The 56,950-nt window shown below is 39.5% G+C and carries 64 protein-coding genes, 1 other RNA gene, 2 riboswitches and 2 other annotated features (2 of these 69 running past the window's edge); of the genes, 53 read left to right on the top strand and 12 right to left on the bottom strand.

The window, feature by feature from the left end:
* Positions 1-262, bottom strand: partial view of a hypothetical protein gene (locus MKX73_RS18850; RefSeq protein WP_340718775.1) — the 5' portion only. 74 nt of this gene lie to the left of the window's left edge; 262 of the gene's 336 nt are visible here — the first part of the coding sequence; the start codon lies at positions 260-262; its stop codon lies off the left edge, out of view.
* 74 nt (positions 263-336) lie between these two features.
* Positions 337-843, bottom strand: coding sequence for a DUF1189 family protein (locus MKX73_RS18845; protein ID WP_340718774.1), 507 nt, complete (start codon positions 841-843; stop codon positions 337-339).
* A 145-nt stretch (positions 844-988) separates the two neighbouring features.
* Between MKX73_RS18845 and MKX73_RS18840 the strand changes: the two genes are divergently transcribed.
* The 3 genes from MKX73_RS18840 (at position 989) to MKX73_RS18830 (ending at position 2,955) form a co-directional block, all read left to right on the top strand.
* On the top strand, positions 989-1,468 hold the full coding sequence (locus MKX73_RS18840) for a DUF456 domain-containing protein (RefSeq protein WP_340718773.1): 480 nt from the start codon (positions 989-991) through the stop codon (positions 1,466-1,468).
* 236 nt (positions 1,469-1,704) lie between these two features.
* Complete coding sequence (locus MKX73_RS18835) at positions 1,705-2,310, top strand: superoxide dismutase (protein WP_340718772.1); 606 nt, start codon at positions 1,705-1,707, stop codon at positions 2,308-2,310.
* Between the two features lie 207 nt (positions 2,311-2,517).
* Positions 2,518-2,955 carry a DUF1801 domain-containing protein gene (locus MKX73_RS18830; protein WP_340718771.1) on the top strand — a complete coding sequence of 146 codons (438 nt, stop codon included), beginning with the start codon at positions 2,518-2,520 and terminating at the stop codon, positions 2,953-2,955.
* Positions 2,956-3,010: 55 nt separating this feature from the next.
* Here MKX73_RS18830 and MKX73_RS18825 read toward each other — a convergent pair whose 3' ends face one another.
* Positions 3,011-3,583 carry a TetR/AcrR family transcriptional regulator gene (locus MKX73_RS18825; RefSeq protein ID WP_340718770.1) on the bottom strand — a complete coding sequence of 191 codons (573 nt, stop codon included), beginning with the start codon at positions 3,581-3,583 and terminating at the stop codon, positions 3,011-3,013.
* A 152-nt stretch (positions 3,584-3,735) separates the two neighbouring features.
* On the opposite strand from MKX73_RS18825, the gene MKX73_RS18820 reads away from it, so the two are divergent.
* From MKX73_RS18820 to MKX73_RS18750, 15 genes are all read left to right on the top strand, one after another.
* The gene (locus tag MKX73_RS18820) at positions 3,736-4,494 is read left to right on the top strand and encodes an SDR family oxidoreductase (RefSeq protein ID WP_340718769.1); all 759 of its coding nucleotides are present in this window, start codon (positions 3,736-3,738) and stop codon (positions 4,492-4,494) included.
* 132 nt (positions 4,495-4,626) lie between these two features.
* Positions 4,627-5,070, top strand: a complete 444-nt coding sequence (locus MKX73_RS18815) for a universal stress protein (protein WP_340718768.1) — start codon at positions 4,627-4,629, stop codon at positions 5,068-5,070.
* A 191-nt stretch (positions 5,071-5,261) separates the two neighbouring features.
* Positions 5,262-7,472, top strand: a complete 2,211-nt coding sequence (locus MKX73_RS18810) for a peptidoglycan D,D-transpeptidase FtsI family protein (protein WP_340718767.1) — start codon at positions 5,262-5,264, stop codon at positions 7,470-7,472.
* A 53-nt stretch (positions 7,473-7,525) separates the two neighbouring features.
* Positions 7,526-7,939: a response regulator gene (locus MKX73_RS18805; protein ID WP_340718766.1), complete on the top strand. Its 414-nt coding sequence runs from the start codon at positions 7,526-7,528 to the stop codon at positions 7,937-7,939.
* 160 nt (positions 7,940-8,099) lie between these two features.
* On the top strand, positions 8,100-9,071 hold the full coding sequence (locus MKX73_RS18800; protein WP_340718765.1) for a PstS family phosphate ABC transporter substrate-binding protein: 972 nt from the start codon (positions 8,100-8,102) through the stop codon (positions 9,069-9,071).
* 106 nt (positions 9,072-9,177) lie between these two features.
* Entirely contained in the window at positions 9,178-10,122 is a 945-nt protein-coding gene (gene pstC, locus MKX73_RS18795) for a phosphate ABC transporter permease subunit PstC (RefSeq protein WP_340718764.1), read from the top strand.
* Position 10,123: 1 nt separating this feature from the next.
* Entirely contained in the window at positions 10,124-11,002 is an 879-nt protein-coding gene (gene pstA, locus MKX73_RS18790; protein WP_340718763.1) for a phosphate ABC transporter permease PstA, read from the top strand.
* A 54-nt stretch (positions 11,003-11,056) separates the two neighbouring features.
* The gene (gene pstB / locus MKX73_RS18785) at positions 11,057-11,830 is read left to right on the top strand and encodes a phosphate ABC transporter ATP-binding protein PstB (RefSeq protein ID WP_340718944.1); all 774 of its coding nucleotides are present in this window, start codon (positions 11,057-11,059) and stop codon (positions 11,828-11,830) included.
* 23 nt (positions 11,831-11,853) lie between these two features.
* Complete coding sequence (gene phoU, locus MKX73_RS18780; protein ID WP_340718762.1) at positions 11,854-12,507, top strand: phosphate signaling complex protein PhoU; 654 nt, start codon at positions 11,854-11,856, stop codon at positions 12,505-12,507.
* A 158-nt stretch (positions 12,508-12,665) separates the two neighbouring features.
* Complete coding sequence (locus tag MKX73_RS18775; RefSeq protein ID WP_339171935.1) at positions 12,666-13,094, top strand: GatB/YqeY domain-containing protein; 429 nt, start codon at positions 12,666-12,668, stop codon at positions 13,092-13,094.
* Between the two features lie 116 nt (positions 13,095-13,210).
* Positions 13,211-13,774 carry an NUDIX hydrolase gene (locus MKX73_RS18770; protein WP_340718761.1) on the top strand — a complete coding sequence of 188 codons (564 nt, stop codon included), beginning with the start codon at positions 13,211-13,213 and terminating at the stop codon, positions 13,772-13,774.
* Between the two features lie 193 nt (positions 13,775-13,967).
* Complete coding sequence (locus MKX73_RS18765; RefSeq protein ID WP_339171931.1) at positions 13,968-14,189, top strand: phosphate-starvation-inducible protein PsiE; 222 nt, start codon at positions 13,968-13,970, stop codon at positions 14,187-14,189.
* A 167-nt stretch (positions 14,190-14,356) separates the two neighbouring features.
* Positions 14,357-15,142, top strand: coding sequence for a hypothetical protein (locus MKX73_RS18760; RefSeq protein WP_340718760.1), 786 nt, complete (start codon positions 14,357-14,359; stop codon positions 15,140-15,142).
* A gap of 593 nt (positions 15,143-15,735) precedes the next feature.
* Positions 15,736-16,998, top strand: coding sequence for a group II intron reverse transcriptase/maturase (gene ltrA, locus MKX73_RS18755; protein ID WP_340718832.1), 1,263 nt, complete (start codon positions 15,736-15,738; stop codon positions 16,996-16,998).
* A gap of 167 nt (positions 16,999-17,165) precedes the next feature.
* Positions 17,166-18,365: an iron-containing alcohol dehydrogenase gene (locus MKX73_RS18750; protein ID WP_340718943.1), complete on the top strand. Its 1,200-nt coding sequence runs from the start codon at positions 17,166-17,168 to the stop codon at positions 18,363-18,365.
* Between the two features lie 287 nt (positions 18,366-18,652).
* On the opposite strand, the gene MKX73_RS18745 is transcribed toward MKX73_RS18750, so the two are convergent.
* A complete protein-coding gene (locus MKX73_RS18745) occupies positions 18,653-20,257 on the bottom strand; it encodes an N-acetylmuramoyl-L-alanine amidase (protein WP_340718759.1) in 1,605 nt (534 codons plus the stop codon).
* A 155-nt stretch (positions 20,258-20,412) separates the two neighbouring features.
* Positions 20,413-20,648 (top strand) — a binding site (T-box leader).
* Positions 20,649-20,734: 86 nt separating this feature from the next.
* Here MKX73_RS18745 and hisS point away from each other — a divergent pair.
* From hisS to MKX73_RS18705, 8 genes are all read left to right on the top strand, one after another.
* A complete protein-coding gene (gene hisS, locus MKX73_RS18740) occupies positions 20,735-22,003 on the top strand; it encodes a histidine--tRNA ligase (RefSeq protein WP_340718758.1) in 1,269 nt (422 codons plus the stop codon).
* Positions 22,004-22,017: 14 nt separating this feature from the next.
* Positions 22,018-23,790 carry an aspartate--tRNA ligase gene (aspS, locus tag MKX73_RS18735; protein WP_340718757.1) on the top strand — a complete coding sequence of 591 codons (1,773 nt, stop codon included), beginning with the start codon at positions 22,018-22,020 and terminating at the stop codon, positions 23,788-23,790.
* A gap of 158 nt (positions 23,791-23,948) precedes the next feature.
* Positions 23,949-24,146, top strand: a non-coding RNA gene (ssrS, locus tag MKX73_RS18730) — 6S RNA.
* A gap of 574 nt (positions 24,147-24,720) precedes the next feature.
* Positions 24,721-25,617, top strand: a complete 897-nt coding sequence (gene ltrA, locus MKX73_RS18725) for a group II intron reverse transcriptase/maturase (protein ID WP_340718113.1) — start codon at positions 24,721-24,723, stop codon at positions 25,615-25,617.
* Positions 25,521-26,006, top strand: a complete 486-nt coding sequence (locus MKX73_RS18720; RefSeq protein WP_340718114.1) for a group II intron maturase-specific domain-containing protein — start codon at positions 25,521-25,523, stop codon at positions 26,004-26,006. Before ltrA (MKX73_RS18725) ends, MKX73_RS18720 begins: the two co-directional genes overlap by 97 nt.
* Positions 26,007-26,219: 213 nt before the next feature.
* Positions 26,220-26,981 carry a tRNA threonylcarbamoyladenosine dehydratase gene (locus tag MKX73_RS18715; RefSeq protein WP_340718756.1) on the top strand — a complete coding sequence of 254 codons (762 nt, stop codon included), beginning with the start codon at positions 26,220-26,222 and terminating at the stop codon, positions 26,979-26,981.
* A 317-nt stretch (positions 26,982-27,298) separates the two neighbouring features.
* Positions 27,299-27,703, top strand: coding sequence for an aminopeptidase (locus MKX73_RS18710; protein ID WP_340718755.1), 405 nt, complete (start codon positions 27,299-27,301; stop codon positions 27,701-27,703).
* 144 nt (positions 27,704-27,847) lie between these two features.
* Positions 27,848-28,342, top strand: coding sequence for a GTPase (locus MKX73_RS18705; protein ID WP_340718754.1), 495 nt, complete (start codon positions 27,848-27,850; stop codon positions 28,340-28,342).
* A gap of 64 nt (positions 28,343-28,406) precedes the next feature.
* Here the strand turns inward: MKX73_RS18705 and MKX73_RS18700 are convergent, their stop codons facing one another.
* Positions 28,407-29,687: a replication-associated recombination protein A gene (locus tag MKX73_RS18700; protein WP_340718753.1), complete on the bottom strand. Its 1,281-nt coding sequence runs from the start codon at positions 29,685-29,687 to the stop codon at positions 28,407-28,409.
* A gap of 133 nt (positions 29,688-29,820) precedes the next feature.
* On the opposite strand from MKX73_RS18700, the gene cymR reads away from it, so the two are divergent.
* The 11 genes from cymR to MKX73_RS18645 all read left to right on the top strand — a co-directional run bounded on the left by cymR (position 29,821) and on the right by MKX73_RS18645 (position 39,501).
* On the top strand, positions 29,821-30,240 hold the full coding sequence (gene cymR, locus MKX73_RS18695; RefSeq protein ID WP_008408540.1) for a cysteine metabolism transcriptional regulator CymR: 420 nt from the start codon (positions 29,821-29,823) through the stop codon (positions 30,238-30,240).
* 25 nt (positions 30,241-30,265) lie between these two features.
* On the top strand, positions 30,266-31,411 hold the full coding sequence (locus MKX73_RS18690; protein ID WP_340718752.1) for a cysteine desulfurase family protein: 1,146 nt from the start codon (positions 30,266-30,268) through the stop codon (positions 31,409-31,411).
* A gap of 59 nt (positions 31,412-31,470) precedes the next feature.
* The gene (mnmA, locus tag MKX73_RS18685) at positions 31,471-32,589 is read left to right on the top strand and encodes a tRNA 2-thiouridine(34) synthase MnmA (RefSeq protein WP_340718751.1); all 1,119 of its coding nucleotides are present in this window, start codon (positions 31,471-31,473) and stop codon (positions 32,587-32,589) included.
* Between the two features lie 57 nt (positions 32,590-32,646).
* Entirely contained in the window at positions 32,647-33,312 is a 666-nt protein-coding gene (locus MKX73_RS18680; protein WP_340718750.1) for a tetratricopeptide repeat protein, read from the top strand.
* A gap of 187 nt (positions 33,313-33,499) precedes the next feature.
* The gene (locus tag MKX73_RS18675; RefSeq protein WP_340718749.1) at positions 33,500-34,036 is read left to right on the top strand and encodes an ATPase; all 537 of its coding nucleotides are present in this window, start codon (positions 33,500-33,502) and stop codon (positions 34,034-34,036) included.
* Positions 34,033-35,400 carry a hypothetical protein gene (locus tag MKX73_RS18670; RefSeq protein ID WP_340718748.1) on the top strand — a complete coding sequence of 456 codons (1,368 nt, stop codon included), beginning with the start codon at positions 34,033-34,035 and terminating at the stop codon, positions 35,398-35,400. Before MKX73_RS18675 ends, MKX73_RS18670 begins: the two co-directional genes overlap by 4 nt.
* A gap of 50 nt (positions 35,401-35,450) precedes the next feature.
* Positions 35,451-35,659 (top strand) — a binding site (T-box leader).
* 53 nt (positions 35,660-35,712) lie between these two features.
* On the top strand, positions 35,713-37,101 hold the full coding sequence (trpE, locus tag MKX73_RS18665; protein ID WP_340718747.1) for an anthranilate synthase component I: 1,389 nt from the start codon (positions 35,713-35,715) through the stop codon (positions 37,099-37,101).
* On the top strand, positions 37,098-37,679 hold the full coding sequence (locus tag MKX73_RS18660; RefSeq protein ID WP_340718746.1) for an anthranilate synthase component II: 582 nt from the start codon (positions 37,098-37,100) through the stop codon (positions 37,677-37,679). Before trpE ends, MKX73_RS18660 begins: the two co-directional genes overlap by 4 nt.
* Positions 37,676-38,047 carry a DUF5071 domain-containing protein gene (locus MKX73_RS18655; protein ID WP_340718745.1) on the top strand — a complete coding sequence of 124 codons (372 nt, stop codon included), beginning with the start codon at positions 37,676-37,678 and terminating at the stop codon, positions 38,045-38,047. The genes MKX73_RS18660 and MKX73_RS18655 overlap by 4 nt, the downstream gene beginning before the upstream one ends.
* A gap of 106 nt (positions 38,048-38,153) precedes the next feature.
* Complete coding sequence (locus MKX73_RS18650) at positions 38,154-38,648, top strand: RNA polymerase sigma factor (RefSeq protein WP_340718744.1); 495 nt, start codon at positions 38,154-38,156, stop codon at positions 38,646-38,648.
* Positions 38,641-39,501 (top strand): TIGR04104 family putative zinc finger protein, encoded by an 861-nt coding sequence (locus MKX73_RS18645; protein ID WP_340718743.1) that lies wholly within the window; start codon positions 38,641-38,643, stop codon positions 39,499-39,501. The genes MKX73_RS18650 and MKX73_RS18645 overlap by 8 nt, the downstream gene beginning before the upstream one ends.
* A gap of 54 nt (positions 39,502-39,555) precedes the next feature.
* On the opposite strand, the gene MKX73_RS18640 is transcribed toward MKX73_RS18645, so the two are convergent.
* Positions 39,556-40,026: a glutathione peroxidase gene (locus MKX73_RS18640; RefSeq protein WP_340718742.1), complete on the bottom strand. Its 471-nt coding sequence runs from the start codon at positions 40,024-40,026 to the stop codon at positions 39,556-39,558.
* Positions 40,027-40,265: 239 nt separating this feature from the next.
* On the opposite strand from MKX73_RS18640, the gene MKX73_RS18635 reads away from it, so the two are divergent.
* Positions 40,266-41,117 carry a DegV family protein gene (locus tag MKX73_RS18635; RefSeq protein WP_340718741.1) on the top strand — a complete coding sequence of 284 codons (852 nt, stop codon included), beginning with the start codon at positions 40,266-40,268 and terminating at the stop codon, positions 41,115-41,117.
* Between the two features lie 19 nt (positions 41,118-41,136).
* On the opposite strand, the gene MKX73_RS18630 is transcribed toward MKX73_RS18635, so the two are convergent.
* Genes MKX73_RS18630 through MKX73_RS18620 form a run of 3 tightly spaced genes read right to left on the bottom strand, consistent with a single transcriptional unit; the run spans position 41,137 to position 43,353 of the window.
* Positions 41,137-42,342 (bottom strand): MFS transporter, encoded by a 1,206-nt coding sequence (locus tag MKX73_RS18630; RefSeq protein ID WP_340718740.1) that lies wholly within the window; start codon positions 42,340-42,342, stop codon positions 41,137-41,139.
* 58 nt (positions 42,343-42,400) lie between these two features.
* Positions 42,401-42,889 (bottom strand): hypothetical protein, encoded by a 489-nt coding sequence (locus tag MKX73_RS18625; protein ID WP_340718739.1) that lies wholly within the window; start codon positions 42,887-42,889, stop codon positions 42,401-42,403.
* On the bottom strand, positions 42,886-43,353 hold the full coding sequence (locus MKX73_RS18620; protein ID WP_340718738.1) for a hypothetical protein: 468 nt from the start codon (positions 43,351-43,353) through the stop codon (positions 42,886-42,888). The genes MKX73_RS18625 and MKX73_RS18620 overlap by 4 nt, the downstream gene beginning before the upstream one ends.
* A gap of 219 nt (positions 43,354-43,572) precedes the next feature.
* Here MKX73_RS18620 and rpmG point away from each other — a divergent pair, with 219 nt between their 5' ends.
* From rpmG to MKX73_RS18600, 4 genes are all read left to right on the top strand, one after another.
* Positions 43,573-43,722 (top strand): 50S ribosomal protein L33, encoded by a 150-nt coding sequence (rpmG, locus tag MKX73_RS18615; protein ID WP_008408521.1) that lies wholly within the window; start codon positions 43,573-43,575, stop codon positions 43,720-43,722.
* A gap of 144 nt (positions 43,723-43,866) precedes the next feature.
* On the top strand, positions 43,867-44,430 hold the full coding sequence (locus MKX73_RS18610; RefSeq protein WP_340718737.1) for a 5-formyltetrahydrofolate cyclo-ligase: 564 nt from the start codon (positions 43,867-43,869) through the stop codon (positions 44,428-44,430).
* A gap of 17 nt (positions 44,431-44,447) precedes the next feature.
* Positions 44,448-44,648, top strand: coding sequence for a YqgQ family protein (locus MKX73_RS18605; RefSeq protein WP_079527733.1), 201 nt, complete (start codon positions 44,448-44,450; stop codon positions 44,646-44,648).
* 311 nt (positions 44,649-44,959) lie between these two features.
* Complete coding sequence (locus MKX73_RS18600; protein ID WP_340718736.1) at positions 44,960-46,861, top strand: LTA synthase family protein; 1,902 nt, start codon at positions 44,960-44,962, stop codon at positions 46,859-46,861.
* Between the two features lie 86 nt (positions 46,862-46,947).
* On the opposite strand, the gene MKX73_RS18595 is transcribed toward MKX73_RS18600, so the two are convergent.
* Positions 46,948-47,124: a DUF2759 domain-containing protein gene (locus MKX73_RS18595; protein ID WP_008404364.1), complete on the bottom strand. Its 177-nt coding sequence runs from the start codon at positions 47,122-47,124 to the stop codon at positions 46,948-46,950.
* A 172-nt stretch (positions 47,125-47,296) separates the two neighbouring features.
* Here MKX73_RS18595 and MKX73_RS18590 point away from each other — a divergent pair, with 172 nt between their 5' ends.
* Positions 47,297-47,941, top strand: coding sequence for an MBL fold metallo-hydrolase (locus MKX73_RS18590; protein ID WP_340718735.1), 645 nt, complete (start codon positions 47,297-47,299; stop codon positions 47,939-47,941).
* Between the two features lie 56 nt (positions 47,942-47,997).
* On the opposite strand, the gene MKX73_RS18585 is transcribed toward MKX73_RS18590, so the two are convergent.
* Together MKX73_RS18585 and MKX73_RS18580 are read right to left on the bottom strand one after the other, a co-directional pair.
* Positions 47,998-48,240 (bottom strand): DUF2626 family protein, encoded by a 243-nt coding sequence (locus MKX73_RS18585; protein ID WP_008404362.1) that lies wholly within the window; start codon positions 48,238-48,240, stop codon positions 47,998-48,000.
* 117 nt (positions 48,241-48,357) lie between these two features.
* Complete coding sequence (locus MKX73_RS18580) at positions 48,358-49,056, bottom strand: helix-turn-helix transcriptional regulator (protein ID WP_340718734.1); 699 nt, start codon at positions 49,054-49,056, stop codon at positions 48,358-48,360.
* Between the two features lie 182 nt (positions 49,057-49,238).
* On the opposite strand from MKX73_RS18580, the gene comGA reads away from it, so the two are divergent.
* The 10 genes from comGA to gcvPB form a co-directional block, all read left to right on the top strand.
* Entirely contained in the window at positions 49,239-50,255 is a 1,017-nt protein-coding gene (comGA, locus tag MKX73_RS18575) for a competence type IV pilus ATPase ComGA (RefSeq protein ID WP_340718733.1), read from the top strand.
* Positions 50,236-51,309 (top strand): competence type IV pilus assembly protein ComGB, encoded by a 1,074-nt coding sequence (gene comGB / locus MKX73_RS18570; protein ID WP_340718732.1) that lies wholly within the window; start codon positions 50,236-50,238, stop codon positions 51,307-51,309. The genes comGA and comGB overlap by 20 nt, the downstream gene beginning before the upstream one ends.
* Before the next feature lie 15 nt (positions 51,310-51,324).
* Entirely contained in the window at positions 51,325-51,639 is a 315-nt protein-coding gene (comGC, locus tag MKX73_RS18565) for a competence type IV pilus major pilin ComGC (RefSeq protein WP_340718731.1), read from the top strand.
* 2 nt (positions 51,640-51,641) lie between these two features.
* Positions 51,642-52,193 (top strand): prepilin-type N-terminal cleavage/methylation domain-containing protein, encoded by a 552-nt coding sequence (locus tag MKX73_RS19905; RefSeq protein WP_445783319.1) that lies wholly within the window; start codon positions 51,642-51,644, stop codon positions 52,191-52,193.
* On the top strand, positions 52,102-52,395 hold the full coding sequence (locus MKX73_RS18560) for a type II secretion system protein (RefSeq protein WP_340718730.1): 294 nt from the start codon (positions 52,102-52,104) through the stop codon (positions 52,393-52,395). Before MKX73_RS19905 ends, MKX73_RS18560 begins: the two co-directional genes overlap by 92 nt.
* Positions 52,392-52,847 carry a competence type IV pilus minor pilin ComGF gene (gene comGF, locus MKX73_RS18555; protein ID WP_340718729.1) on the top strand — a complete coding sequence of 152 codons (456 nt, stop codon included), beginning with the start codon at positions 52,392-52,394 and terminating at the stop codon, positions 52,845-52,847. Before MKX73_RS18560 ends, comGF begins: the two co-directional genes overlap by 4 nt.
* Before the next feature lie 309 nt (positions 52,848-53,156).
* The gene (locus tag MKX73_RS18550; protein WP_340718728.1) at positions 53,157-53,669 is read left to right on the top strand and encodes a shikimate kinase; all 513 of its coding nucleotides are present in this window, start codon (positions 53,157-53,159) and stop codon (positions 53,667-53,669) included.
* Positions 53,670-53,795: 126 nt separating this feature from the next.
* Positions 53,796-53,888, top strand: a riboswitch (glycine riboswitch).
* A 3-nt stretch (positions 53,889-53,891) separates the two neighbouring features.
* Positions 53,892-54,000: riboswitch (glycine riboswitch) on the top strand.
* Positions 54,001-54,163: 163 nt separating this feature from the next.
* Complete coding sequence (gene gcvT, locus MKX73_RS18545) at positions 54,164-55,273, top strand: glycine cleavage system aminomethyltransferase GcvT (RefSeq protein ID WP_340718727.1); 1,110 nt, start codon at positions 54,164-54,166, stop codon at positions 55,271-55,273.
* Positions 55,274-55,399: 126 nt separating this feature from the next.
* Entirely contained in the window at positions 55,400-56,746 is a 1,347-nt protein-coding gene (gene gcvPA / locus MKX73_RS18540) for an aminomethyl-transferring glycine dehydrogenase subunit GcvPA (RefSeq protein WP_340718726.1), read from the top strand.
* Positions 56,739-56,950: the start of an aminomethyl-transferring glycine dehydrogenase subunit GcvPB gene (gcvPB, locus tag MKX73_RS18535; protein ID WP_340718725.1), read on the top strand. 1,270 nt of this gene lie beyond the right edge of the window; 212 of the gene's 1,482 nt are visible here — the first part of the coding sequence; its start codon is at positions 56,739-56,741; its stop codon lies off the right edge, out of view. The genes gcvPA and gcvPB overlap by 8 nt, the downstream gene beginning before the upstream one ends.

Genomic DNA, 56,950 nt, shown 5'->3' with positions numbered 1-56,950 from the left:
AATTTAAGTGCGGATTGAGTTGGTAAAATTTCGCAAGTCTTTCAGGGAAAGTAGTTTTAATAGGCGAGGGAGTTGCTGAAAATAGGCTGTAAATTGTATCGTCCTGCTGGATTTTTACGACAACATAGCTTCCTTGTTCACCCTCCTCACATGATTGGGGTTCAGCATAAAAGGATGCTAATGGGAGCGTACCTTCCTGTAAATCTACTTTAATGACAAATGCAAACAGCAAAAGAACAATGGAAGCTATTAAAAAGCGCAAAAAAAATCCTCCTTATCTCTACAATTTAACTCGTTAATAGATTGTTAAACTATATGATTCAGAAGGAGGATTTATTATTTTTGTACGGGATATTTTGTTAAGGCAACGATTATAAAGAACATTGTAATAAAAATACCAATAAGTGTCACAACGGTTTGTGAGATTATAAACAGATTTCCGAAAATCATTAATAATGTGCCCCACGTACTTGCAAAAACAGCTGTACGCCATACTTGACGATATTCACCGCGGCGTCTCATCGGCTTAATGAAAAATTGACCTGCCAGTGCATATAAACTTACTTTAATAAAATAGATCGACGTATTCAGTACGAATAAAAACACAACAGCAATCGGATAAACAATCCACTGAATATCCTCGGCATACTGCTCAATTTCCGAATAGCCGAAAATTTCGGCTGTCCCGGCATTGATAAATTGGCCGAATGAAAAAGCGGTAATGAGGGTAATCATTAAAAAGGCGTACTGCATCACCTTTCCGATTGATAGAATTCGGTACGCACCCAGTTTTTTCGGTTTCGTTAAACTATGTATAAATAACTGCATATGTGAAATTTTCATAATAATCGAATGCTCCTTTAAAAAGTAGTGTAACATGAAAAAAATGTGAATTGAACTCGGAAAATCAAATTGAATCTTTTCTTCGTACATTACGTATAATTTGTGAAAACATAATAGGAAGAAGATTAGAAAGGATGTGAATGAAGTGGATATTATTGCATGGACACTTATTATTGTACTGTTTATTATCGCGTTTATCGGTTTAGTATATCCGATTATCCCATCCGTCTTATTTTTGCTTGGCGGGTTTATCGTTTATGGGCTGTTTTATAGTTTTACCGAATTGCCTTGGTGGTTCTGGGTAATCGAACTACTTTTTGTTGCATTGTTATTTGCGGCGGATACAATATCGAATCTGATCGGAGTAAAAAAATTCGGCGGATCAAAAGCTGGGATGTGGGGAAGTACGATCGGTTTACTGATCGGACCATTTGTTATCCCGTTTGCAGGTATTATCGCTGGACCGTTTATCGGTGCGATCATTGGTGAGTTGATTGTGACACGGAGCAATTTACAGCAGGCGATTAAAGTCGGTGTTGGTTCTGTTGTAGGATTTTTGACATCGGTCGTAACTAAAGGGACTATTCAAGTAGTGATGATTGTCTTGTTTTTTATTGCGATTTAGTTTTGGATTGAAACAGATTGAATTAATGAAGAGCAAATATTTGTAAAATCAAACAAGTATCGCTTACACTAGTAATGGAAAGATTACAAACAACAGGTAAGACAGGTAACCCGAGCCTTTCCGTCAAAAGACTGAAATGCAAATATTACTGTTTTTTTCATTGAATGAGGAATCATTTTTTGATAACCTAGTATTGTAATCAACATTAATTACTTGTTCCAGGGAGGAATATTATCATGGCATTCAAATTACCAGAATTAACTTACGCTTACGACGCATTGGAACCACATATCGATGCAAAAACAATGGAAATTCACCACTCTAAACACCACAATACTTACGTAACAAACTTAAACGCAGCAGTAGAAGGTACTGAATATGCTGACAAAGACATCAACGAGTTAATCTCTAACATCGATGCTTTACCAGCTGACAAACAAACTGCTGTACGCAACAACGGTGGCGGACATGCTAACCACACATTATTCTGGGAATTAATCGCTCCAGGCGGTTCTAACACTCCAGTAGGTGAAGTAGCTGCTGCAATTGATGCGAAATTCGGTTCATTTGATGCTTTCAAAGAAGAATTCGCAAAAGCTGCAACAACTCGTTTCGGTTCAGGTTGGGCATGGTTAATCGTTGATGGTGACGGTGTAGCTGTTACTTCAACTCCAAACCAAGACTCTCCAGTAATGGAAGGCAAAACACCAATCCTAGGCTTAGACGTTTGGGAGCACGCATACTACTTAAACTACCAAAACCGTCGTCCAGACTACATCGGTGCATTCTGGAACGTAGTGAACTGGGACGTAGTAGAAGCTAAATTCCAAGCAGCTAAATAATAGCGCGAAGAATTAACTATATTCTAAACGGATAGTTTCAAGCTGCAAAATAATTAAAGCTAAATTGTACCGAAAGCAACGCGGCAGGTACAAAATACTTTAAACGTAAAACGCATGAGAAGTTTCATTACTTCCATGCGTTTTTTATGTATTTTTTTACAGTTTTCTGCTACGCTCAAAATAATAAACAGAATTGGGGTGCTGTGGATGTTTGATGAATTTGTCGCACAAATTGATGAGAAATGGCATGGGGCTTATATAAAATTAATGGAAACAATTGATGAAAACTTGCCGCCAGGTTTTGAAAAGTCAATTGACCGGAATATGATCGTATATAATGTACCATTAACAACCTATCCAAAAGGGTACCATGTAACACCGAACACACCATTGCCGTTTTTGGCGCTTGCTCCACAAAAGCGCCATATCGGGTTATATCATATGGGGATATACAGTGATCCGGAACTTCTCGAGTGGTTTCAGAAAGCCTATGCCGAAACGGTACCAACAAAGCTGAATATGGGGAAAAGCTGTATTCGCTGGACTTCGACTAAACATATCCCATATGACCTGATAGGGGAACTGAGCAAAAAACTAACAGTAGATCAGTGGATTGCTACCTATGAAAGTGAAGTACAGAAATAAAATGTAGGACAAACAATGAAGCTTTTTCGTTGTTTGTTCTTTTTTGGCGATAAGACTATATATTCTTTTTCAAAGTTTCGTTCAAGCGATAAAAATCGTAAATATATTTGTTTAATGTCTCGGGTGCAAGTACATAATCTTCCTTATGCCACTGAATAAGGATGCCCATAATCGAATTTGCTGTATAGCTGGCCAAATATTCAAGCTGCTGGTCGGATATATGCCCGATTTCTTCTAAATGCGATTCCAATATAAATGAACGGATGGTCTCTAATAATTTGTGGTAATAGAGCATCGGCGTTTTTTCATCAAAAACAATACGGTAAAATGCTTCATGCTTTTTGACATGGTGAAAAATTTGAATCATTTCAGGTGTAAGCATGGATAAATTATCTTGCGTCACATCATATGGAAAATCGTACGAAAACTTTAAATCTTTCACGATGTCATTGAAATAACGTTCAAATACTCCGTGGATATTTTTATAGTGCAAATAGAATGTTCCACGGTTAATTTCTGCAATTCGGCAAATTTCTGCTACCGTAATATTCTCCAAAGATTTCTGATTCAGCAGAATAAGAAGTGCTCTTTGCAGGCTGTCATGTGTCTTCTTAACACGTAAGTCCATAAAAATTTCCCCTTTAATGAACAGATTAATAAAAAGTGTTGGATAATGTACGGAATACTAAATAGCTGTTGTTTGTACATTAATTTGCTTTCCATTATAATTTTTATTGAACAGATGTACAATAACTTCTATTTTCTAAGGAGAGATTTATAATGAAATTACAGGATAAAGTAGCAATCGTAACAGGTGCCGCTTCTGGGATGGGGAAAGCAATCGCGGAAGCATATGCAAAAGAAGGCGCAAAAGTAGTAGTTTCGGATTTAAATGAAGAAGGCGCAAAAACAGTTGCGGATGAAATTACTGCAAACGGTGGCACGTCTTTTGCGATCGCAACAAACGTAACGAAAGATGAAGACTTGCAAAAATTATTTGACGCTACTATTAAAAATTACGGTCAGCTAGATATTTTAGTAAACAATGCAGGCATCATGGACGGATTTGAGCCTGTCAATGAAATTACAGATGCACGCTGGGACATGATTTTCGCTGTTAATACTACTTCTGTTATGAAGTCAATGCGTATTGCAACAGATATGTTCTTAAAACAAGGTCATGGTGTTATTGTAAATAATATTTCAGCTGGCGGGTTAAACGGTGGTCGTGCAGGTGCAGCATATACTGCTTCGAAACATGCTGTTGTCGGTTTAACAAAAAATACCGCATTCATGTTCTCTCAATCCGGTATTCGTGTAAACGGAATCGCACCAGGTGCTGTTATGACAAATATCCAACAGTCGATGCAAAATATCAGCCAATACGGTGCCGGCCAGCAGCAAAAAGGTTCTGCACTGATTCCACGTGTCGGAAATCCGGATGAAATCGCGAAATTGGCAGTATTTTTAGGTTCGGAAGATTCAAGTTTCATCAACGGTCAAATTATTACAGCGGATGCTGGTTGGACAGCTTATTAGGCATATATTTTATACAAGGCTTTGTAACTTCGGTTACAGAGCCTTTTTTACATATTTAATTCTTACCTATATAGTCGTAAGTACACCTAAACTATGCTACTTATGAATAATGTATAAAGAGGTGAGGAATAAATGAGCATGACGTACAAAAATATACTAGTTGCCGTGGATGAAACGAATGAGTCACGGATTGCTTTTAGAAGAGCTGTGCAACTTGCACAGGATAATGTCGGAAGTAGGCTGTATATTGTTCATGTAATCGATACTCGTTCCTTTGCATTTTCAGAAGGCTATAACTTTGAGATGGCGGAAAAATTTACGAATAACAAAAAGGATCTTTTAGATTCATTTGAGAAAAAAGCGCAGCAGGCAGGGTTTACAAACATAAAAAAAATTATTGAGTACGGGACACCTAAACATGTTATCGCACGCGATATCCCTCAGCAGGAAGAAATTGATCTGATTATTTGCGGTGTAACAGGAAAAGGCGAATTAGCACGATTTTTCCTAGGTTCCGTATCAGAAGGGATTTTAAGAAATGCCCGCTGTGACGTCCTTGTTGTAAGAAATACTTAATAAAATGTCGAAGCTCCACATTAATTTACGTGAAGCTTCTTTTTTTATGAAACTTTATAAAATCTCAGCCGTCTAAAAGATGAATAATTAAAATCTGAACTCTTTTTTCGCAGAGATTTCAGTGTTATACTAAAAGCTATGACTATACATTCATGTACACGCTACATAAAGTAAGGAAGGGGAAGTGTTCTTTGCGCAAAATTACGCAAAATCGTCAGCAAAATCCGAAGGCAAAGCAACGTGCAAGTTTAACTTTTCGGATGAATGTCCTTTTCTTTTCAATATTTGTTTTGTTCTCATTACTGATTTTCCGTCTAGGATATATACAAATTGTAAAAGGTGAAGATTATGTGCGCGCATTAGAGCGTACAGAAGAAGTACGGGTGAATACAAGTGTACCCCGTGGCCGTATTTTTGACCGCTATGGTCGTATTTTAGTTGATAATCAACCAGAAAATGCGATTACCTATACAAAAATGCAAACGACAAAATCCGCTGAAATGCTTGAAATTGCAGAAAAACTTGCACATATTATCGAGCAGCCGACAGAAAAAGTAACGCATCGAGATAAACTGGATTTTTGGATTTTACGGAATCCGGAAAAGGCGAAAGAAAAAGTTACACAAAAGGAAATGACGAAATTCCAACTTGAAAATGAAGATTTAGAAACGAAGGAAATCAATAAAGAATATGATCGACGAATTCGGGATCGTATTACAGATGAAGAACTGGAACAACTTTCCGATTTTGACCTGGAAGTTCTGGCAATTTACCGTGAAATGATGACAGGCTATAACTTATCGCCCCAGATTATTAAAGGCGAGAATGTTACTCCGGAAGAATTTGCCCGAGTTTCAGAACATCTGGCAGATCTGCCTGGTGTAAATACGACAACCGATTGGAAACGAGTGCGTCTTTCTCCATTGGCCATTTTAGGTCGAACTACGGTACCGAGCAAAGGTGTACCTAAATCGAAACTGAACTATTATTTGGCCCGTGATTATTCTCGTAACGACCGTGTTGGGGAAAGTTATTTTGAAGCACAGTATGAAGAAATACTGCAAGGTGAAAAATCAGTCGTTAAAAACATCACGAATAAAAAAGGTCAAGTAGTTGAAACGATGACGACTTTTGCAGGGGAGCCCGGGAAAGATTTAGTAACAACAATCGACGTGGAACTCCAGCAAAAAGCTGATGAAATTTTGGAAAAGTATTTATTGGAATTGAAGGCTAAAGGTGGTTCACAGTTACTGGATCGCGGCTTTTTAGTAGCAATGGATCCAAAAACCGGGGAACTTCTATCGGTAGTCGGCAAGAAAATAGAAAAAGATAAAGATACTGGCAAACCATATATTGTCGACTATTCCTACGGTACATTTACGTCTGCATATGAAGCAGGGTCAACTGTAAAAGCAGCAACCGTCTTAATGGGCTACAATGAAGGCGTTATTAAGCCGGGAACTGTCATGCTCGATTCACCGATGCGAATCGGTAACATTACCTTAAATACACTATTCAACAAGACTGGTAGTGTCATGCTGAATGATTTAACGGCATTAGAGCGTTCATCAAACGTCTATATGTTCAAAATTGCAATGGGTATTGGCGGCCGGACATATTCACCTGGTATGCGCTTTAGTTTAGCACCAGGAACATTGCAGACTATGCGAAATGAATATGCACAGTTTGGACTAGGTGTACCTACGGGCATTGACCTTCCGGGAGAGTCTACCGGGTATCAGGCCGACCCGGATACGGATGTAAAACTATTAAACTTGGCGATTGGCCAGTTTGATACGTATACGACAATGCAATTGGCACAATATATATCAACAATTGCAAACGACGGTTACCGCATCCAACCGAGAATGCTAAAAGAAATTCGCAACCCTTCCAAAGATGGAGAATATTTAGGGCAAGTTGTGGAAGAAGTGACACCTAAAATTTTGAATAAAATCGAAAACAGCCAACAGGAAATTGATCATGTACAAGAAGGTCTGCGCCGAGTTTACTTCGGGGCAAATGGTTCTGCCCGTCGTCAGTTTGAAACAGCGGATTATATTGCTGCTGGTAAAACTGGTACAGCCGAGGTAGTTTACTATGGACCGCAGCGTGATAAATGGAAAACAAACACGATCAACATTGTTCATGTAGGTTATGCACCATTTGATGATCCTGAAATTGCCTATGCCATCATATTCCCATGGGCTACAACGAACTTTACAAATAACTATTTACCACAGGCCAATTTAACAGCCCGTGAATTAGTAGATTCCTATTTTGAACTGAAAAATAAATATGCAGAAGAAGGTCTGTCTACAAGTAAAGTAGAGAAACCGATTATTAAGCATTCTGATGAAAAACTGGATGAGGACGAAGAAGTCGAAACAGTAAACGAATAAAACGATAATCCCGTAGTTTCTGGCTACGGGATTTTTTTTAAGGGGAAGATTTGATGAGAAAGAAGATTGTACATATTGTCGTCATCCTGGGTGCCTTAAGTAATGCAGCGATTTTAGTATTAATGGACATGCCGGCGTGGCTCGTAATCTTAATGTCGGTTGTCTATATAATTATTTTTGAAGGACTCCTGCTTATACTTGAACCACGCCTAGTCCGTGCTGAACGTGAACGGAATGTGAAAGCCTTTCCCTTTTTACGGGAGCTGGTCGATGCTAAAAAGGCGACGGTTACTTTACGGGATGGTTCAATACTATATAATGCAACGTTTGAAGGCTATGCCCATCCAAAAGATGCGAAAACAATTTTACTTTATGTACACAAAGTAAAGACGAAAAAGGAAAAACCGACATTTACTGAACATTCTATTAAACTTATTAACATAAAAAGTGTGAAAAAGATTCAATAAGAAGAAAATGAGACAATTTGCAGGGACTTCCTGTAAATTGTCTTTTTTGTTTACAAAGCTTTACATTCAATTAACCGTTGAATTATATAAGCTTAATAAATTGTCACTATAGTTGGAATTGTAAGAAAAAACATCTATTAAACAAGCGGAGGAATTACAAATGAAAAAGTGGCAGTACTTAACATCAACAGCTTTACTAGGTTCAGCGATTCTTTTAGGAGCATGTGGCGGAGAAGAGAATAATGATGAAACGTCTACATCTGCTCAAACAAACACAGAACAGGCTGAAGCTGGCAGCGCACAATTAACAGGTAATGTAGTAGGCGATGGTTCGTCAACAGTTGCTCCAATTACAGAAGCATTAGTTGAAGAATACGCGGGGGTACAAAAAGATGTACGCGTAGCAGTTGGTGTATCTGGTACAGGCGGCGGTTTCGAAAAATTCATCAATGGTGAAACTGATTTCTCAAACGCTTCTCGTCCAATCAAAGATACTGAAGTGGAAGAGCTGAAAAACGCAGGGGTAGAATATACAGAATTTGAACTTGCTTACGATGGTTTATCGGTAGTAGTTCATCCTGAAAATACTTGGGCAAAAGATCTGACAGTTGAACAATTAAAACAGATTTGGATTGAAGATGGTACTACAAAAAAATGGTCTGATATCGATCCGTCATGGCCGGAAGAAGAAATCGTGTTCTACTCACCAGGTTCTGACTCAGGTACGTATGACTACTTCGATGAAGTTATTTTAGACGGTGAAGACATCGTTAAATCAGCAACGTTATCTGAAGATGACAATGTGCTAGTACAAGGGGTAACAGCTGATAAAAATGCAATCGGCTATTTCGGTTACGCGTACTATCTGGAAAACAAAGATAAATTACAAGTTGTAACGGTTGATGGAGTGGAACCGACAAACGAAACAATCGAATCAGGCGAGTATTCTCCATTATCACGTCCATTATTTGTTTATGTGAGTAACAGTGCAGTTAAGGAAAATGAAGCTACATATGACTTCATAAAATTCACACTTGAAAATGCAGGTGAAATGGCAGAAGTAGTTGGCTATGTCGGCTTGCCGGATGAAAAGTATGAAGAAGCTTTAAAAGAGTTAGAAGCACTAAAATAATTTCGATGTTTAATAGTGTGGGGTGGCTCTCATGCCCCACACGTTTTTTAATGATGAAAATATGATGGATTTATTTTACATAGATGACTGGAAGGAGTTTTCGCACATGGCTCTTAAACAACAGGAGCAAGTCAGTGTTCAGCAATTAATCGAGCGTTCGCGCAATCGCAAAGGAAAGAAAGTAATCGAAAAGTTAGTACCGTTCGGGTTATTTCTGGCAGCGACGATTTCGGTTCTTACGACGTTTGGGATTGTTTTTACACTAATATTCGAGACATTTGAATTCTTTACGCGAGTGTCGATTACGGATTATTTATTTGGTACCGAATGGCTGCCATTTTCAGGTAAGGAGCCGTTGTATGGAATATTACCATTAATATTCGGGACATTTAAAATAACACTGATTGCTATTATTGTAGCGGTGCCATTCGGTTTAGGCGCAGCCATCTATCTGAGTGAATATGCATCAGAACGCGTACGAAAAATCATTAAACCGATTCTGGAAGTACTTGCAGGTGTCCCGACGATTGTTTACGGGTTCTTTGCTTTAACATTCATAACACCGATTTTACAGTCGGTTATTCCCGATTTGAAAATTTTCAACGCAATCAGTCCTGGGATTGTTGTCGGAATCATGATACTTCCAATGATTACATCCATGTCCGAAGATGCGATGAGCTCAGTTCCAAGGTCGATTCGTGAAGGTGCGCTCGGGTTGGGTGCAACAAAATTCGAAGTGGCGGTTAAAGTTGTTCTGCCGGCCGCATTATCAGGAATTGTCGCTTCTGTCGTATTAGGTATTTCCCGGGCAATAGGTGAGACGATGATTGTTTCCTTGGCAGGGGGATCTACACCAAAATTCGACTTTGGCTTTACGGATTCGATTCAAACAATGACAGCCTATATCGTGCAAGTTACGACAGGCGATGCCGGTTACGGGACAACAATTTACTACTCAATTTATGCGGTAGGATTCACTTTGTTCATTTTCACGTTGGCGATGAATTTACTCGCAACATATATTTCAAAACGCTTCCGAGAGGAGTATTAATATGCGCTATATTCAAGAAGATTTAGTAATGAAGCGAATGAATAAACGTCTCATTTCCAATAAAATATGGAAGATTATTTTCATTCTTGCCACGAGTTTTGCCCTTGTTTCATTAGGGATGCTCCTTTATCGAATTTTGACGCAGGGGCTTGGTTTTTTAGATATAAATTTCATTACAAACTTCGCGTCACGTATTCCTGAAAATGCAGGGATTAAAGCGGCGTTGGTTGGCTCTTTATGGCTGATGAGCGTAGTTGCTCCTGTCTCGATAATTTTAGGTGTGAGTACAGCATTATATTTGGAAGAATATGCAAAGCAAAATAAATTGAATGATTTTATCCGTATCAATATATCTAATTTGGCAGGGGTACCATCAATTGTTTTCGGTTTGCTGGGATTAACAATTTTCGTACGACTGTTCGGCTTTGAGAAAAGTATTTTAGCGGCAGGTTTGACGATGAGTTTACTTATTTTGCCGGTCATTATTGTGGCGGCACAAGAAGCAATCCGCGCGGTACCAAATGAACAGCGGGAAGCATCATACGGAATGGGTGCGACAAAATGGCAAACAATCGTCCGGGTTGTGCTGCCGGCAGCTATTCCGGGAATTTTAACAGGCAGTATTTTAGCGTTATCCCGTGCAATCGGTGAAACAGCACCATTAGTCGTAATCGGAATCCCGGTAATATTACAGTTTTTACCAACTGATTATCTTGATACATTTACCGCATTGCCAATGCAAATTTTCGACTGGGCAAAACGTCCGCAAGAAGCGTTCCAGTATGTGGCATCTGCCGGAATCATCGTATTAATGGTTTTCCTGTTAACGATGAATTCCATTGCAATTTTTATCCGAAATAAATTCCAAAAACGATATTAGGAGTGAAATGGAATGGTTCAACTTTTAACGAAAAATAATGTGCATCGACCTGCAATGGGCATCGAAACGAATCAGGCGAATGTCATGCAGTCTAATAATTTTAATTTATGGTATGGGGATCACCATGCTTTAAAAGATATCAATCTGGAAATGAAGGAAAATGAAGTGACGGCAATTATCGGTCCTTCCGGATGCGGGAAGTCGACCTATATAAAAGCATTGAATCGAATGGTTGAACTTGTGCCGATTGTACGTACATCAGGAGAAATCAATTACCGTGGCCGCAATATATTTTCGAATGGCTATGAAGTGGAGGAGCTTCGCACAAAAGTCGGTATGGTATTCCAAAAACCAAACCCGTTTCCGAAATCAATCTATGATAATATCGCATACGGACCCCGTATCCATGGAATTAAAAACAAGAAAATTCTGGATGAAATTGTCGAAAAGTCACTGCGTGGTGCAGCAATATGGGATGAAGTAAAAGACCGCCTAAACCAAAATGCCTATGGTTTATCAGGTGGCCAGCAGCAGCGTATTTGTATCGCACGTTGCCTTGCAATCGAACCGGATGTCATTTTAATGGATGAGCCGACTTCAGCTCTTGACCCGATTTCAACATTAAAAGTTGAAGAACTTGTACAGCAGATGAAAGAACAGTATTCGATCGTCATCGTGACACATAACATGCAGCAGGCAGCTCGTATTTCCGATAAAACGGCCTTCTTCCTGAACGGGGAAGTCGTGGAGTTCGATAAGACAGATATCATTTTCTCGACACCATCAGATCAGCGTACTGAAGACTATATTTCCGGCCGATTCGGATAATGAGATAGAGGAGAATGATAAAGATGATCCGTGAACGTTTTGAACATGATCTAATAGCAGTTCAGCAAGATTTAATGGAACTGTGTGATTTAAGTATTCTTGCATTACAGGAATCTTTTAAAGCCTTTTTGAAAAAGGATATTGATTTAGCGTTACAGGTAATTGATACAGATCCGAAAATCAATCGGATGGAAGAAATAATTAACGACCGCGTAATTTTACTGATTGCAAAACAGCAGCCTGTAGCGACTGATTTGCGACGATTGATCGTTGTCATTAAAGCGGCATCGGATATGGAGCGAATCGGGGATCATGCGGTAAATATCGCCAAGGAATCGATTCGAATCGGGAAAGCGCCGTTTGTTACAAGCGTGGAGCCGATTGAGGAAATGTTCCATAAAACGATTTTAATGCTGCGCCAAATTGTCGATGCCTTTATTGAAGAAAATACAATAAAGGCAAAAGAAATTGCAAATCTTGATGATGAGGTCGACGAATTAACAGGCAATACGCTCAGTAATTTAATGAAGCTGTCTGTTTCGAGTGAGCAAGTATCGCAAGTAACGAGTTTATCTTACGTATGCCGTTGTATCGAACGCTCGGCAGACCACGCAACCAATATTGCCGAACATTTATTCTATCTTGTAAAAGGGAAGCATTATGAGCTGAATAATTAAGCATTCAAAGTATAGGGAGAAAACTTCCTATGCTTTTATTTTTTAAATTTATTTCAACAATTTGTTTATGAATAATTTATGAAATGAAAGGGTACATGGTACAATATAGGTAATTCAAATAAGTTGAGTACTTATTTAGATGTAAAGGGGTAGACAGCATGTTAAAAACAATTGTATTTGACCAATTAAAGCAAGCGATGAAAAACAAGGATGTATTAGCTAAAGGAGTATTGACTTTAGTGAAGTCCGCATTGGATGCTGCAGAAAAAGAAAAGGGCGCGGAATTGACGCCACAGGAAGAAACTGCTGTCATTAATCGTGAAATTAAGCAGACAAACCAGTCACTGGAAGGTGCAAAGCAAGCGGACCGTTCAGACCTGATTGAAAAAGAAGAAGCAAAATTAGTTATTTTAAAAAGCTTTTTACCAAAACAGTTAACAGAGGAAGAAATTTCAGCTGAGCTTCAGGCAGCAGGTATTACTTCAGGCATGAATATGGGTGATGCAATGAAAATTGCAAAGCCATTACTCGATGGAAAAGCAGATGGCGCGACAATTTCAAAAGTTGTCAAAACGCTTATTTCCTAAATCGAAAACTTGGAAAAGGAGGTGTGCCGCATTCATTTGGCGGTCACGTCCTTTTCGCTATATTCTTAAATTATTCTACTTACAATTAAAAAGAAATCAGGATAGGGAGGATTAAAATGACCTTACATGAACAGATTAAACTGTATGTACCTTACAATGAACAGGAAGCAAAGGACCGGGACATCATTTTACGGGCAATGGCTACTTTATCGGATGTTCTGACACGAAACAATGAAGTTCTGCATTTCACTGCTTCGGCATTTGTGTTCAACCCGGATCGTACCCGTGTATTAATGGCCCATCATAACATATATAATGCATGGGGCTGGATGGGCGGTCATGCCGACGGCGACCCTGACTTATTTAAAGTAGCAAAAAAAGAGCTGATGGAAGAAGCAGGTCTTCCAGAAGCAAAAGCAATTCAGGAAGATATTATTTCGCTTGATATATTGCCGGTTATCGGTCATATGAAGAACGGGAAATATGTTGCGGCACATTTACATTTCAATGTGACGTATATATTTGAAGTTGAAGATGAAGCAACGTTTAAAGCAAAGCTCGATGAAAACAGCGAAGTCGGCTGGATCGAAATTAGCGAAGTTGCTGAAAAATGTTCGGAAGCGCATATGATTCCGATCTACGAGAAAATTATAGAGAAGGTCAAAAAAATCGGCTGTTAAAATGATATTCAACAAAACAGCTTTTCGAAACTTCATGCCATAGGATGAGGTTTTTTCTTACGAAGATTTTCTGGATACAACTGGCTGATGTACAGAAAAACACAAACGATTGCTGAAAATGAAATAATTTCACAAAATTAAACAGCCGTGTGCTAAAATAACGTTGTATAAACAAAAGGGAGGCTATTTTCAAATGGCGAAAAAAGTAAAAGAATATAAAATTAATCCAGACCGTGTGGAAGAAGCATTATTAATTCAAAATCGTATGCTTATCGAATTATTCGTTCAAGTTTTACATGAACAACTAGTAATCGAACGTCCTGTCTTACACGAACGTTTGGAAAACTTGATCGAGCTTTCAGACAACGATCGTGATTTGAAAGATACTTTACATGCTTTAACTCAAAAATTATAATTACATACATTCTTGTGTGGTGCGGTATCCTAGAGATACCGCTTTTTTTATGCAGAAAAACACGAATATAAAGTCAATTATTCACACGCAGTTTAAATTACTACTTTTTAATTTTGATTTTCGCTATACTATCGGTATTGATTTTAAAACAGATGGAGGGGTTTCACATGACAAATGAATATAAGACTGTTTTAACCGATGAAATTCTTCATTTTTTATATCGTAATGCATCTTTTCAAGCGATGGATGAAAATCAGCAGCAACAGTTTCTTGAGAAATTTGGTCAACAGCCATTATTTATAGAGGTCATCGAAATTGCAACTGCACTCGAAGAAATGATTACAGAAGTGGAAGCAACGATGCCAAAAATGCAGGATAAAGATTATTTATTCCCGATTGAGCAACAAAAGCAATTGCTGAAAGATCGGACGGTTATTGATGGGAATGTATTGTATGTACCGTTTGATGAGATGAAAAATCTTTATTCGCCAATGATTGTCATCGTACAGCATTCTGATGCCATGCGGGAGTATGAAGCTTTTACAAAAGGGACAATATTTCCGCTATTTAACTTATGTGCCGTCCAGAAAAGGGATTTAATCATCCTTCCGTTTAGTGATAAACCGGCAAAACCGCTTCTTTTTAAAAATGGAACATTTGACATCGGATTGTTCGACCAATTTTTACAGCAGTATTTAACTGGAAACGCTCAAATTATGCCGGCACTAGAGAAGGCGATTGAACTCTTTACCCAAGACAATATCGACAATCAGCGGGATCTCATGATTATTACGGACAATCAGTTTACCGATTTCCATAATTTAAACCAGCAAGTTCTGGCAGGGGAAATGCGGGAGCATGATATTGACCTGTCCGTTATCGCAATGAGCGAGAGGGATTTTGAAAAACAGCCGATTACATTTGCTGATAAAGTATTTTTTGCAAACGATTAAAAGTTTTACTAACGAATCCGTCATGGGTTCGTTTTTTTTATGTGCGCCCGGCATGCGTACGAACTATAGGGTGCAAGTCCCGAACCCCGAAGACAGAAGTAGAGGTTAGCCAAGAGCAAGGGTGTCCGTGGTGACGCGGAATCTGAAGGAAGCTGGAGGCAAAACACCGGTCCGAGGAACACGAATCTCATAGAAGGCTAGGTGTGATTGGATGAGTTTGCATAACAAAACAAAGTCCCTTCTGTCGAAGGTCATATTTAGTAAATGAGGCGGATAGATGGTGTGAAAGTGCGTACGCTTACCCGGGGAGGTCTGACAGGAATGTGAAGTACCCTTCATAACCTACTTGGTGACAAGTAGCTGAACTGTCAGAAGTCAGCAGAGGTCATAGTACAAGTAAGTCTAGAATTACTTGGAAGGACTGAACAATTAAGAGAGAATAGCCCTTGGCTTTCCAACCTGGACGGATGAACACAGAAAACAGGAGAAACCTCACGCTTAGAAAGTAGTGGTGAATCCCACGAGGGTATTTGCGGAGGGTGTAGTCCAGTTGGGCAAGAGAAGAACAGCTATTCACGGAAAGGAACAAAATGGTGATGTTGAATCAAATTTTGGAACGGCAAAACATGATACAAGCATTAAAGCGAGTAGAAGCGAATAAAGGAAGCCATGGAGTAGACATGATGCCCGTACAAACCTTACGACAGCACATCCTCGAAAATTGGGAAACCATAAAATCGCAGATTTTGAATGGTACCTACGAACCGCAACCAGTCCGTCGTGTCGAAATCCCGAAACCAGACGGCGGTGTGCGTCTATTAGGAATACCAACCGTGACGGACCGTTTGATTCAGCAAGCCATCTCGCAGATTTTATCAAAAGAATATGACCCAACATTTTCGGACCACAGCTATGGATTCCGTCCAAATCGGAGTGCTCATGATGCGGTGAGGAAGGCAAAAGGCTATTTAAAAGAGGGATACCGATGGGTAATTGATATGGATTTAGAGAAATTCTTTGATAAGGTTAATCATGACCGCCTAATGGGAACATTAGCAAAACGAATTTCAGATAAACCGTTATTAAAACTTATTCGTAAATATCTCCAAGCGGGTGTCATGATTAATGGAGTAATTTCAAGTACAGAAGAAGGGACCCCTCAAGGTGGTCCTTTAAGTCCGCTACTTTCTAATATCGTCTTAGATGAACTCGATAAAGAGCTAGAGAAACGAGGACATAAATTCGTTCGCTACGCAGATGATTGCAATATTTATGTGAAAACCGAACGTGCTGGATTACGGGTGATGGCAAGTGTACAGCGATTCATCGAGGGTAAACTTCGTTTAAAAGTAAATGAAAAGAAATCAGCAGTAGACCGTCCATGGAATCGTAAATTCCTAGGTTTTAGTTTTACGAATCATAAAGAACCGAAAGTTCGCATTGCGAAATTAAGTCTCGTACGAATGAAGAAGAAAATACGAGAAATTACCTCAAGAAAGATGCCTTATTCCATAGAATACCGAATTGAAAAGTTGAACCAATATCTGATAGGGTGGTGTGGATATTTCGCTTTAGCGGATACTCCTTCAATATTTAAAGCATTAGATGGATGGATTAAACGAAGATTACGTATGTGTCTATGGAAGAATTGGAAGAACCCCCGAACAAGAGTCAGAAATCTTATTCGTTTAAAAGTACCTTATGGGAAAGCATACGAATGGGGAAACACCCGAAAAGGGTACTGGCGCATTTCTAAAAGCCCCATATTACACAGAACCCTCGGCAATTCCTATTGGGAAAGCCAAGGGCTGAAAAGTCTGCAAGTTCGTTATGAAACTTTGCGTTATTCATCTTAATTGAACCGCCGTATACGGATCCGTACGTACGGTGGTGTGAGAGGTCGGGAGTTAATCACTCCCTCCTACTCGATTGATCTGATTTTGTTATAGACAAGGAGTTTTAAAAGGGGATGCGGAATATTTAAAGAAAGGACATAATAGAGAGAAATGGAGTGTTTCGTTCAATGTATACAGCCTATTGCAGAACCGTCCAAAGTTCAATGCGTGTCGGAATGAAGCTTATGAACTGGAGAAAGCCGGAATTACTCCAAGGAGAAAACAGCCTTGAAAGATTGCCGGAACTTGTGAAAAGTTTGAATTTAAATAGGCTTTTAGTGATTACCGATGAAGGGATTCACAAGCTGGGGCTTATGGATATGTTATTAGAGGGCTTGCAGGAGCAAAATATTGCGTTTGTTGTCTATGATAAAACGGTTCCAAACCCGACTTTTACAAATATTGAAGAAGCGCTGGAATTGTATTATGCGCATCATTGTGAGGGCATTATAGCATTTGGCGGCGGGTCACCGATGGATTGTGCCAAGGCCGTTGCAGCAAGGATCGCACGACCTGAAAAATCACTGGCTGATTTAAAAGGTTTATTTAAAGTAAGAAAAGAAATGCCTCCGTTTTTTGCGATTCCAACAACTGCTGGTACGGGAAGCGAAGGAACAATTGCCGCCGTCGTATCAAACAGTGAAACACATGAGAAATTCGCCATTATGGATCCGGTACTTGTACCGCACTATGCTGTATTGGACCCGTTATTGACGATTAAATTGCCTCCGCATATTACATCAACGACAGGAATGGATGCCTTGACCCATGCGGTGGAAGCCTATATTGGAAAAAGCAATACGGAGGAGACGAGGAAATATGCCCGCGAGGCTGTTATTCTTATTTTTAAATATTTAGTACGCGCCTATGAAGATGGGACAGATATGAAAGCCAGAACGGAAATGCAACGCGCCTCGTATTTGGCAGGGCTTGCATTTACGCGGGCATATGTAGGCTACGTCCATGCCATTGCTCATACACTCGGCGGATTTTATCAAGTTCCGCACGGTTTTGCCAATGCGGTAATCCTTCCGCATGTACTCCGATTTTACGGGGAAAGCGCTGCGAGGCCGTTGGCAGAACTGGCAACAATTGTAGGCATCGGAAAAATAACAGACAGCGATGAAAAAAAGGCGCAATTATTTATCGAAGCAATTGAAGAATTGAATAACAAGATGGAAATTCCTCGTAAAATAACAGGAATCATCAACCGTGATGTGCCATTGATGGTGGATCGCGCAATACAAGAAGCGAACCCGCTTTACCCGGTACCGCGCATTGTAAATAAAGATGAAATGTTTTATTTATACCAGATCATTCAGGAATAATGGATAATGCTATTTAGACAAGTAAAGAGGCCGGGACATAACCCAAAAGCGCTATTTTTCTCTGAGAGAAAAATAGCGCTTTTTTGCTGAACGTTAAAATTGATTTCCATTCCGGGACGCTTTCCGCGGGCGTGGCCTGAGCCTGTAGTCTCAGGCGTCACGCTATTCCCGCAGGAGTCGCCCTGCATTCCAATCAATTTTTCAAATATCCGTTTTTTAATAATGTCTTTCCTCTTATTTAACGGTTATTCTACTTATGTCCCGGCCCCTTTATGATTGGTGATAGGTTATTGTTCAAGTTGGTCGTCGAAGTAGTTTAATAACCCCTGATAAATGCCAAGTGTTGCTTGTTCACGGTAATAGTCTGTCGTAATGGCCCTTTCTTCAGAGGGATTACTTAAATAGCCGAGTTCAAGTAATATAGCATTTTGACGGTTTTCACGCAGTACTAAATAGTTGCCGAAGCGTGGACCGCGATCCTTCAAGTTAACTTTCGACGCCAATCCTTCATGAACATATTCCGCAAGCTTTTGCTGATAACCGTTCGTGTAATAGGTCGTAAAACCGCTCACCGAACTATCTTCGTTTGCATCATAGTGAATACTGATAAACGCATCGGCTCCTGCCTGATGTGATACTGCAACACGCTTTCGCAAGTCGACAAATATATCGGATTCACGTGTCATGATAACATCTGCACCGGCTGCCTGTAATTTGGAACGGAGCATTTCTGCTGTAATAATATTTATATCCTTTTCGTCTGTTCCGCGAACACCGGTAGTACCACGGTCGTTACCGCCATGACCGGCATCCAGTACAATTGTTAAGCCCTTTAATGTACCTTTTTTACGTTCGGCTGCCTCATTTGTTTGGTTTTTGGATGTAGTTCGTTGTGAATTGTTTTCACTTACAACCCAGTTTGCGACATATGCGGTTTGGCGATCATTTACCGCGATTTTAAACCAGTCGCCTTCACTTTCCACTATCGGATATGTATGGCCAGCATCTGCAATGACAACAACATTTGAAGAAGTCGAAGGGGATTCCCTTAAATTTGTCCCGTTATAAATAATCGTAACAAAGTTTTTCGTATCTTCTTTTTCAGATGAAGGATTTTGTTTCAATTGTTTTGTAAATGTTCCGTAAAAACTGTAAATCCAACCTTTTTTACCTTTTTCATATTCTATTTCGACCCAATTATGATCACGGCTGACAACTTTGAATTGTTGTCCTTCAGTGGCAAGTCCTAATTTTTTTGCAGTAAGATCAGGTTTTTTTCGGATATTGACAGCATTTACGTTAATGGTAAATGTATTGGGGTCAATTTGTTGTATTGGTTCATTTGACTGTTCCTGTTGCCCATTATCAGAAGGGGCAGCCGGCGCTTCTGTCTTTGCTTCTTTTACTGTGACATATTCCGCAAATACCCAACCTGTTATCTCGCCGAATTGAATCTGAATCCAATCCTGATCTTGTTTTAAAAATTTGCTTTCCGTTCCGGAAGAGATTTTTGTCAGTGCAGAAGCGGATAATGATGGGGCTACACGAACATTTAAAGAGTTTACTTGAGAAATGACTGTTTTTTCAGTTGACGAGTCTGATTGCCCGCTTGCTGTTTTTACAAGCCATGACGCTACCCATCCTTCCTGCTGTCCGACTTGAACATGGTGCCAGTCACCTTGTTTTTCAATCGAAATAATCTCAGTTCCCTCTTTTAACGTATCGAGTATCGGATAGGATAGACCCGGACCTTCACGTAAATATAAAATTTCCGCGTTTACATATAACGGTTCCCCGTTGGCATGAGCCGGACGAGCGGAAAAATAATACGGAAAAATCGACGTGAATAATAATAAAAATGATAAACCTAATATTATTTTATTTTTTTTCATAGTTTCCTCCTTTTAAATAATTTTAATTAAATGATCCTTTCACTATATACCCTTATATTATAAAAGTATTTATGACAAAAAATATAGCGTTTTTTTGAAAATGGTTGACAACTTGTCATGACATCATTAAGATTAGTGTTAATTTAACAAAAGTAACATTGCCAATGACCAAACAAGTAGCGGTTGCCAATGCTGAAAAGAGAGGGAGAGACTTAGGCTGTAATCTTTCCTGCAGTATGTAACATGTGAACAACAGTTGAGAGGCGTTTCCTCGAAAAAAATTTTTCTAGTAGGGGAAGACGGAATCGGCCGTTATCCGAATTCGAGAGGATGTAGTCATACATCAATTAGGGTGGAACCGCGGAAGATTATACAAGCTTTCGTCCCTTGCAGTTTTTGCAAGGGACGGGGGCTTTTTTTATTTTCTTCTTAAATAGCACGCGAACAGTTTGGTCAACTAAGAGAGGAGTGCTTTTAATGAATTTTAAAGTACCTAAAGGAACACAGGATATTTTACCGGGTCAATCCGAAAAATGGCAGTATGTAGAACGTGTCATTCGTGATTTATGTGATAAATACCGCTATAACGAAATTCGCACACCAATGTTTGAGTCAACAGAACTATTCCAACGTGGTGTAGGCGATACAACAGATATCGTTCAAAAAGAAATGTATACATTTACGGACAAAGGAAATCGTTCGTTAACATTACGTCCAGAAGGAACAGCTTCAGCGGTACGTGCATATGTGGAGCATAAAATGTTCGGTCAGGCCGATCAGCCGGTCAAACTTTATTACACAGGTCCAATGTTCCGTTATGAACGTCAGCAGGCAGGCCGCTATCGCCAATTCGTTCAGTTTGGTGTAGAAGCGATCGGTTCGGCCGATCCGGCGATTGATGCGGAAGTAATGGCGCTTGCAATGGATGTGTATACAACACTCGGCTTGACGGATTTAAAGTTAGTCATCAATTCGTTAGGTGACAAAGAGACGCGTGATGCACACCGTAGCGCGTTAATCGAGCATTTCACTCCGGTCGTTGGGGAGCTTTGCGGTGATTGTCAAAGTCGTCTGGAGAAAAATCCTTTACGCATTTTAGATTGTAAAGTAGATGCAAAACACCCGGCAATGGCTACTGCACCGGCATTAACAAATTATTTAACGGATTCTTCTGCGGAATACTTCACGAAAGTAAAACAATATTTAGATGTGCTGGGCATCTCCTATGAAGTGGACCCTAACTTAGTACGAGGTCTTGATTACTACAACCATACAGCGTTTGAAATTATGATTACCGGCGATGGGTTCGGTTCAATTACAACACTTTGCGGTGGCGGTCGCTATAATGGTTTAGTTGAAGATATTGGCGGACCGGAATCACCTGGTATCGGATTTGCCCTGTCAATTGAACGATTATTATTAGCGCTGGAAGCAAAAAATATTGAGCTTGAAACGGGTAATAATCTGGAAATGTATGTTGTAGCAATGGGCGAAGAGGCAAAACTAAAAGCAGTGGAGCTTGTAAGTTCATTCCGTGCAAAGGGCATTTCAGCAGATATGGATTATTTAGACCGGAAAATGAAGGCGCAAATGAAAGCAGCCGACCGTGCAAATGCAAAATTTGTCATTGTACTAGGTGAGTCAGAATTAGAAGAGCAAGCAGTAAACGTCAAAACAATGGAAACAGGCGATCAGACAAAAGTGGAATTCGGTCAGCTTGTCCAATACGTTTTAGAAAATAAATAGTTGGAGGAATAACAATGGCGCAAAGAACACATGCATGCGGTTTAGTAACAGCTGCAGAAGCGGGACAGGAAGTAGTATTAAAAGGTTGGGTACAAAAACGTCGTGATTTAGGCGGATTAATTTTCGTAGATATGCGTGACCGTGAAGGCATCGTACAAGTAGTTTTCGGTGACCAGGCGAAAGACGCTTTGGAACTTGCAAATAAAATTCGTAATGAGTTTGTCATTGAAGTAAAGGGTAAAGTTGTTTTACGTGATGCGACTCAAATCAATAAAAATATGAAAACAGGCGAAATTGAAGTGGCAGCTTCTGAACTGACGATTATTAATGAAGCTAAAAACCCTCCATTCGCAATCGATAACAATGCGGAGGTTTCGGAAGAATTACGTTTGAAGTACCGTTATTTAGATTTACGTCGTCCTGTAATGTATGACACATTTAAAATGCGCTCTGATGTAACACGTACAATCCGTAATTTCTTGCAAAATGAAGGCTTCCTGGAAGTTGAAACACCAATTTTAACGAAATCAACACCAGAAGGAGCACGTGACTATTTAGTACCATCACGTGTACATGACGGCGAATTTTATGCATTGCCGCAATCGCCACAGCTGTTTAAACAGCTTTTAATGGTAGGTGGCTTTGAGAAGTACTTCCAAATCGCTCGATGCTTCCGTGATGAAGACTTACGTGCGGACCGTCAGCCTGAATTTACACAAGTAGACATTGAAACTTCATTCTTATCAATGGATGAAATTATCGAAATGAATGAGCGTCTTCTTACTCAGGTTATGAAAGATGTAAAAGGTATTGATGTTGTTACACCATTCGCACGCATGAGCTATAAAGAAGCAATGGATCGTTTCGGTTCAGATAAACCGGATGTACGTTTCGGACTGGAATTAAAACAGCTTTCAGATATTGTGAAAGAATCTGCTTTCGGTGTATTTGCAAATGCCGTAGCAAATGGCGGCGAAGTGAAGGCAATCAATGTAAAAGGCGCGGCAGCAAACTATTCTCGTAAAGATATTGATGCATTAGGTGAATTTGCAGGCCGTTACGGAGCAAAAGGTCTAGCTTGGTTAAAAGTGACGGAAGAAGGATTGAATGGCCCAATCGCGAAGTTCTTCGAAGGAGAAGCAGCGGACGGAATTGTCCAGGCAACAGAAGCGCAAGCTGGTGACTTATTATTATTCGTTGCAGATAAATCTTCTGTAGTCGCAGACGCACTAGGCGCATTACGTTTAAAATTAGGAAAAGAATTAGGCTTAATCGATGAATCGAAATTCGAATTCCTATGGATTGTTGATTGGCCATTATTCGAATACGATGAGGCGGAAGGTCGTTATTATGCGGCCCACCATCCATTCACTCGTCCATTTGATGAAGATTTGGAGTTAATGAATACAAACCCTAAAGAAGTTCGTGCTCAAGCCTATGATATCGTATTAAACGGTTATGAGCTTGGCGGCGGGTCACTTCGTATTTATGAGCCTGATTTACAGGCAAAAATGTTTGAACTGCTAGGGTTCAGTGAAGAAGAAGCGCGTGCACAATTCGGTTTCTTACTGGAAGCATTTGACTACGGTGTTCCTCCACATGGTGGTTTGGCAATGGGCCTTGACCGATTAGTAATGCTTCTTGCAGGCCGTACAAACTTACGTGATACAATTGCATTCCCGAAAACAGCAACTGCAAGCTGTTTATTGACAGATGCACCATCACCGGTTTCCGATGCACAGCTTGAAGAGTTAAGCTTGCGTATCGCAGCAACAGCAAAAAAATAACATGTTAAGGTACTTTTTCTCTCGGGAAGAAGTACCTTTTTTTGAAAAGTAAAATTGTACCATTTATTTCTAAAAAGTTAGTACAATTTTAATAATTTATAAGAATGGGATGTTTTCGATTGAATAATCAGAATATTGGTGTTAATATAACAGTAATACGAATCCTGAAGTGTTCGTCGCTATATTTGTTACTAAACACTTTTGACCGAACAATAAATCGTTGGGAGCTACTATTACCGTAGAAGCAAACATGCCCCATCTGGAGCGGGAAGTTTAACGCTGCGATTAGTGCACCCCCTTGCTATAGACGCGGGATCAAAACGATGTTGTAGCAAGACGGCATATTTGGGATTCGTCCATTTCTAATTTTACTCTTCTACTTTCATGTAGAAGAGTATTTTTAGTGTGCCCGGCATGCACAACAGCTTGGTGGTGAAAGTCCACTACAGGCTTGGCAGTAGGAACTGTTAGCGAAAGACAAGGGTGTCCATGGTGACGTGGAATCTGAAGGAAGTCGGACGCAAACTCTCGAACTGACGAACAGAAATCAGATAAAAGGCTGACTTGGGACGGATGAGCTTGCTAAACAAAGCGAAGTCCAATACTGCCCAAATCCCATACAGTAAATCTGGCAGTTACATGAGAGGAAGGCGGTTGTGCTTACCCGGGGAGGTCTCTTGAGGGTTATTCAATTAACAATTTGTTTAGTGATAAATAGATGAATCAAGAGAAGTCAGCAGAAGCCATAGTAGTCTTCGACCGAAGATGAAGGGCCGAACAATCTTTTAATCTTGAAAGAAACAAGGAGGTGGAGACATCCCGCCAAAACACAGAAAACATCAAGGTATAGACCGAACAGATGGCTACTTATAGAGGGATAAGCTGGAAGCGAAAGAGTACATAAGAGTGTGTAGGGATGTAAACATGGAAATGAAGAAACAAGAAAGTATCAATTTAATTGACAGAGTAACGTCTCATAGAAACCTATGGAACGCATACAAGAAAGTAAAAGGGAATGGTGGAGCACCTGGAATCGATGGTATCACAGTTGATGGACTGAAAGCGCATTTAATAAAATATGAAGAACCATTGAAAAGGAAATTAAAAGATGGTTCCTATCAGCCACAACCAGTGAAGCGGGTAGCTATCCCAAAAGCGGATGGCTCCAAACGATATCTAGGTATACCATGTGTATTAGACCGAGTTGTGCAACAAGCCATTTTACAAGTAATCCATCCAATTATTGATCCACACTTTTCAGACAAAAGTTTTGGCTTTCGAAAAGGTCGAAACCAACACCAGGCAATTGCCCTCGCTAAGAAATATTACGAGGAAGGTTATCGAACAGTGGTGGACTGTGACTTGAAAAGTTACTTCGATACGATTCATCACCAGCGACTACGAGCTTATTTGGAAGAATTCATAACAGATAAAATAGTACTTAAGCTAATATGGAAATTCTTACGCTCAGGCATATTGGACAAGGATATCCTCATTGAAACGACAGAAGGTACACCTCAAGGTGGTCCACTCTCTCCTATTCTAGCAAATGTGTACTTAAACAAGCTAGATAGAGAATTAGAAAAACGAGGACATCGATTCATTCGCTATGCGGATGATTTCGTGATTTATGTGAAGTCGCCAAGAGCAGGTGAACGGGTCATGACAAGTGTGAAGAAATTTATCGAAGATGAACTGGGTCTCACAATCAATGAGAAGAAAAGTAAAGTATGTGGCGCAACAGCAGCTACATTCTTAGGATTTCATCTACAAAATCTGTGGGGAAAGTTGGATACCGACCAATCAAGTCCGCCAAGGAACGGCTAAAAGATAAGCTAAGAACACTGACGAGTCGTAAACGAACAGGGACATTTAGTGAGATTGTGAAAAGAATCAATCAAACAACGGTTGGTTGGATTAACTACTACGGAGTTTCCAATATGAAAACGTTCATCAAAGAAATTCAAGGATGGTTAAACCATCGCTTACGTCAATTAATATGGAAACGGTGGAAGTTACCTCGAACAAAATACGCGAAATTACGCCAATACGGAATTCGACATGATGAAGCGATGAAAACAGCGCATTCAAGAAAAGGGTACTGGCGAATATCACGAAGTGAGGTCTTACACCAAGCCATTCCAAATAAAAGGCTCGTAAAGTGGGGACTGAAAGACCTGTCCCAACTTTACGAGCGAAGATACTCAAAAGATTGAACCGCCGTATACGGAACCGTACGTACGGTGGTGTGAGAGGTCGGCTAGCCAATTAATGGCTAGCCTCCTACTCGATTTATTTTGCGTTCATAATTGGGAAGTAAGCATTCCTAATGCAAATTCTACATTCTGTCATTATATTGTTGCTTGCATCTCGTAATTGATGTCGATATAATGCCTAGTAGAATGATAAAGATTGAGGGGTAAAATTAGATGTTACATCAATTTTCACGAAACGAATTAGCTATTGGAACAGAAGGATTAGAAAAGCTTAAAGAAACGACAGTCGCAATTTTAGGTGTAGGCGGCGTAGGTTCTTTTGCGGCGGAAGCATGTGCACGCAGCGGGATTGGCCGTATCATATTAGTAGATAAAGATAATGTTGATATTACGAATGTTAATCGTCAACTGGTTGCCTATTTATCAACAGTCGGAAAATCAAAATCTGCTGTTATGAAAGAACGGATTGCAGATATTAACCCGGAGTGTGAAGTAATCGACATGCATATGTTTTATACAGAAGAAACATATGAACAGTTTTTCGCGCAGGGAATCGATTATGTCATTGATGCATCCGATACAGTAATATACAAAATCCACATTATGAAAGAATGTCTGAAACGCGATATTCCCATTATTTCAAGTATGGGTGCCGCGAATAAAATGGATCCTACACGTTTCCAAATTGCCGACATTTCAAAAACGCATACAGATCCACTGGCAAAAGTAATTCGTACAAAACTTCGCAAAGAAGGCATTAAAAAAGGTGTAACAGTTGTATTTTCAGATGAATCCCCGATTGTCGTGCGTCCTGACGTAGCACAATATGTAGGAAAGCCTGAAGCTGAAATCCGCAAAGCACAATTACCGCCTTCATCAAATGCATTCGTACCATCTGTTGCCGGCTTAATTGCAGCAAGCTGGGTAATTAATACAATTTTAAAAGATGTCCAAATTAACCGTGTACAAGGATAAGTAGGGACATCTTTAAACAAAGGGTGTGTAAAGGGTGTTTCAAACCTATTTACACATCTTTTTTTATCGGATTTTTGCTATTTGTCGAAAACTAATTTAGAGTGCTTTTTTCGTATATTATTTTAACATGGAAAGGATTAAACAATAACTTCATCTTTCCATCCGTCATTAATTTACGCAATAAGATACATACTTTATTTAGTTATACAAAAATTTCCTAAAGAAGCATAATAATTATGAATAGTGATTCATTTTTTGGTGTAGGTTGTTATTATTGTGATAAAATAATAAATTTGTTTAAGGAAGGGAACTTAAAAATGGTAATTCACCAAATGGAATACCGGGGATTGAATTTACATGATGTAATCGGGTCGGTGGAAATTGCGATTGATGCCGCTTCAAATAAAATCCACATTTATGATACTGAACATATTGTCGAACCTGAATATGATTTTGTAACGAAAAACTACAAGCTAAGTGAAGGTTTCTGGAAAATGGCGGGTATAATAAAAGAAAAGCAACTATTTTTGAACAGTGATGAAAAGAATTTAGATAGATGGATTGAATCATTTAAATGGATTTTTTACAGTTCAGGCCAGTCAATAAAAATTTATTCACAAAGTGTAATGGATGTGTATAAAATCTGCTCTATTGATAATGAGAAGTTATTATATGAAAAATACTTTTCTCGTTTGACAGATGAATCTTTGAATAGCAAATGACATAATATTCTATTAAGAGATTAATTATGGCAAAAATATGGCAGGATTTTAATGATTTTTTCGTTTTTGCAGAAAAATTCCTTTTTTTTGCTATAGTTAATAGCGTATTGATAATATGCATGGGGATGCAAGGAGGACGATAGAATGACAATTGAAATGAAAAATGATTTATTGAATTTGCCGAGTCTACAGTTGAAAATGGATAGAATCGTTTTTGAAAATATCGATACGAAACCAAATTGGTCGAAAGCTTTCGAGCAGCTTGATGAATTATTGCATAAAGTAGCGAATAATTTTAATGATTATGTCGCGAAAAATAACGGGGAATTACCATCAAGCACTACTTATTGGACACTTTATATGGATATTGCTTCAAAGCTTGTATACTTTACAGGTTTAGCGCATGCTAATTTAATAGCAGAAGATGATGCGGATGCACGCGCACATGTAATCAAGCTATATGAATTAAGTGCGAGCTGTATTCCAAACGCGCATACTGAAAGTAATGAGGAATTGCTTTCGGAAATTCAAAAGAGTATTTATCAGTTAAACGATGAAGAAGTTAAACTGACTGTTGCGGACAATGTAGAACAATGTATTAAAGCATTTAAGCAATTTGCAGAGTCATACGAAAAGTAAACTATAAAAGAGTCATTTTCATTAAGTTGAAAATGACTCTTTTTGTGTACTCTGTTAATGCCGCTTATTTCTTAAAAGATTTCAGCTTTTCATATATGGCGGCCATTCTTTTTTCTTCACCTGCAATGACAGGTTTGTAAAATTCTGTTCCTGCTAGTTCATCCGGTAAGTATTGCTGTTGTACCCAGCCGCCGAATGTTCCGATAGGGGAGTCGTGCGGGTATTTATATCCGACATGACCGAGTGTTGCAGCGCCTGCATAATGAGCGTCTTTCAGATGGTTTGGTATATCACCGGTTTTCCCTTCATGAATTGCTGCAATCGCCGCATCCAAAGCTTTATAGGCTGAATTAGATTTGTCCGATAAACACATTTCAACAACAGCTGCCGCGAGGGGAATGCGGGCTTCCGGCAATCCGAGTTTCACGGCTGCTTCTGTTGCTGCCTGCACATGTGCCCCGACACTAGGATTCGCTAGTCCAATATCTTCATAGGCCATGACGAGCAGTCTTCGGCATACCGCAACCAAGTCTCCATTTTCGAGTAGATGCGCCAAATAATATAACGCGGCATTCGGATCACTGCCGCGGACAGACTTTTGAAGAGCCGACAATAAGTTATAGAAATGGGAGCCGCCTTTATCCCCGAAAACCCCGATTCGTTTTGCTAATGCATCGATCGCATTATCATTAACAATGGTTACCCCGTCTTTTTCATCCGAAGCATAATATACCGATTCCAAAAGAGTTAATGCTTTGCGGGCATCGCCATTTGAAGCATTCGCAATATTTTCGATTTGCTGTTCGGTAATAGCGATTTCCAAATTTCCAAGACCGCGTTCTATATCTGACAATGCCTGATTGAGCAACTGGATGATATCATCGCCTGTTAAGCGTTCAAGCTGTAATATTTCCCCGCAGCGTGAACGGATGGCGGGGTTTACATCGTGGAACGGGTTTTCCGTAGTTGCCCCGATTAAGACGATTGAACCGTTTTCCACATGCGGAAGTAATGTATCCTGCTGGAGTTTGTTGAAACGGTGAATTTCATCCAGAAATAACAGGACTTTACCGCTCATTCTTGCATCCATCACGATTTGTTCAATATCTTTCTTTCCGGCATGTGTTGCGTTTAAAGCAAAGAAAGGAAGTTTTGAGCTGCCGGCAATCGCATTTGCAATTGATGTTTTCCCTACTCCGGGAGGTCCGTATAGCAGCATCGAAGGAACATGGCCTTTTTCAATCATTTTAAACAAAGGTGTTGCAGGTCCAATAATATGCTGCTGACCAACAACTTCGCGAATTGTACGAGGTCTCATTTTATAGGCGAGCGGTTCATTTTGCATAATTTTTCGCTCCTTTTCTTTTTTCGTTGAATAAAATGGTTTTGTTAATAATCATAAAGTATTTCCGAGTGGTTTAAAAGGAGTTGTGTTATAATGAATAATATTAAAGGACTAGAAAATAAGAGGTGTAACGATGAAAATATCGACTAAAGGACGTTACGGTTTAACAATTATGATTGAATTGGCAAAGCATTATGGTGAGGGTCCGATTCCGCTTCGACAAATTGCTGCGGATAAAGATTTATCTGAGGCGTATTTAGAGCAGTTAGTGTCACCACTGCGCAATGCCGGTCTTGTAAAAAGTGTGCGCGGCGCATATGGCGGCTATATGCTGGCACATAAGCCAAACGAAATCTCTGCAGCTGATGTCATCCGTGTATTGGAAGGACCGATTCAGCCGGTTGAAGGAATTGAAAATGAAGAAGCGCCACAGCGTGAATTATGGATGCGTATTCGCGATGCAGTAAAAAATGTGTTGGATACAACGACGATCGACGATTTGGCAAAATATACGAATAATGAAGTATCTGACGGCTATATGTTTTACATTTAGTGTTATTTAAAGGAGTTAGTTAGTTTTGAAAAATACAATTTATCTTGATCATGCCGCAACTTCGCCCGTTGCACCGGAAGTAATCGGTGTAATGGCACATGCAATGGCCGAGGAAAGCGGTAATGCATCAAGTATTCACACAGTTGGACGCAGTGCACGTAAAGCACTGGATGACGCTCGGGCAAGTTTGGCAGCTAAAGTAAATGCGAAACCCTCTGAAATTATTTTTACAAGCGGTGGAACCGAAGCCGATAATATGGCCATTTTTGGAACAGCGTATGCGCGCCAAAAAGAAGGAAAGCATATCATTACAACAGCAATCGAACACCATGCCGTTTTACATGCGTGTGAAAAGCTTGAAAAAGAAGGTTTCACGGTAACGTATTTACCCGTTGACAAGTCAGGGCGAATCCGCGCTGACCAGGTGAAAGAGGCTTTACGTGATGATACGATTTTAGTTACGATTATGTATGGTAACAATGAAGTCGGCACAATCCAGCCTATCGCAGAAATTGGCATGATCTTAAAAGACCATACTGCTACGTTCCATACAGATGCTGTCCAGGCATTCGGACTTGAAAAAATGGATGTAGAAGCACTCCATGTTGATTTGTTGAGTGTTTCAGCCCATAAAATTAACGGACCTAAAGGAATTGGCTTTTTATATGCAAAAACAGGAGTCAAATTAACAAATATCCTATATGGCGGCTCTCAGGAGAAAAAACGCCGGGCAGGAACGGAAAATGTCCCGGCGATTATCGCGTTTGCAAAAGCTGCAGACCTGGCAGGACAATCTGCACAAGAGCGTATCAAACAGTATAACGGCTTCAAAAATATTTTAATTGAACAGTTCCAGCAGGCGGGTATTGACTTTCATCTGAATGGCCATCAAACGAGTGTTTTACCGCACGTATTGAATGTCACTTTCCCTGGAACGGATGTTGAATCATTTTTGATCAATTTGGACATGGCAGGTGTACTCGTATCAAGCGGTTCAGCTTGTACGGCAGGTTCGATTGACCCGTCCCATGTACTTGTCGCAATGTATGGACAGAATGCGCCTGAGCTTCGTAGTTCCATTCGCTTCAGTTTTGGGTTAGGATTAACAGATGAGTTAGTACAAGAAGCAGGGAAGCGTACTGCTGAAATTGTAAAACGACTAACTTCGTAAATTTATAAGAAAGACTTCGCGCCTTTTACGCGATTTGTCTAAGAAAAGGTGAATAGTAAATGGTAGAAACAAGAGATCCCTCTCAAATTCGAGTAGTTATTGGAATGAGTGGAGGCGTAGATTCATCTGTAGCCGCGTATTTATTGAAACAGCAGGGCTATGATGTAATCGGTATTTTCATGAAAAACTGGGATGACACGGATGAATTTGGTGTATGTACAGCGACAGAAGATTATGATGATGTAATCGCAGTATGTAACCAGATCGGCATTCCATATTATGCAGTCAACTTTGAAAAACAATATTGGGACAAAGTATTTACGTACTTCCTGGAAGAATATAAAGCAGGACGTACACCGAACCCCGATGTAATGTGCAATAAAGAAATTAAATTTAAAGCCTTCCTGGAGCACGCACTGGCACTTGGCGCGGATTATTTAGCGACTGGACATTATGCACGTGTAGCGCATGACGAAAACGGTGTGAAAATGCTTCGAGGCATTGATAATAATAAAGACCAAACATATTTCCTGAATCAGTTAACTTCGGAACAACTGGAAAAGGTTATGTTCCCGATCGGACATTTACCGAAGCCTGAAGTTCGTAAAATTGCTGAAGAAGCAGGTTTGGCTACAGCGAAGAAAAAAGATTCAACAGGAATCTGTTTCATCGGTGAACGTAATTTTAAAGAGTTTTTAAGCCAGTACCTTCCTGCACAACCAGGTAATATGGAAACATTTGATGGTGAAGTAAAAGGTACGCACGACGGTTTAATGTACTATACATTAGGTCAACGTCATGGATTAGGGATAGGCGGAGATGGTGAACCTTGGTTTGTTGTCGGTAAAGATTTAACACGCAATGTATTGTATGTTGGTCAAGGTTTCCATCACGATGCATTGTATTCGGATGCATTGACTGCGGTAAAAATGAGCTTTACAGGAGAAGCGAGAACGGGCACATTCAACTGCACGGCCAAATTCCGCTACCGTCAGGAAGACTCGCCGGTAACAGTGACAATGCGTGAAGATGGTACAGCATATATTGAATTTGCCGAGCCGGTTCGAGCAATCACACCAGGACAAGCTGTTGTTCTGTATGATGGCGAAGAGTGCCTGGGCGGCGGTACAATCGATGGCGTATTTAAAAACAGCGAAAAGTTAACATATGTAGGGTAATAGACGATAGACGTTCATTTAAAATGAGCGTCTATACATATTTATAGAGGTGAAAGAATGGATACAAACTATAATGAAATCGGTATTAAAGCATTTCAGGAAAAGCGTTATGAAGAAGCTGCGCAAGCTTTTACACAGGCAATTGAATCACAGCCGAATGATGCAATCGGCTATGTAAACTTTGGAACATTGCTTGCCGCAATGGGGGATATCGAACGTGCAGAACGATTTTTCCAAAAGGCGATCACTGTAGATGAAAAAGCTGCTACAGCGTATTATGGATTGGCGAATTTATATTATGAAGCTGAACGCTATACAGAAGCCGCAAAACTTTATCAAAAATCGATCGATTACGGAATCGAAGGGGCAGATGCCTATTACATGCTGGCAAAATCTTTTGAACGCGAAGAGCAATTCAAATTGGCCCTGCCATTTATGCAACGTGCGGCAGAGCTTGCGCCAAAAGATCTGCAAATTCGTTTATCATACGGCATTTTACTTTGTTCGTTGGAGATGTTCGATTTTGCAAAGCCGGAGCTGGAATTCGTTATTGAAGAAGACTGGAATAATGCGGATGCGCATTATAATTTAGGTGTATTATATGCGGTAGCTACAACAGATACCGAAAAAGCCAAATATCATTTGAAACAAGCTTATACACTGCAGCCTGAATTTGATCAGGCAAAGTATTTATATGATATGATTTGCCAGCGATCGAACTAATTTAATAGATGAAAATGTGAAGTGATGTGCTGAAAAGAGAATTTTCAACCATCACTTTTTTTAATAAAATGATAATTCAAAAACAGTAAGTTTATGATATGATGGATGAAACTGACAATTATTTGAGGTGAGATATGCAGCATGCACGCTAAAATAGATAAAGCAGATTGTATGTTTTTAATTTCAGATGAGACAATGTGAGGAGTCTTACCAACGTTCAGTCATCATTTTTGATATTTGGTATTTATTATCTACTGAAGAAATCGATCGTATTTCCAATCCGGAAAATACGATGATTTATCCAATTCGAAAATTCTTACTGGATAAAATTAAAACCTTTCAAATAAAACGCTATATTCAGCTTGCTTTGTATGAAAACGAAAAGCTGGCGTTCATTTGTGCAATTTATGTTTATTTAAAGCAGGAGCAGTTCCTAAAAGAAAAGTTAGCAGAAAATGAGGAAATGGCAGTGAATTTTCAGGCCTTGAAAAACTTCGGCGGTAAAAGTTTACGACCATATTTTGATGCAAAATATATTGAGGTTGAAAATTACCCGCAACAGCTCGCTTTATTGCAAAGTACAATATTAAAAGAATTGCAGGAAATTGTGATCGAGTTCGAACAGTCTCTTCATAACCTGTATGAACAGGCAATTACTGAGGCCAGTGAGATTTATGAAGCGGTATTTGGATTAATCAATGACTGGGGTGGACGAGTAACATGAAAATTTCAAACCAGATTGAACATCTGCGAAATCTCTTCAACGAATTGCGATATATGGAAGTGATCCAGTTCGGCACGATAACATTGCCGATTACACTCGAAGAAAAAAGGTATGCGGAAGCCCTCCTATGCTATGAATATTTGGCATCGGCATATTTTGAAATAGGAAGCTATCAAAATTTTCATGCGATCATGGATGATTATGAAAAGCTTTGTTTAACATATGGCAAAGATGATAATAAGATGGTTTATTACTACTTGTACAGTCTTGAACATATCTTTACAAAACATCCTGATCAATCGATAGAAGCAGCAAAAAAATCGCTTAAATATGCGCATCTTCTGCAAAACGAAGAGCTTATAATCATTAATTACTGCAATTTGGCGGCACAGTACCGGTATATAAAAGAACCGGAAAATGCACAAATCGCTATAAAATTGGCGGAATATTATAAGCAGAAAATCCCTGCTGTCAGTGCAACGATCGTCAGAGGTTATTTAGGAGCGCTCTATTATTACGCATCAACGAACAGTGACATGGAATTCAACCGGATAAAGCAAGATATTTTGCAGCATCTGGAAGGGAAAGCTCCTTATTATGCCGGGAATATACTGTTTGCGGAAGCGATTTTGAACTATAGGGCCGGCTATGGGGATGAAAGTCTGGGAATGTTTGAACAGGCGTTTTTTCAATTGGAGAAACAGCAGAACTTTGTATTATTGTCCGTAGTTGAAAGGTACCTTCAACGTTTTGGGCTAATCGGGAAGTTTCGTTATAAAAAGGAACTGCAGCAGCTGATCGATAGGCATAAAAGTGAGCCGAACAATGTTCGAAAATTACGTAACATACATGCCGACTTTTTTTTCGAAGAGGAAACTACCGTGCTTTCGGTTAAATTCCCGCATGTCGTAACAAAAGAAAGTACCATCGAGTTTGTGGAACATGCGCTTATGAACAATGAGTCGATTTACTGTATTCACTGGAGCTTTATTACAGATAAAATTGAAGAACTGTTCGGCACCTTATTTACCGAGCAGATGTTATTCACATTATTTGAGTCGATTTATTCGAATATTTTCGAGTACGAGGCAAAGGTTAATGTATTATCGAGAAATGCCGGAGAAGCGATTATAAAAAATGTTTCCGAAAATGATTTTTTCAAGTTGTTAATAAAGCTGGAGGAAAAACTTCGGACAACTGCTGTTCATTCGACATCAGGAGTAGTAGAAATTCCGATTCATTTTGGATTTATCCATTCAGATCAATTGAAGAAAGAAGAAGTATCGTATGAACAATTGGCAGCCTTTGCTGATGCAAGTCTGTACTATGCAAAATCACACGGACAACTTTATATTTACAGTTAATTTAAAATAGTTTGTAAAAATCAGGCTAAAACGATACAATAGCAAGTATAGTAAAAGCGATGATGAAAAAAGAGTAGTAAAGCGGCGTTTTTATAGAGAGCTGACGGTTGGTGGAAGTCAGTAAACGTACTTTATGAATGGATTTTCTAGCTGCGCAGAGGAAATGCTGTGCCGTAGCGCTCACGTTACGAGTTTTGAGTGGACTAAATGAATTTCATTTAGTCAATAAAGGTGGCACCACGGCTCTTTCGTCCTTTAAAAGCGAAAGAGCCTTTTTGTGTTCACAAAAAGAAAAGCTGAGGAGAGATGAGCATGGCAGTAAAGACAGACAAATATGTAATGAAGCAGGTCAATGGCGATACGTATACGCCAATTTCAATTTTTGAATCAATCATCGGCACGAAAAAAGTATTATTCGAATCCAATGCAAAATTTAAGCAAAACGGACGCTATTCCTTCATCGCCTTTAATCCGGTAGGTGAGCTGAAAGGGGATGCGGAAACCGCTTCTTATTCTATCTATAATGAGGAGCTGACAACAGAACAGAAACCGGTATTAACTTTGTTGAAAGAGCTCTTGCCACTTCAAAAGGAAGACGCTCCGTTTGCTTTTTTTGGCGGGGCAATCGGTTATTTTGGCTATGAAACAGCCTATCATTTTGAACAAATCGGGGAAATTGTAGGCGACGTATACAATATGCCGGATGTTCATGTTTATTTTTACGAAACGTTTATCGTCATCGATCATCTGTTACAGCAAGTATCCATTGTGGCGATGGATCTGTTTCAGGCAGGTTATACGATGGAGTTGATGCAGCAAAAAGTGGATGATATCGAACAAATGATAATGTCATCTTTAACTTATGAGCATACACAGGAAATCGATGTCCAGTTCGCGCCGACTATTAAAAAAGAGCGCTTTATTGAAATGGTTGAAACTGCAAAACAGCATATACGCAAAGGTGATATTTTCCAAGTAGTTTTATCCCAAACGTTTGAAGCGGATTTCCGTGAAAATCCTTTGACGCTCTACCGGAAATTACGGACATCAAATGCTTCTCCGTATATGTTCTTTATGGAATTCGGGGACTATACGGTACTTGGCACATCACCGGAAAGTCTTGTAAAAGTTCAAAAAGGGCTTGTAACTACAAATCCGATCGCCGGAACGAAGCCGCGTGGACAAAATATACAAGAAGATGAAGCGATCGCGAATGCATTGCTGCAGGACGAAAAGGAAATTGCCGAGCATAAAATGCTTGTTGATTTGGGACGTAATGATGTTGGCCGTGTTGCGCAGATCGGAACAGTAGCCGTTACAAAGTATATGGAAATCGAAAAGTATAAATATGTAATGCATATTGTTTCCGAGGTGACAGGAAAACTGCGGGACGATGCCCACTTAGTCGATGTAATCGCATCAAGCCTGCCAGCCGGTACGGTATCGGGTGCGCCGAAAATTCGTGCGATGCAGATCATAAATGAGCTGGAACAGAGAAAGCGCGGAATTTATGCCGGTGCGATTGGTTATTTATCGGCATCAGGGGATATGGATTTAGCACTTGCGATCCGTACAATGGTCATTAAAGACGAGAAAGCGTATGTTCAGGCGGGTGCAGGGATTGTTTATGATTCCGTCCCTGAAATGGAATATGAAGAAACGTTAAATAAAGCGAAAGCATTGCTGGAGGTGCGCAAATGATTTTACTTATCGATAATTATGATTCATTTACGTATAATCTGTATCATCAAATCGCCCAGTTTGGGGAAGACGTAAAAATTGTCCGGAATGATGCGATGACGGTTGAGGAAATCCGTACATTGCATCCGAAAGCAATTGTTATTTCTCCGGGACCCGGGGAACCGAAAGATGCAGGAATTGTCATTGAAATGATCCGACAGCTTTATACAGAGATTCCGATATTGGGAATCTGCCTCGGTCACCAGTCGATTGGGGAAGCATTCGGTGCAACGGTGAGCCGTGCCCCAAATATTATGCATGGAAAAACGAGCTTACTTAAATATGAAAAAACAGGTCTGTTTGCAAATTTCGATGGGGAAGTAGAAGTGATGCGCTATCATTCGCTTATTATTGAAAAGCAAACATTGCATGAAGATTTCCAAGTTGTTGCTACAAGCGCAGATGATGGGGAAATTATGGCTATTCAACATAAACAACATCCGGTATATGGGCTGCAGTTTCATCCCGAGTCCATCGGAACAGAACTCGGTACATCCATGATCAGCGAGTTTTTAAAAAAGGTGGAGGTATTGGCATGATACCGAAAGATAAGCATGACATTGCAGCAGTGCAAAAACTGAAAACTGCGGATGCAGAAGCGGTCATTCCTTTACTGCCGAAGCTGCTTGAATGGGTGCAGGATATGAACTGGCCAGTCGCGGAGCCAATGGTTGAGCTGCTGCTTCACTATCCAAATGAGCTGACGCCACTTGTTGACGAAGTGCTGCGCGGGGATGATGATATGTGGGTTTACTGGTGTCTTGTTTCGATAGTACCGAAGCTGCCGTTTTATTCGAAACTCGTATTGGCAGAGGCTGTCGAACAAATTGCCGCAATGGAGAAAACACCATTCAATGAAGATAATATTGAAGCCGCCCAGGAAGCCTTACTAAGTTTTCAGCCATAACAGATTCGCCTAATCATACATTGGTTAGGCGTTTTTTTAATAAATTTCAAAAAAATGCGTCCAAACTGAATTTATTTCCGTCTATAGGGGGAAAGGAGGACGGCCAGTGGAAATTGAGAAATTAATTGATACATACAGTGATTATTTATACCGCATCGCCTTTATATATACGAAGGATCGTTTAACCGCTGAAGAAGTAGTCCAGGACGTATTTATCAACTACTATCATAAATCAGAACAATTTGAACAGAAAGCATCGATTAAAACTTATTTAGTGAAGATGACGATTAACCGCAGCTACGATTATTTGCGTAGCTGGAAAAACAGGAAACTCGTATTTACCCAGTTTTTTCAGCAACAGGAAAAAGACGTGGAACAGATTTATGCAGAGAAAGAATTACAAGGGGAAGTAACCGCCGCTGTACTTACATTACCGGTAAAAGATCGGGAAGTATTATTGCTTTATTATTATGAGGAAATGACAGTGTTTGAAATCGCCGAGCTATTAGAATTGGCGGTATCGACTGTTAAATCGCGTTTGCAGCGTGCAAGAGCGAAATTAAAGCCTAAATTAAGCATGGGGGTGATGGAGGATGATTAAGGAGAAGTGGCAGCAAGAGTTAAGTAAAATGCAATTAACGGAACAGCAGAAGATAAATATAAAGCAAACTGTCGATCGTTCCAAACGCCCGAAACAACAACCGAATTGGTCCTTTGTAATTGCCCCGATTTTTGTTTTTACAGCAGTATTTTTCCTGTATTTGTTCACTAATGACGGGACTATAGCGCCTCCTAACCAGGCATCGAGCCCGGTAGTCGAAAACTATGAACGAGAGCAATTAGCCGAAGTTATAAGAAGAGGCAAGCATGTGGCCATCATTAGTTTATTGCTGATTATCAACGGGATTTTCACTACAATTGTTTTCTTTACAATGAAGAGATGGCAAAACCCGACAATACGTAAACTCCGTAAAGCAGTCTATAAATTGCGCTATTTGCTGATCATTGTCTCACCATTTATCGTCTATGCAATCGGAAGTCTAATTCATTTATTTGAAGTGGATATTAAGTGGTTGAAACTTGTTATTTTCATGCTTTTCATTATTTTGCAAATCGTAATTTTACTTTATTTTGCCCGCAATACAACAGGAGAGGTATGCTGTCCGCATTGTCGCCATTCCTATTCAAAAAAAGCGCAAATATCAATGGTTTGTAAATTGAAAATGGAACTGCGGTGTCCAAAGTGTAATGAAAAACTGTTTTATTCTAAAAAGTATCGACAAATAATCGGTATATTAACGATGCTGACATCACCAACGATTATTTTCTCTTCATATTTTGGTTTACCGACATTTCTAACCATTCTATGTCTGGTTTTTTATGTACTGTCTATATTTATTGGAGTGATGCCATTGTATTTGGAGCTTACAGATGAAGAGGATAATTTATATTAACAAGAGCAGCCGAATTTAATCTTCGGCTGCTCTCTTCTATTATAAAAATATAATTTAAAGTAATTTTGCAATATCTTTTTCTGCTTTTGTCGGTGAATCCTGTGGGGCATAACGTTTAATAACGTTGCCATCACGGTCGACTAAAAATTTTGTGAAATTCCATTTAACCGACTGTCCTAAAAGACCTTTAGCTTCAGAAGATAAATGTTTGAATAAAGGATGAGCTTCTGAACCGTTTACTTTCACCATTTCATGCATCGGGAACGTTACACCATAATCCAGGCGGCAGAACTCTGCAGCTTCTTCGCCGGAAGACAACTCCTGTTTAAATTGATCAGAAGGGAAACCGAGTACGACAAATCCTTCCTCTTTGTATTTATCGTATAATTCTTCCAGCTCTGTAAACTGGTTTGTAAATCCGCACTTGCTTGCCGTATTAACAATCATCATTACTTGGCCTTTGTACCGGTCTAATTCATATTGCTCGCCTTTTTCTGTCTTAACAGGAATATCATAAATATTCATGCTTTCGTTCCTCCTCGAAACTACTAATATAATTGTTTGTACTTTTATCGTACGGAAAAAAAGCCCCTATGTAAAACAATCGGCACCAATTAAAAATGAAAATAAAACTCGAATATTGTCGAAAAAATGTCGGCACCGGAACTTATCCATTCAAATATGACATGTGTCACTGTGCCATTACTTTGTTTGCGCTTACATTCTTGGGAGACATAAAATATTTAACATCAAGGAGTTTTATAATGAATAAAAAGATTGCATGGATTACAGATACTGCAGCATTATTACCGGAAAGTTATATTAAAGAACATTCAATTCATGTGCTAGCGTTGAATATCGTTTTTGAAGAGGGCCCCCTTCGTGAAACAGTGGATATGACGCACGATGAATTTTATGATAAATTAAGAAATTCTAAAATACACCCGAAAACATCTCAGCCGGCATTCGGAGAGCATGTAGCTTTATATGAAAAATTAAAAGAACAGGGCTATGACTGTGCCATAGCGATTCATACTTCAGAGCAACTGTCGGGTACTGTGTTAAGTGCTCCAATGGCAGCAGAACAGGCGGGTTTTAAAAGTTATGTAATTGATGCGAAAATCGGTTCCTATCCAATGCAAGTCATGTTGGCACTCGGAATTGAGCTTGGAAAACAAGGACATAGCCCTGAAGCTATCGTAGAGAAAATAGAAGCAATGCGTGGCAAATCGGAACTTGCTTTTATCCCTGCAAGCCTGGAGCAATTGCATAAAAGCGGGCGTGTTTCAGGGATGGCGATGTTTCTCAGCAACTTGCTCAATATTAAACTGGTGATTGAATACAATAAAGAAGGCGGCGTTGAAGTGGCAAAAAAAGTCCGTGCCGATAATCGTGCCAAAAAAGCTGTTATTGAAAAACTTGAGCGGGCTATTTTAAAGTCACCTGTAAAAGAAGCTGCAATTATTCATTGTAATAATGAAGCAGGAGCTATCGAATGGAAAAAAGAATTATTAAAAGACTTTCCGTCAATTCAATTTACCCCAACACCACTTTCCGCCTGTGTGGGTGTCCATGCAGGAGAAGGTACATTAGGTTTGACATGGGTGCGGGAATAAAAAAATGCAGGGCCTCTTTCTAGGCGCTCTGCATTTTTTCGTATTTAGATTGAAAGTATTGAATAAATCGCGCGAAAATAAATGTAACTGCAAGTGCTGATCCGATGAAAAGAACAACGCCGGTCCAACCATAGTGCATCCAAAAGATACCGCCGAGCGTTCCTCCGATACTTGACCCCATATAATAGGCGAACAAATACAATGAGGAAGCCTGGGCTTTATCGACTTTGGCTAAATGACTGACCCAGCCGCTTGCAATGGAATGAGCGCCGAAAAAGCCGAAAGTAAATATAATGAGTCCGCTTATTTTTAAAGGCAGACTTACAGGAAAGGTGAGAACTGCACCTAAGCTCATAATGATGATTCCGCTGTAGAGAACATTTTGCCGGCCATACTGATCAGACAAGCTTCCAAACCATGTGGAGCTCCACGTCCCTACCAAATAAACAACAAATAGCCAACTCACAAATGTCATGCTTAAATGATAAGGTGAATCAACCAGTTTGAAGCCGATATAATTGTACATTGTCACAAAGCTGCCCATTAATGCAAATCCAATCCCGAACAGTAAAACAAGCCGTCTATCTTTTATATGCTGGAACAGTGTTCTAGTCAGTAATCGGAACTGCAATGGGCGCGGTGTGAAATGTTTGGATTCAGGTAGTGCCCATACGAAGTAACAACTGATAATAATGCTTAAAATCCCAAGAACAATCATTCCGGTTTGCCAGCTGAACAGATCACTCATCGTGCCGATTATAATACGGCCGGATAATCCGCCAATCGCATTTCCGCTTATGTAAAGACCCATTGCGACACCTAAGCTTGAAGGTTCCATTTCTTCTCCTAAATAGGCCATCGCAATGGCTGGAACCCCTGCAAATACAAAACCTTGAATGATCCGCAGTGCAAGAATCGATTCGAAATTAGGAGCAAACGCCAGTGCGAGGGTTAAAACGGATGCCGCAAATATCGAAGCGGTCATCAGTTTTTTTCGGCCCCATGCTTCCGACAATGATCCGAAAAGTAACAGACTAAATGCCAAAACAGATGTAGCAGCAGATAATGATAAACTGGCTACAGCCGGGGAGACATTGTAATCTTTTGAAAACTGGGGCATTAGCGGCTGCGTGATATAAAGGTTGGCAAAGGTGATAAAACCTGCAGCAAATAATGCGATGTTCGTCATTTTAAAGGATTTTGTTCCTCTTTTGATATAGTCCATGTAATCCCTTCAATCTTGAAAACTTTTGAATAATTGCAGTTTGGATGGTGACCTGCAGCTATTCGGTAGGTTGCCCTGTCAGCACTTGGGCGATTTCTTCGATCGTCATATCGGAGCGGAGATCAAATGCACCTTTTTGAATCGAACGCGCAAATTCCGGTTTTGACAAATAAAGTTCAAGCTCTCGGCCATTTGTGACAATACCTAAGTCTTCCGCTTGCTGTCCGATAGTATAAATAGAAACATTTTCATAAATATAGATAGTCTCTTCCACTACACCTGTTTTGATTTCTTCTTTTGTAGAGGGTGTTTTCTTTTCGGCTGTACTGGTTGTTTGCTCGTCCGCTTTTTTAGAATTGGCGGAATCCGGGTTTTGCTCGTTTAATTGTTTTGTCAGTTCATCAATTTGTTTTTCATAGTCGTCTAATTGCTTTTCATAAGCGGCGTTATCTTTCTGACTTGAGTCAGTTGGCAGCTTGTCGAACAATGCCATGCTTGCACCTGCCACAAAAAGACCGATACCAAATGCTCGCAACGATGATTTCATTGTTGACCTCCATTTGCTAAAATCGATTGGATCTGAGCATGTGATAATGTCGAACGCTTACTGATTTCCTCAATCGATAGGCCTTGACTATTGAGCGCGAGTACCTGGCTAACTAATATACCGTTAATCGGTTTCGTGCTTTTTTGCGGAGTTGCCTTAGAAGCCGTTCCATAGCTTTGAGCCGCTTTCACCTGGGCTGCTGCTTGCTGGAAAGATGAAAAGGCGGCTTGCTGTTCTGAATTTTGCTGTTGGACAAGAGAAGGTTTACGCACTTGAAAATTTGGTTCTACAAGCAGTTCTTCTTCCAGGGCCTTTACGCGTCGTTTTAAAGCATTTGTTTCCTGATAAATATTAATTGATAAATCTTCGACATCTCTTTCGACTTTTGCGGATTTATCTTTAAACAATAGGGATATAATAATGACGGCAATTCCAGCTATCATTAATATTGAAGAAAGTCCCATATGAAATCCTCCATTTCTTTTATCTATGTGATTGTTTTGACAGTAAACTTGAAATTGAAGCAGGGAATCGCTTTTTCACTGCAGATTCCCTTTATTTTAACATAGTAAAACTTATTAAGAAATGATACTAGATTTTTTAAAACAGTGTGTTATAATAGGTAAGTCGTATAAATCATGCTCAAATAAATTTATTCTTAATTTAGAGTGGGAGGGTTAATGATGCGCGTAAACATTACTTTAGCTTGCACAGACTGCGGCGAACGTAACTACATTTCAAAAAAGAACAAGCGTAACAATCCAGAGCGTCTTGAACTTAAAAAATATTGCTCTCGCGAGAAGAAGTACACTCTTCACCGTGAAACAAAGTAATAATCGCTCATTTAGCCAAAACCACTCGTTGGTTTTGGCTTTTTACTTGCTTTCCTTTTAAATGTTACTATGATGATTCAATGAATTTGATTTATGATAGGAATGTTTAACCTAAAAAAGCTTGATTGAAAGTGGGGATATGTTTTGGAGAAAAGAGATTACCGTAAAAAAGTGCAGGAAAAGTTGTCCAATATGACCGATCAGGAATATCGTGAACGTTCATTGGAAATCGCTCGGCAATTATTACAGGAACCATCTATTCAAAAAGCAGATATTATCGCAATTACTTTATCAAATCAGCCGGAAGTGGATACAACGTTTATTATTGAAGAATTATGGAAATTAAATAAATATGTTGCAGTTCCGAAATGTAATCCGAAAGATCGCTCGATGCAGTTTTACAAAATTAACAGTTTTGATGAAACCGAACGAGCATACCAAAATATATTAGAACCGATACGAGAAAGAACGGAACTGGTCAAAAAAGAACGAATTGATGTCATGGTCGTGCCGGGAGTTGTTTTTGATCATCACGGATACCGCATCGGATTTGGCGGGGGCTACTATGACCGCTATTTGGTTGGATTTAATGGAAAGCGGATCTCCTTGGCATTTGAGGAGCAGCTGTTAAACGAAATACCGAGAGAATCACATGATCTTCCGGTACATATACTACTTACAGACAAAAATCGCATAATCTGCGAATAATTGGTGGAGGAACGAAAATGAAGTCAATGTTGGATGTGCTCGACATCTTAAAACAATACGGAATTTACATTTATACAAAGGACCGTATTGGTGATTTGTACTTAATGGAAGACGAAATTAAGGAATTATATAAATCAAAATTTATTGATACGAAAGATTTTCAGATGGCCTTATTAATTTTGCGTCAGGAAGAGCAAAGGCTTAAAGCGGGAAAATAACTGGAAATTAGCGTATAATAAGAAGGATCATATAGAGGAATGCTTGTTTTCTTAGGGTTTTAACTTTTTGACGAACATATCCTGAGTAAAACAGCGGGAATAAACCGCTGTTTTCATATTTAACGAAACCTTTTCAAATTTAATACGTACTAAATAATAGTGCTGTTTTATGAATGTAAACTGTTTAAACAATATAATGTTGCGGATTTGTTTGAAAAGCTTTAACATAGGTTTTGTTTGAATAGAGATTTTACACAACTAAAACAATGTATTTAAAAAAATCGAATATGTAAAGAGAGGATGTATAGGATATGAAAGATTTTAAATGGCCTAAACATTCGATATTAGCGATTGCCGTAATAGCAACCTGGATTAAAACTGTAATTGTTTATGAAACTAGCTTTGATATGAAGATAGAAAATGCAATGCAATTGTTAATTTTGATTATCAATCCTTTAAGTTTCTTATTATTCTTCTATGGATTGTCATTATTCCTGAAATCACAAAAAGCGCGAAATCGCTATATTGTCGGCAGTAGTATTTTACTGTCATTAGTAGTATACGGAAATGTTGCCTTTTACCGTTTCTACAATGACTTTGTAACATTGCCTGTATTATTCCAAACGAGCAATTTTGGAGAGTTAGGTACATCAGCAGCAGCAATTATCAGCTGGACAGATATATTCTATTTTGTGGATGTATTACTGATTTTTATTGCTGTGAAGCTTTTACCGAAAGCGGAAGAACAGTTACTGCCTATTCGTAAAGATGCGCGTAAAGCATACTTTGTTATGACGGCTGCTATTTTATTTTTAAACTTAGGCTTAGCAGAAACAGAGCGTCCGCAATTATTGACACGAGCATTTGACCGTGAACTGTTAGTGAAAAATATCGGAACGTATAACTATCATCTTTACGATGTATATGTTCAGTCGAAATCGTCTGCACAGCGAGCGTTGGCAGATGGCAGTGAGCTTGTTGAAGTGAGCAACTACGTCCGCGCAAACCAGGCGGAACCTAATGTTGAAATGTTCGGCAAGTATGAAGGCCGCAATGTAATTGCAGTTTCTTTAGAATCATTGCAGTCATTTGTTATTAATGAGGAAATGAATGGGGAAGTAGTAACACCGTTCCTGAATTCATTGACAAACGATAAAGATACGTATTACTTCAGTGATTTTTACCACCAGACTGGGTTGGGGAAAACTTCGGATTCTGAGTTTATTTTCGAAAACTCGTTATATGGCTTAGGTCGAGGTGCAGTGTTCTTTACACATGGTGAAAATACGTATAACTCCTTTGCAGAGCGCTTAGGGGAAAATGGATATTTCACAAACGTTATGCATGCGAACAATAAATCATTCTGGAACCGTGACATGATTTACAAATCATTTAAATTGGATCAGTTTTATGATATCGAATCATACGAAGTAACGGAAGATACATCTGTAAACTGGGGACTAAAAGATGTTCCATTCTTTGAACAATCTGCAGCATTGATGAAAGAAATGCCACAGCCGTTTTACAGCCGTCTAATTACTTTAACAAACCACTACCCGTTCTATTTGGATCCGGAAGATATGATGATTCCTGAATATGATTCAAATTCAGGTACATTAAACCGTTATTTCCAAACAGTGCGCTACTTGGATGAATCGGTGAAGGAATTCTTCGATGATTTAAAGGAACAGGGTTTATATGAAAATTCGATTATTGTGATGTACGGAGACCACTACGGGATTTCCGAAAATCATAATAAAGCAATGGCGAAATTTTTAAACAAAGAAGAAATCACACCATATGACAGTGCGCTTTTACAGGCTGTCCCATTATATATCCACATACCTGGTTCTAATGATGGACAAGTGATGGATAATGTAGCGGGTCAGTTGGATATTCGTCCGACATTACTGCATCTGCTGGGTATTGAAACTTCAAAAGATATGCAATTAGGAGCAGACCTGTTCTCGGAAGAACATGAGGATTTCGTTATTTTCCGTGATGGTCGCTTTGTAACAGATCAATATGTGTATGCAGGTGAAGTATGTTACGACCGTGAAACGGGAGAAGCAACTGATACGGAAGCATGTCAGCCGTTTATTGACCGTGCAACACAAGAGCTGGAATACTCGGATCAAATTATTAATGGTGACCTGTTGCGTTTCTATGATACAGAAACAGGGAACTTGCTGATCGATACGGACTATAAATAATGAAAGCTGCCCCGGAGAAATTCGGGAGCAGCTTTTTTTCATATAAAAAACGTATTGCTTCACGAGCAATACGTTTTTTGTTGCAATTAGTGGGTTGGTGGATAGCCTTGATTTAATACCGTCATAATGACGAACCAACCAAAAACACCTGCAGCTAATGCATTGAAGGCAGCAGCTAAAAGGTTTTTTTCCTTGATTGATTGGAATATGCCAATTACGCCAAAAATTGCAACTAAACCGAAAATAACCATTAATAAGTTCATAAAAAATTGACACTCCTTTCGACATTCCAAAAAATGTCTCAACAATATTCCTCTTTTATTGTAAAGGTTTCCAAATCGTTTGTCGAGGATTAAAAGTGGCGTTTATTTGAACGATAACTTTCACTATGAGATCGATTGAAAAAATGTATAATGGAAACAGAGGTGATGATCTATGTTAAATGTTAGAAAATATAGTCTTGGACCGATCCAAACGAATTGCTACATTGTAAGCAATAAAGAAAAAGACTGCTTAATTTTTGATCCAGGTGAAGAAGGGGCACGCATTGTAAATGAATTACGCAAAAATGGCTTAAATCCGTTAGCTATTTTATTGACCCATACACATTTTGATCATATCGGTGGAGTGGATGCAGTAAGGACAATCTACAATATTCCACTGTATGTCCATGAAAAAGAAGTGGATTGGCTTGCGGATCCGATGAAAAACGGTTCCGGCAAATACGCGGAATTGCCGAATTATATTGTGAAAAAACCCGAGGAAGAACATATCATCCGAAAAGAAGGGGAAATGACGATCGGTGCCTTTACCTTTACGGTAGCCCATACACCAGGACATTCCCCGGGAAGTGTATCTTTCATTTTTAAAGAGGACGGATTTGCGGTTGTAGGCGACACATTATTCGAACAAAGCATTGGACGGACTGATTTGATTGGAGGTTCGATGAATGTCTTACTGAAATCGATTCACGATAAGCTTTTATCATTACCGGAAGATACGATTATTTATCCGGGGCATGGTGACTATACGACACCTGCTGCAGAGATGGATTCCAACCCGTTTTTAAACGGCTTTTAATCCGCGCATATGTAAATGAAAAAACGACCGCTCTCTTTTAAAGAGCGTGTCGTTTTTTAATGTCCGCCACCCGGAGTGTGTATGAATGTTGTGTAATAGGTGAAACCGGCGAAGAAAACAGTCAAGTATGCGCCAAAAATGTACATGTACATGCGTTCTGAAAGATTTAAGAAGCCTAATAATAAAAATAAACCTGTATTACCTACGAATAATAGCGAAACCTCGTTCATACCGCCAAGGTAGAACATAACGGCGAAAATAGCAGTCCAGAATGCCATAACTTTATACATATTGCTCATCAAATATCCCTCCTTTTCTAAAAAAATAGAATAGTCTCTCATTCATTATAAATCAAGTTTCTGGATAATGTAAACTGTGAGATATGGAAGAGTTGTGACAAAGGCATGTTTTTTCCATTAATTGTGTACGGAAATTTTATATTTACAGAAGTCACAGTCACTTACCATGCTTTCCATTTTCGAAATTTCATGTCGGTCAAACAGTGCATCAACTTGTCCATACAAATAGGATTCATGAAGCTGGCATACTATTTCTCCGTAGTTTGATATTTGCTCTTGGAAGGGGCAGTTGTAAAGTGAAAATATGATGGATTTGGATTGGTTATGCTCAATGACTTCGGGAATATAACCGATTAATGTAGCACTTTTCGTTAACATGGCCAATTTCTCGTCAAAAGAAAGTGGAGATTTTCGTCTAATTGACTTCATCAGTTCAAGCATCGATTGTCTCCCGTCACGGTAACTGATTTCCTGCGCTTTACTCAACGCTGCTTCTCCAAGTTCACGGATAAGTTCAAGTGACCATTTAATTAATGAAGATGTATCGCGTCTAGGTATGCTTAAATTGATTCCTTCCTGTTTTGCTTTATATACTCTGCCAGGTCGTCCGCCTTTTCCGGTTTTTAAATGTTCGGAAGAAATGGCACCGATTTCTGCAAGTTTTGTTAAGTGCAAACGAGCTACATTGGAATGGATTTTAAATTGATCTGCAATATCCTGAACGGATAGAAATTGCTTTTGCTGCAACATGAATTCATAAATAGCAAACCGGGTTTCATCAGCAAAAGTGCTGGAAATTTTAATCGGATGTATCATTTGTAAACCCCCAATACGGTAAAAATTATAAATGCTAACTTTACTATTATTCTACATGAAATATTAGCAAATTTGTTAATATTGAAAGAAAATTCCTATTAAAAAGAAATTTTCCCTATTTTTATATAAATTGCAGGACAAACGATTTATAATGGAGTCACAACAAATGAATTGGTAAAGAGGTGATTTCCATTAAACAGTTATCGATCATTGAACAAAAATGTTTGGAACTTTTATCCAAGGCGGCCGAGCTAAACGTAACAGATATTCATTTACTCCCAAGAGAGAGTTGCTATGATCTGTTAATGAGGAAATACGGCCGTTTTGAAAAGGAGGACGAACTCCCTACAGAGCTCGCTACCCGTATGATTTCCTATTTTAAATTTCTTTCTTCTCTTGATATTAGTGAAAAGCGAAAGCCTCAAAGCGGTTCCTTCCAAAAATATATCGACCAGTCGATGTACGCCTTCCGTATTTCTACATTACCTTCCAGCTTCTTCAAAGAAAGTTTAGCAGTTCGAATATTACGTCAAAACTATACCGTCCCGTTACAGTCATTATGTCACTTCCGGGGAAGTGTTGAACAGTTGCACAGGTTGGCCAGGCTGGAGAGCGGGTTAATTATAATCAGCGGTGCGACCGGAACAGGCAAAACGACGACATTATATTCATTGCTGCAATATTGTTCGCAGCATTTATCCCGACACGTCATTTCTTTGGAGGATCCGGTTGAAAGCAGGCAGGAACAGCTATTGCAAATTCAAGTGAATGAGCGAGCCGGAATGACGTATTCTGCAGGATTAAAGGCAATACTAAGGCACTCTCCGGAAGTGATTATGCTCGGGGAGATTCGTGACAGGGAAACGGCGAAAGTCGCGATAGAAGCAGCGTTTTCCGGACACCTCGTTATTTCGACGATCCATGCAAAGGATACCGTAAACTGTATTTACCGTCTTCATGATTTATCGGTTTCATTTGAGGAAATGCGGCAGATGCTAAGAGGTGTTGTTTCACAGCGTCTCATTGAAACAGAGGACAGCGGCTATAAGGCTATTTTTGAATTTTTAACCGATGATCAATTGCAGCTTGCCTTTGAGTCGATCATCCAAGAACAAACATTTTCATTACCGTATGATCAAACATTGGCAGGTCAAATCGAAAAACTGCAAGGTGACTATTATGAATATACCGCTCCTTAAAAATGCCGCATCCATTACTTTGTTTAAAAAACCTGTCATAAAATCCTCAGAGCTCCCAACGTTACTCCAACGAATCGCCACTCTGTTAAATGAAGGCTATACATTTGCCCACAGTATCGAAATGCTGTTGCCTTATCATGTAAAACAATATGAGCCGGTCCAACAGGAAATTTCAAATATATTGCGCGGGGGTGGCAGTGCAACACAAGTATTTCAGCTGCTTTGTCTGGATAAACAGTATTTGGTGTCAATTGAGTTGGCAGAAGTGACGGGCAAGCTGAGCGAAGCGATTGGTCTTGTCGCAAAGCAGCTCGTTTTTCAACAGCAGGCGAAAACGAAACTATTAAAAGTGATGTCCTATCCGCTCATTTTATTTACATTTTTAATCCTGCTTTTTTTAGCCTTTCGCACGTATTTTCTTCCTAATATGTCTTCTGTTATTACATCCCGCGTCCATAGTGAATCGTCAGTGAGCATTCAGTGGTCGACGTTTTTCCTTCATATGCCGGACTACATTGTTGCAATCGGCATTGCTTTCGGCATTATTCTCTCCATAGTTGTTTACCAGATCCGTAAGAAGCGAATTGAACTGCAGCTTCATCTCCTATTTAAAATCCCGTTCGTCGGACTTTTTTGGCGTCTTTTTCTGACAAGACAGTTTGCACGTCATTTAGGGAATCTGCTATTGGCAGGTTTCTCACTTCAAAAGGCATTCGATCATTTAAAAACCCAACAGCATCAAAAACAGATCGCCTATATTGCCGGTACACTTCAAGAACGGATTCTTCTTGGTGATTCACTGGAGCGGGCAGTGGAAATCGTCGGCCACTTCTATCCGAAGTTTGAGCATTTTATTGCACACGGTGAAGCGAGCGGTTTGCTGGGAAGGGAGCTGATTTTATATTGTGAACTTTTGGATGAAAAACTGCAGAAACTTATTGAACGAATCCTGGCAATTATTCAGCCGCTGCTTTTTGTTGTTATCGCCGTTTGCGTCATTGCTGCCTATTTAAGTATTTTAATCCCGATGTATGATGTCATTGATTTTATATAAGAAGGGGTGGAAAAGATGAAAAATGAAAAAGGATTTACATTAGTTGAAATGCTTGTTGTCTTATTAATTATTTCCATTTTGATTTTAGTTACAATTCCAAACGTATCTAAGCACTTTGAAACGATCGACAAAAAAGGGTGCGAGGCATATATAATGATGCTTCAAGGACAAGTTGAAGCGTATAAGCTGAACCATAATGAATATCCGGCTTCGGTCTCGGATTTAATTGCAGAGGATTATATTGTCGAAGATGATTTAAGATGTCCGGATAATACGGAAATTAAGATAGTGGAAGGCGAAGTCATTGGACCGGGGAATAGCGGAACATAACGATGAATGGGAAAGTTAAATCACTGTTAAAAGATGAAAAGGGTTTTACATTGATGGAAATGCTCATTGTTCTCTTTATTTTTTTAGTCGTCAATTCAGCGATTCTCTATTTTTCACAAAATCCGTTAATGGAGTATACAGAAAAACAGGTGATAAATCAAAATGAGATGTTAATACGCATGACACAATTATTATCCATTGAGAAGGGTACGCCCTATACCGTCGAGATTATTAATTGTCAGCGGATTCAAGTAAGGGAGCGCAATAACTCCGGGATTGTATACGATCAGCGTATAGCGCGGCCAATCGCTATGTATTTATCCACTCCGAATAACCGGCTGGTATTCAATACGAAAGGAAATGTCCAGGCATTTGGACAACTAACTTATCATTTTGAAAATGAAATCCATCAATACTCCGTCAATATCGGCAAAGCCAGAATTTTGGAAAGGGAGGTTTTTCATGAGCCAGGAAGGCCTAACTCTTGTAGAAACACTGTTGGCAGTCGTCATTTTATTCTTCCTTACATCGACAATCATTCCGCTCACATTTAACATGAAACAGCAAATTGCCATACAAAAAGTGCAAGCCCATGCAGCAGAAGCAGCTTTTATAGGCGCGATGAAATATAAAAGGTATGGACAAACAGCAGGAGTTCAGTACATTGACGGTGTTCAGTTTCAATGGAATTACGAAGATAACCAAGTATGTGTTCAGTATGACAACAAGGATAAGAATGAGGAACTGTGTGTATGAAAAGGAGGCAAACATTAAATGAGAGGGGCTTTACATTACTGGAAAGCTTGTTTCAGTTAACTGTGTTCGTACTTTTTAGCGTGATCAGCCTGCTTATCCTTTTATGGGTTCGGGATCTTCAACAGCTTGAAATGATGAAGGACGAGGTGAACTGGGAATTGTTCGTTTATGATCTCCATCAGTACAATATGAATTCCGCATCTGGTAAGGTTCTCGGTTCTAATATGCTGCAACTGGAAATATTAAATGATCCCGAGGAGCGATTGTTTGTCTTTGATAAATCGGAAGAGCATTTGCGCAAAAGGTCGAACAAAGGGGGAAATGAAATTATACTGCCTTTTGTGGAGAACTGGGAGTTGGCAATTACCGAAAATGAAGTGAATATGAAGGTAGTGATGAAAAATGGAACGAAGCGAGAAAGGGACCTCGTATTACCATTACCTCCAAAATGAGAAAGGTGCATTATTTTTACTCGCTGTATTTTTATTGTTCATAGTTTCCGGAGCGGCTGTTTTCTATACAAATGCATATTTTGCGCAAATAAAAGTATATAATTCATTGGAATCTATTTACGTTCGTGCTACGATAAATATACTAAATTTACCTTAAAGTTCGACTTCTTTTTGCAAAGTCGAAAAAATGTCGCATTATGCGATTTTGCTTCAACTATAATAATTCTATTTAAGAAGCAAATTAGAAACGAAACAATAGGTGAAGGCGTAATTGATTAAGTAGTCCGTAATTAGAAGAAGGTGAACAGCATGCGTAAAATTTATTTAGTTGGATTTATGGGGTGCGGAAAAAGTGCGATAGGCAGACGTTTAAGTTTTTTCTTGAAAATGCCATATTACGATATGGATCATGAAATTGTACGGCAACAGGGTATGACTATCCCTGAAATTTTCGAGAAATACGGCGAAGCACATTTCCGGAAAATCGAGACGGAATTTTTAAAGAATTTTCGTGATGAAGCATGCATTATCGCAACAGGCGGTGGGGTAGCCGTGAATGAAGAAAACAGGAAAATTATGCGCCGTACAGGGCTTGTATTTTTTCTTGATGCAAAATTTGAAGATATTTATATGCGTATTCGGAATGATAAAAACCGTCCCATTGTTCAATCGTCATCGGAGCAAGAATTGGAAAACCTGTATCACCAACGCAGAAAGAGTTATCGATTAGCTGGCCATATACAAGTGCTGACAGCCGGGAGAACTTTAAGACAGATTGTCGAGTATATTGGGTTTCAAGTGAAAAGACTTAAAGGCGAATAATAAATCGATAATGTTGTTTAATGTTCGTATTTTGAATAAAATTAAAAAAAGATTGCGTTTGCATTACATTCAATGTTAGGATATTGCTAAGAAGAGCAATAACATGAAGTAAATAAGCTAACGCGGATGATGGTACGGGGAGAGAACGTGATGTCACGTCGCCGAAGGAGCAAATAGCGATGCTATGAATCTCTCAGGCAAAAAGACTCGTACTGGACGCAACTCTGGAGAGTGCTGTAATAGCTATTGTTGCGAACAGCCACCAAAGGGGAAAGCCTGAATTGTGATAGTGGATCAAATTCAGGTGTAACTTTCAGGTGCAAGGACAGAGAATCTCGGTAAAGGGGATTCGTCTGTCTTTTTTTTGTGGAGAAATCGGCTTTTAATATTCTGATGATTCTAACTAAAAAGATAGATTTACACTTTGACAGGTGTAATGTTGTTTCCCCTTTGCAAGATGAAATGAACATACATAACTAAAGGAGGAAATGAACATGACAAATGATTTAAAACTAAAGCGCACACCACTTTTTGATGAATATGCAAAGTATGGCGGGAAAACAGTTGATTTTGGCGGCTGGGAGTTACCTGTACAATTTTCTTCAATCAAAGATGAACATGATGCGGTACGTAACCGTGCAGGACTTTTTGATGTATCCCATATGGGTGAGATTATCGTAGAAGGTCCGGATGCGCTTGTTTATTTACAAAAGGTCCTATCCAACGATATTTCCAAAATTGCAGTCGGCGGCGCACAATACAGTGCATTATGTTATGAAGATGGCGGTGTTGTTGACGATTTACTTACATACCGTTTGGAAGATAACCGTTATCTGCTATGTGTAAATGCAGCGAACATTGAAAAGGACTTTGAATGGTTACAGGAGCATGTCGAAGGGGAAGTCAAAGTGACAAATGTGTCAGATGACTATGCTCAAATCGCCTTGCAAGGACCGTTATCACAGGAAGTTCTGCAAACATTAACTGAAACAGACTTATCGGCAATCAAATATTTTAAATTCCAGGACAATGTGGATGTAGGCGGTCATTCAGTTCTTGTTTCTCGCTCTGGGTATACAGGGGAGGACGGATTTGAAATTTACGGTGCACCAGCAGCGATTGTTGATCTTTGGAACAAAATTTTAGAAACAGGAAAAGACAAAGGTGTAGTAGCTGCCGGTTTAGGAGCACGTGACACACTTCGCTTTGAAGCTTGCTTACCATTATATGGCCAAGAGATTTCAAAAGATATTTCACCACTGGAAGCGGGCATTGGCTTCGCAGTGAAATTGGCGAAAGATCCGCAATTTATCGGTCAGCAAGCTTTAATCGATCAAAAAGAAAATGGTCTGACACGTAAATCGGTAGGCATTGAAATGATTGATAAAGGTATTCCTCGCCATGGCTATAAAGTGTTTAAAGATGGCGAAGAGATCGGCTTTGTAACAACAGGAACACAGTCACCGATGACAAAACGCAATATCGGTTTAGCTTTAATTGACGCAAAATTCACTGAAATTGGAACTGAACTCGAAATCGAAGTACGAAAAAATAGAGCAAAAGCTGTTGTAGTAGAAACGCCATTTTACAAGCGTGCAAAATAAGGTGACGCTTCAGTCGGAGGGGGTCTTCATCCCCCGGACTGACAGTTAAACCTGTCTGCTGCCTTTAGAAGAAGATAAATTCCTACCCGTAATTGCGGGATAAAACTTTTGAAAAGAGGGTTAACAATGAAACATCGTTATTTACCAATGACGGAACAAGATAAACAAGAAATGTTAGACCGTATCGGGGTTGCGACAATTGATGAGCTTTTCGAGGATATTCCTGAGAAAGTTCGCTTCCAAGGAAGCTACAATATTAAACCTGCGAAGTCAGAAGCCGCTTTAATGAAGGAACTGGCACAACTTGCATCAAAAAATAAAGATACAGCAAGCAATGTATCGTTTTTAGGTGCTGGTGTCTACAATCACTATAAACCGGTAATTGTCGATCACGTGATTTCACGTTCGGAGTTCTATACAGCATACACACCATACCAGCCGGAAATTTCTCAAGGCGAACTTCAAGCAATTTTTGAGTTCCAGACGATGATCACGGAACTGACAGGCATGGATATTGCAAACTCTTCTATGTATGATGGCGGTACGGCTTTGGCAGAAGCAGGTATGCTTGCTGCAGGTCATACACGTCGCGGCAAGTTACTTGTTTCAGGAGCGGTACATCCGGAATATCAAGATGTTGTGAAAATGTATGCGACAGGACAATCAATTGAAGTCGTTACAATCCCTGCAAAAGACGGTGTGACAGACATCGAAGCGTTAAAAGGCCTGATCGATGACCAGACAGCCGGTGTTATCGTTCAATATCCGAACTTCTTCGGTCAAGTTGAAAACCTGCAGCCGCTTGCTGACATTGCACATGAGGCAAAAGGATTGTTTATCGTATCTGCAAACCCGTTAGCACTTGGTGTATTGACACCTCCAGGAAAATTAGGCGCGGATATTACAGTCGGGGATGCACAGGTGTTCGGAATTGCCGAAGCCTTCGGTGGTCCACACTGTGGCTATTTCGCGGTAACGAACAAGTTAATGCGTAAAGTACCGGGCCGTCTTGTTGGGGAAACAGTTGACCAGGATGGACGTCGTGGATATGTGTTAACATTACAAGCTCGTGAGCAGCACATCCGTCGTGACAAAGCGACATCTAATATTTGTTCAAACCAGGCATTACTGGCACTTGCTTCATCAGTAGCAATGACAGCCCTTGGAAAACAAGGTATGCAGGAAATGGCGAAACAAAATATCGTGAAGACACGCTTTGCTAAAAATGCATTTGAAGCAGCTGGTTTCGAAGTGGTTTATCAAGGTGCACACTTTAACGAAATCGTAGTAAATACAAAACATAATGTGACAGAGCTAAACAAAGCATTAATCGAAAAAGGCATTATCGGCGGCTTTGACTTAGGTCGTGTTTATCCGGAATTAGAAAATCATGCACTTATTGCTGTTACGGAAATCCGTACAAAAGAAGAAATCGAGCAATTAGTTGCAGAAATGGGGGCTTACAATGCATAACGAAAACCAATCACTCATTTTCGAAATTACAAAACCAGGTCGCGTCGGCTACAACTTAGAGCCATTGGATGTTCCTGATTTTGATCTAGAAGAACTTCTGCCAAAAGAGCTAGTTCGTCAGGAAGCAGCTGAACTGCCGGAAGTTGCAGAATTAGATATCATGCGTCACTATACAGCACTTTCACGCCGTAACCACGGGGTTGA

It is taken from the genome of Solibacillus sp. FSL W7-1436 (genome assembly GCF_038007305.1).
GTDB lineage: Bacteria > Bacillota > Bacilli > Bacillales_A > Planococcaceae > Solibacillus.
Note: the sequence above shows the minus strand (reverse complement) of the source record. Positions and strands in the feature narration are given on the sequence as shown.

What these genes read in the sequence shown, in the direction of transcription:
- MKX73_RS18845 (WP_340718774.1), bottom strand. Translation starts at nt 843, where the DNA reads ATGAAAATTTCACATATGCAGTTATTTATACATAGTTTAACGAAACCG.
- MKX73_RS18835 (WP_340718772.1), top strand. Translation starts at nt 1,705, where the DNA reads ATGGCATTCAAATTACCAGAATTAACTTACGCTTACGACGCATTGGAA.
- MKX73_RS18830 (WP_340718771.1), top strand. Translation starts at nt 2,518, where the DNA reads ATGTTTGATGAATTTGTCGCACAAATTGATGAGAAATGGCATGGGGCT.
- MKX73_RS18825 (WP_340718770.1), bottom strand. Translation starts at nt 3,583, where the DNA reads ATGGACTTACGTGTTAAGAAGACACATGACAGCCTGCAAAGAGCACTT.
- MKX73_RS18820 (WP_340718769.1), top strand. Translation starts at nt 3,736, where the DNA reads ATGAAATTACAGGATAAAGTAGCAATCGTAACAGGTGCCGCTTCTGGG.
- MKX73_RS18815 (WP_340718768.1), top strand. Translation starts at nt 4,627, where the DNA reads ATGAGCATGACGTACAAAAATATACTAGTTGCCGTGGATGAAACGAAT.
- MKX73_RS18805 (WP_340718766.1), top strand. Translation starts at nt 7,526, where the DNA reads ATGAGAAAGAAGATTGTACATATTGTCGTCATCCTGGGTGCCTTAAGT.
- MKX73_RS18800 (WP_340718765.1), top strand. Translation starts at nt 8,100, where the DNA reads ATGAAAAAGTGGCAGTACTTAACATCAACAGCTTTACTAGGTTCAGCG.
- pstC (WP_340718764.1), top strand. Translation starts at nt 9,178, where the DNA reads ATGGCTCTTAAACAACAGGAGCAAGTCAGTGTTCAGCAATTAATCGAG.
- pstA (WP_340718763.1), top strand. Translation starts at nt 10,124, where the DNA reads ATGCGCTATATTCAAGAAGATTTAGTAATGAAGCGAATGAATAAACGT.
- pstB (WP_340718944.1), top strand. Translation starts at nt 11,057, where the DNA reads ATGGGCATCGAAACGAATCAGGCGAATGTCATGCAGTCTAATAATTTT.
- phoU (WP_340718762.1), top strand. Translation starts at nt 11,854, where the DNA reads ATGATCCGTGAACGTTTTGAACATGATCTAATAGCAGTTCAGCAAGAT.
- MKX73_RS18775 (WP_339171935.1), top strand. Translation starts at nt 12,666, where the DNA reads ATGTTAAAAACAATTGTATTTGACCAATTAAAGCAAGCGATGAAAAAC.
- MKX73_RS18770 (WP_340718761.1), top strand. Translation starts at nt 13,211, where the DNA reads ATGACCTTACATGAACAGATTAAACTGTATGTACCTTACAATGAACAG.
- MKX73_RS18765 (WP_339171931.1), top strand. Translation starts at nt 13,968, where the DNA reads ATGGCGAAAAAAGTAAAAGAATATAAAATTAATCCAGACCGTGTGGAA.
- MKX73_RS18760 (WP_340718760.1), top strand. Translation starts at nt 14,357, where the DNA reads ATGACAAATGAATATAAGACTGTTTTAACCGATGAAATTCTTCATTTT.
- MKX73_RS18750 (WP_340718943.1), top strand. Translation starts at nt 17,166, where the DNA reads ATGTATACAGCCTATTGCAGAACCGTCCAAAGTTCAATGCGTGTCGGA.
- MKX73_RS18745 (WP_340718759.1), bottom strand. Translation starts at nt 20,257, where the DNA reads ATGAAAAAAAATAAAATAATATTAGGTTTATCATTTTTATTATTATTC.
- hisS (WP_340718758.1), top strand. Translation starts at nt 20,735, where the DNA reads ATGAATTTTAAAGTACCTAAAGGAACACAGGATATTTTACCGGGTCAA.
- aspS (WP_340718757.1), top strand. Translation starts at nt 22,018, where the DNA reads ATGGCGCAAAGAACACATGCATGCGGTTTAGTAACAGCTGCAGAAGCG.
- ltrA (WP_340718113.1), top strand. Translation starts at nt 24,721, where the DNA reads ATGAAGAAACAAGAAAGTATCAATTTAATTGACAGAGTAACGTCTCAT.
- MKX73_RS18720 (WP_340718114.1), top strand. Translation starts at nt 25,521, where the DNA reads ATGTGGCGCAACAGCAGCTACATTCTTAGGATTTCATCTACAAAATCT.
- MKX73_RS18715 (WP_340718756.1), top strand. Translation starts at nt 26,220, where the DNA reads ATGTTACATCAATTTTCACGAAACGAATTAGCTATTGGAACAGAAGGA.
- MKX73_RS18710 (WP_340718755.1), top strand. Translation starts at nt 27,299, where the DNA reads ATGGTAATTCACCAAATGGAATACCGGGGATTGAATTTACATGATGTA.
- MKX73_RS18705 (WP_340718754.1), top strand. Translation starts at nt 27,848, where the DNA reads ATGACAATTGAAATGAAAAATGATTTATTGAATTTGCCGAGTCTACAG.
- MKX73_RS18700 (WP_340718753.1), bottom strand. Translation starts at nt 29,687, where the DNA reads ATGCAAAATGAACCGCTCGCCTATAAAATGAGACCTCGTACAATTCGC.
- cymR (WP_008408540.1), top strand. Translation starts at nt 29,821, where the DNA reads ATGAAAATATCGACTAAAGGACGTTACGGTTTAACAATTATGATTGAA.
- mnmA (WP_340718751.1), top strand. Translation starts at nt 31,471, where the DNA reads ATGGTAGAAACAAGAGATCCCTCTCAAATTCGAGTAGTTATTGGAATG.
- MKX73_RS18680 (WP_340718750.1), top strand. Translation starts at nt 32,647, where the DNA reads ATGGATACAAACTATAATGAAATCGGTATTAAAGCATTTCAGGAAAAG.
- MKX73_RS18675 (WP_340718749.1), top strand. Translation starts at nt 33,500, where the DNA reads ATGAGACAATGTGAGGAGTCTTACCAACGTTCAGTCATCATTTTTGAT.
- MKX73_RS18670 (WP_340718748.1), top strand. Translation starts at nt 34,033, where the DNA reads ATGAAAATTTCAAACCAGATTGAACATCTGCGAAATCTCTTCAACGAA.
- trpE (WP_340718747.1), top strand. Translation starts at nt 35,713, where the DNA reads ATGGCAGTAAAGACAGACAAATATGTAATGAAGCAGGTCAATGGCGAT.
- MKX73_RS18660 (WP_340718746.1), top strand. Translation starts at nt 37,098, where the DNA reads ATGATTTTACTTATCGATAATTATGATTCATTTACGTATAATCTGTAT.
- MKX73_RS18655 (WP_340718745.1), top strand. Translation starts at nt 37,676, where the DNA reads ATGATACCGAAAGATAAGCATGACATTGCAGCAGTGCAAAAACTGAAA.
- MKX73_RS18645 (WP_340718743.1), top strand. Translation starts at nt 38,641, where the DNA reads ATGATTAAGGAGAAGTGGCAGCAAGAGTTAAGTAAAATGCAATTAACG.
- MKX73_RS18640 (WP_340718742.1), bottom strand. Translation starts at nt 40,026, where the DNA reads ATGAATATTTATGATATTCCTGTTAAGACAGAAAAAGGCGAGCAATAT.
- MKX73_RS18635 (WP_340718741.1), top strand. Translation starts at nt 40,266, where the DNA reads ATGAATAAAAAGATTGCATGGATTACAGATACTGCAGCATTATTACCG.
- MKX73_RS18630 (WP_340718740.1), bottom strand. Translation starts at nt 42,342, where the DNA reads ATGGACTATATCAAAAGAGGAACAAAATCCTTTAAAATGACGAACATC.
- MKX73_RS18625 (WP_340718739.1), bottom strand. Translation starts at nt 42,889, where the DNA reads ATGAAATCATCGTTGCGAGCATTTGGTATCGGTCTTTTTGTGGCAGGT.
- MKX73_RS18620 (WP_340718738.1), bottom strand. Translation starts at nt 43,353, where the DNA reads ATGGGACTTTCTTCAATATTAATGATAGCTGGAATTGCCGTCATTATT.
- rpmG (WP_008408521.1), top strand. Translation starts at nt 43,573, where the DNA reads ATGCGCGTAAACATTACTTTAGCTTGCACAGACTGCGGCGAACGTAAC.
- MKX73_RS18605 (WP_079527733.1), top strand. Translation starts at nt 44,448, where the DNA reads ATGAAGTCAATGTTGGATGTGCTCGACATCTTAAAACAATACGGAATT.
- MKX73_RS18600 (WP_340718736.1), top strand. Translation starts at nt 44,960, where the DNA reads ATGAAAGATTTTAAATGGCCTAAACATTCGATATTAGCGATTGCCGTA.
- MKX73_RS18595 (WP_008404364.1), bottom strand. Translation starts at nt 47,124, where the DNA reads ATGAACTTATTAATGGTTATTTTCGGTTTAGTTGCAATTTTTGGCGTA.
- MKX73_RS18590 (WP_340718735.1), top strand. Translation starts at nt 47,297, where the DNA reads ATGTTAAATGTTAGAAAATATAGTCTTGGACCGATCCAAACGAATTGC.
- MKX73_RS18585 (WP_008404362.1), bottom strand. Translation starts at nt 48,240, where the DNA reads ATGAGCAATATGTATAAAGTTATGGCATTCTGGACTGCTATTTTCGCC.
- MKX73_RS18580 (WP_340718734.1), bottom strand. Translation starts at nt 49,056, where the DNA reads ATGATACATCCGATTAAAATTTCCAGCACTTTTGCTGATGAAACCCGG.
- comGB (WP_340718732.1), top strand. Translation starts at nt 50,236, where the DNA reads ATGAATATACCGCTCCTTAAAAATGCCGCATCCATTACTTTGTTTAAA.
- comGC (WP_340718731.1), top strand. Translation starts at nt 51,325, where the DNA reads ATGAAAAATGAAAAAGGATTTACATTAGTTGAAATGCTTGTTGTCTTA.
- MKX73_RS19905 (WP_445783319.1), top strand. Translation starts at nt 51,642, where the DNA reads ATGAATGGGAAAGTTAAATCACTGTTAAAAGATGAAAAGGGTTTTACA.
- MKX73_RS18560 (WP_340718730.1), top strand. Translation starts at nt 52,102, where the DNA reads ATGAGCCAGGAAGGCCTAACTCTTGTAGAAACACTGTTGGCAGTCGTC.
- comGF (WP_340718729.1), top strand. Translation starts at nt 52,392, where the DNA reads ATGAAAAGGAGGCAAACATTAAATGAGAGGGGCTTTACATTACTGGAA.
- MKX73_RS18550 (WP_340718728.1), top strand. Translation starts at nt 53,157, where the DNA reads ATGCGTAAAATTTATTTAGTTGGATTTATGGGGTGCGGAAAAAGTGCG.
- gcvT (WP_340718727.1), top strand. Translation starts at nt 54,164, where the DNA reads ATGACAAATGATTTAAAACTAAAGCGCACACCACTTTTTGATGAATAT.
- gcvPA (WP_340718726.1), top strand. Translation starts at nt 55,400, where the DNA reads ATGAAACATCGTTATTTACCAATGACGGAACAAGATAAACAAGAAATG.